Below are 42461 nucleotides of genomic sequence, written 5' to 3' on the forward strand. Positions count from 1 at the left end.
CTCTATTATAAGTATTATGTGGTAGATACCATTTTCAACAAGGAAGGGTATTTCATCAAATTGGATTTTGAACCAAGGAATACGCAGGACCTGCTGTTTTCGGGGACTTTGGAGATCAGTATGGATGGATCCTATGCGGTAAAGCAGGCTAATCTTAAGCTGAGCAGGAATGCCAATGTGAACTGGATCAAGGAGGCAGAGATCAAATTTCATTATCGGAAGGATGCCAGTGGGGTGATGCTTTCGGATACGACCAAAACATTTTTTACCCTTGGTGTCGGAAAATCGGAAACCCTATTTGCAGAACGTTTCAGTATTAATGACTCCTATAAGCTGAATGCGGCATTTCCAACGGGGGTATTTCAGGGTGCTCCAGTGGAGGTCTTAACCACTGCTGATGAAGTGGTCCCTGAAAGACCCGTCGCCCTGAATATTTACGAGAACAAAACCTATGAGAACATTGAGACCTTAAACAATAAGAAGAGTTTTAAGTCGATGTTGGCTGTGGGTTATCTGATTGCCCAAGGATATTATAATTTGGGGATGTTTGAATTAGGTCCTTTGGAATACCTGTATAGCAGGAATAATATTGAAGGCAACCGCTTTCGTTTAGGTGGTCGAACCACGCAACTGTTGACCGATAAGGCTTATTTTGAAGGTTATCTGGCTTATGGATCGGATGATGCCCGGTTCAAATATTTCCTGAAATCTGCTGTTACGCTGAATGGAAAATCGGTCGTGAACTTTCCTGCCCATTACCTGGAAGCATCGGTTCAAAATGATATCCTGGAGCCAGGCATGCAGATATCCTATCTGAAAGGGGATAGTTTCTTCCGTTCGATAAGGAGTAACCGCCCTACCAAATGGTTTGATACCCGTGGCTACCAGCTCCAACATGTCATCGAGTTTGGAAACCATGTGAGTGTGACTTCCGGTTTTACCCATATGGATAGGCAAACCGTTGGTGATCTTCGCTTGGAAAGTTCTGCAGATCCGAATCAATTGTTGACCAATATTTCGACCAATGAAGTCCAAGTTGATCTGCGCTGGGCGCCCTATGAGAAATTCTACTATAGGAATTTGACCAGAAACACCATCAAAGAAAAACATCCGGTATTCAATTTGAAATATACCCATAGCTTGGATGGTTTCTGGAACAGTAATTACAAATATGAGAAATTGGTTGCTTCTGCTTCCAAGCGTTTTTTCCTGAACCAATTGGGGTTTGCGGATGTACGTTTGGTCGGAGGGAAGATCTGGGGAACTCTACCTTATCCGTTGTTGGAAATCCCTAATCTCCGACAGAAGGATGACCGTCATAAGATTGATTTCGATATGATGAATTCTATGGAATTTGTTGCCGATCAATATGTGAAATTCAGTATTGACCATGAACTTCAGGGATTTCTGTTCAATAAGATCCCTTTGATCAAGAAATTGAATCTAAGAGAGGTATGGGGGGCTCAGATGTTCTACGGTAAATTGAGCGATCGCAACAACCCATACCTGAGTGATGAGGTAGTACATTTTGACAGGGATGCCGATGGGCAATTATTGACCTATGTGTTGGATCGCGCACCTTATTGGGAAGGAACTGTCGGAATTGATAATATCCTGAACGTATTGAAGGTGGAATACGTGAAAAGATTGACCTATGAGGATGCTCCACGGGCCAGAGGAGACCGCTTTCGAGTATCCATCAATATTAATTTTTAAAACTAAAAGGAGCATATCCTTGATATAGATTTTAATTGTTCACAAACTATTCATTAATAATATGGAGAATTTTCAAAATATTGTCGTGGAGATTGTTGATCAGACTGCAGTGGTCCGCATCAACCGCGAGTCGAAATTAAATGCACTCAATAAAGAAACGATCGCTGAGCTTAAGCATGCCGTAGCATCACTCGCTGAAAACAATGAAGTGAGGGGCTTGGTGCTAACAGGCACTGGGCCTAAGGCTTTTGTAGCGGGAGCAGATATTCAGGAATTCTTGGCAAAATCCAAGGCAGAGGCGATGGAGCTCTCGGCTTTTGGCCATGAATTGATGGATCGATTGGCGAATTTTCCAAAGCCGGTCATTGCTGCCGTCAACGGTTTTGCTTTAGGTGGTGGTTTGGAGTTGGCGATGGCCTGTCATATCCGTATTGCCTCATCGAACGCTAAAATGGGCTTGCCCGAAGTCTCTTTAGGACTGATCCCTGGCTATGGGGGAACGCAAAGGCTGCCCCAATTGGTTGGAAAGGCAAAAGCCTTGGAAATGATGTTAAGTGGAGAGATGATCGATGCTGCCGATGCGCATAAGTGGGGTCTGGTGAATAAGGTGGTGGAGCAGGAGGTTTTAATGGAAGAGGTTTATTCTCTTTTGAATAAGATGTATGCCAAATCGCGGAATGCCATTGCAACAGCGATTGAAGTGGTCAATACCGGTTTTAATGCAGAGCAGGATGGTTATAAGGCAGAGATCAATGCGTTTGGTCAGTGCTTTGGTTCGGATGATTTTAAGGAGGGGGTTTCTGCCTTCTTGGAAAAAAGAAAGCCTGATTTTAAATAAGAAAGATTAAAAATTATATAAACCACCAAAAATTAGGTAAGCGGCAACAAACAAAAAGGCTTTATAAATTGTATCTATTCTTACAGTTTTCAATTATTACCATTATTTAATTTTTAAGGTCATTTTATGAGTTTAAATGATGTTTTTTCACAAAAGGAACGGAATATCATTATTCTGCTTATCATTATTGTTTTAGGTGGGATAATCCTATATGCCACTTCCGGTATATTCGGTGCTTTTCTGGGCACAATGGTAATGTATACCCTTTTCCGAAATCTCAACATTTTTTTCATTGAGAAATGGGGCTGGCCAAAGCCCTTATCTTCTGTGGTGATCATTGTTATCTCCATCTTCATCATTGTCCTCCCATTCGTAGGTATAGGGAAAATGTTGTTCGATAAAGCGATCGAACTGCAGCAAAATCCGCAATGGATCCAACGAACGATGGATGCGATCGATCGTTTTGCTGGAGATAAACTCGGACAACCTGACCTTATCGAAAAGCAGCTGGAGGCCAGTTCGGCCTATGCGGGTAAACTACTGACCTCTACCCTTAGTGGGGCCGCGAATGTGTTCCTTGAAGTCACTGTCATGTATTTTCTATTGTACTTCCTTTTTGTCAATTATAAAGGCTTTGAGGGGAGTATCGTCCATTATATGCCTTTTGATGATGAGAATGCCGTAGTATTTGGCGAGGAACTGAAGAACATCACCTATTCGAATATTATTGGGCAGACTTTCATTGCCATTGTTCAGGGCTTGTGCCTGGCCATAGGCTTTTACATCTTCGGTGCCAAAGACCCCATATTCTGGGGGGTAATCTGTGCTATTCTTTCCTTCATTCCTTTGCTTGGTCCGCCATTGATCTTTGTGCCTGCAGCCGTTATTCTTTTAACAGAAGGCCACAACTGGCAAGGGATTGGCCTACTGATCTGGGGATTCGGCCTGGTGATCAATATCGATAATGTGCTACGTTTGGTAATTGCGAAAAAAGTAGGTGATATACATCCCATTATTACCGTTGTCGGGGTAATTATCGGTATTCCTCTGTTTGGGTTGATGGGGCTTGTGTATGGACCTTTGTTATTGGCGTATTTTCTGATTGCCGTTAGGATCTATAAAAGCAATAAAAGGCTCTCTCTGAAGAAAGATCAATTGCAGGAAACCTTGAATGAGGCGCCTTAGATTTAGATGGTAGATTTCATTCTCCTTCTGTCACGTACCCGAGCATGTATTCATTAAAACGTTCATAGAATACCCGGAATGGCGTTTGCTCACCATCTTTTTGAAGCCAAAGTCTCATGGTTCCTTGGGGGTGGTAATTGAATGGTAGGATGCGCATGTCTTCCAAAAAGGAGACTCCTTTATTGCCCTGAAGTTTATATACGGCTTCTTTTGCGCACCAACAGGCATACAGCTGGTCAATTTCATCTGCTGGCTTAATGAACCCCAATTCATCAGGCTTAAGGAATTTGTTCTTGATACGGACAACCTTTTCCTTAACGATCTCCAGGTCGATCCCACACCTCCCTTTCAGGCTCAGCATTACCCCTGCATAATCATAGGAATGGGTCAGGGAAATCTCATATGGGAAATCGGGAAGATAGGGTTTGCCATTAGCGTCCGAAGGACAATTGATGTAATCCGGTGTCTGCAGCAAATACCTCAACAAAACCCTTGTCGCCAACCAATGTAAACTACGTTTTCCCTTCGCCAAACTGCGGAGTTTTGCTCTCTCGCGGTCATCCAACTGCAGAAAGCTCACCAGTTCTTCCTCTGATTCTTCAATTTTCCATAAGGCGATGCGACTGTTTTCGTCGAGTTCTTTGAGATATGCTAAGGCCATATGCAAATATAGCTGTTTTAGTATTTAGATCGAGGACTGATGGCCTTTTGATTTTTAGTCGATAACCTTTTAATATCTATTCGGATGGATGTGTATAAGTTTGGTTCATTCTGAGAATAGGACGAAAGTAATGTAAAAGTTTGTGTTTTACTACCGGGCGCCTATTTTGGGCTTTTACATTGGTTTGGCCATACTTGAAGCTCGATTGCAGTTCGAAAAGAGGGTTTGACGATAAGGAAACGGCATGGAAATTCTAAGAACAGCATCTCCTATTGTCAATGCTGTTGCGAATGTGTATTTTTGAATCCCGCTTAATGGCAGGGTATTAGCTCAAACTTATGATTTTATCGGATAAAAGGATTTTAGAGGAGATAGACAAAGGAAGTATTGTCATCGAACCATTTGATAGGAAGTGTTTAGGGACCAATTCCTATGATGTGCATTTAGGTAAATACCTTGCTACGTACAAAGATGAGGTGTTGGATGCAAGGAAACACAATGAGATCGACCATTTTGAGGTCCCTGCAGAAGGTTATGTTCTGATGCCTGGAACCTTATACCTTGGCGTTACACTGGAATATACTGAGACCCATGGCCATGTCCCATTTTTGGAAGGGAAATCCAGTACAGGTCGGTTAGGGATTGATATCCATGCTACAGCCGGAAAAGGGGATGTAGGTTTCTGCAATACTTGGACCTTAGAGATTTCAGTAGCCCAACCGGTGCGTGTATATGCAGGCATGCCGATCGGGCAGTTGATTTATTTTGTGGTGGAAGGTGAAATCGAAACTTTTTACAACAGTAAAGGAAATGCCAAATATAATAGCAAAACCATCAGGCCAGTAGAAAGCATGATGTGGAAAAATGCCTTTTAGTTCGTATTTCTTATTAATACCCCACACCGGATCTTCTTGGTTGTCTGATGGCAGGCCAGTCAGCTGGTTTCCCATCAGGACCTTTCGGTAGAATCCTTTTTTCCCGGTTTACCAATTCTGGTTCTTCGGAAGCTTTATAGGTGAGCACGGCCGTTAAGATCACATTGGAGATCAGATCATCAAAAACCAATTTATCGTAGGTATCCAAGTTGGTATGCCAGGTATTATTGAAATATCCCCATGATAGGGAGCTCAACATAAATCCCGGTACTCCGGCAGCCACAAAAGAGGCATGGTCAGATCCTCCACCACCGGGAGAACCTGGGAAGTCTGTTTTGATATCCTTGGTCACTTCACGTGGAACAGCCGCTAACCATCTGCCCATAAAATCATAGGCATGTACAAATCCAGAACCATTGATGTTGGCTACCCGACCTGTTCCATTGTCCAGGTTGAATACCGCTTGTGTCTTTTCGATAATGGCTGGATTATCCAATACAAAGGAGCGCGATCCATTTAGTCCTTGTTCTTCGCTTCCCCAAAGACCGATCAGGATGCTGCGTTTCGGGTTGGGTAATACTTTTTTCAAAACACGCGCAACCTCCATCATGGCAATGGTTCCTGTGCCGTTATCTGTAGCGCCGGATCCACCTTCCCAAGAGTCTAAATGGGCGGAAAGAATGATGTATTCATCTGGGAATTGAGATCCTTTTATTTCAGCTATGGTGTTGAAGGAAGGGACATTTCCGAGATGTTTTGAGGAGGTTTCTACCTTAATCTTTGGGGCATAGCCTTTTTCTGCCAAACGGTATAACATCCCATAATCTTCTAAAGAGATGTCAAGGGAAGGAACTTTATGCGATCTTGCACCGAATATCTTGTTTGCTCCGAATTCCATGGACCAGTAGCTTGTCAGGATGCCCACTGCTCCCGCTTCTTCCAAAACGGAAGGAATGGAATTGGTTTGCAGGCCTGTTGCCCTGATGCGGGCGTTCCAGGCCCGGTTCAAGGAATCGCGATTTTTCTGCATTTTCTCGATCGATTCTGGAGTTCCAAATTCTTTCCAATTGGCATCTGGGCGTCCGGTAGGTTGCGGCATGGATATCATGACGTATTTTCCTTTGACCTGAGGTAGCCATTGGCGGAAAGAAATGGAATCTTTAATGTCCGGTAACGCAATAACTTCTGCCTCGACCGCTTTTCCTTTGGTTGTGGGGCTCCAGGCAAGTTGGGTTCCCGCCAAGGATTTTGCACGAGGATGGGTCATATCGATATGGGAGATCCCCCTTTCCCAACCATGCCATTCGCCAAATTGTTGGTTCCTGGCTTCAATTCCCCAATTTTGGAAGGTTTTCAATGCCCATTCATTGGCTTTGGTCATTCCTGGAGTTCCGACCAAACGCGGGCCTACCACATCCAACAGCTCAAAAGCCAATTGTTCCAATTGGGAATTCCCTTTGGCTTCCTGAACGATTTTTTCAACGATAGGGTCTAATTTTTGCGGAGCCATCTGGCCACGCTGTGCGGATGCAGGGTTGATGAATCCTGCGCCAGTCAAGGTCAATCCTGTAAAAAGGAAAACAGTGGAAACCCGCCTGACGCGGAATATAAATTTTGTAATCATAATGGTTAGAATTTGGGTAAACCCCTAATTTCGCCAAAATAATTCGCTAAAGCAAAGCATATCCGATCTGTTAAGTTAACGATCTAATTTTCAATGTATTACCCCATTCTCCAAGCTTTGTATTGATTGATCAAGGCATTGGTAGAAGAGTCATGGCTACTGATTTCTTCGTTCCCTTTCAATTCTGGAAGGATTTTATTGGCCAATTGTTTTCCAAGCTCCACACCCCATTGATCAAAACTGAAAATATTCCAGATCACCCCTTGGACAAAAATCTTGTGCTCATATAGTGCGATCAGCGTGCCAAGGGTCTTTGGTGTTAGCTTCTTGATCAGTATGGAATTGGTAGGTCTATTGCCTTCAAAAACCTTGAAGTTTTTCAATTCATCAATCTCACCTACCGATTTACCAGCATTTTTTAATTCTCCGACCACCTCTTCTTCGCTTTTGCCATTCATCAATGCCTCTGTTTGGGCAAAGAAATTGGACAGTAAAAGCTCCTGGTGGCTGCCAAGTGGATTGTGGGAGATGGCGGCCGCAATAAAATCACAGGGGATCATTTTTGTTCCCTGGTGGATCAATTGGTAGAAGGCATGCTGGCCATTAGTGCCCGGCTCTCCCCAAATAATAGGTCCGGTTTGATAGTCCACCCGATTACCATTTCTATCGATATATTTGCCATTACTTTCCATATCGCCCTGTTGGAAATAAGCCGCAAAACGGTGCAGGTATTGGTCATACGGTAAGATGGCGTGGCTTTCTGCATCATAGAAATTGTTGTACCAGATACCCAACAAAGCCATGATTAAAGGAATATTGCCTTCAAATTCTGTGTTTCTAAAATGCTCATCAGCTTCGAAGGCACCTAAAAGAAGGGATTCAAAATTGTCATACCCTACGGAAAGGCAGATGGATAGCCCGATTGCGGACCATAAGGAATATCGGCCCCCTACCCAATCCCAGAATCCGAACATGTTCGCCGTGTCAATCCCAAAATCGGCCACTCCCTTTTCATTCGTGCTCAAGGCAGCAAAGTGTTTCGCCACCTCCGTATCCTCGGCTCCAGTCTCAAGGAACCATTCCTTTGCTGAATTGGCATTCGCCATGGTTTCTTGGGTGGTAAAGGTCTTTGAAGCAATCAAAAACAAAGTGGTCTCGGGATTTAGGTTCTTTAAAGTTTCAGCAATATGGGATCCATCAACATTGGAAACAAAATGCACGTTCAATCGGGTCTTGTAAGCTCTTAAGGCCTCTGTCACCATGACCGGACCTAGATCTGAACCTCCGATGCCTATGTTTACAACATCCGTTATATCCCGTCCGGTAAAGCCCTTCCATACTCCTGATATCACGCGGTCTGTAAAATCCTTCATCCTCGCCAATACTTCGCGGACCTGGGGCATCACATCATTTCCATCGACAAGAATCGGGCGATCGGATTGGTTTCTCAGCGCCGTATGTAACACCTCCCTTCCTTCTGTTTCGTTGATTTTTTCTCCATTGAACATCGCCTCGATAGCATCTTTCAATTGACATTCTCTTGCCAATTGCATCAACAGTGCCATGGTCTGCTCATCGATTCTGTTCTTGGAATAATCAAAAAGGATATCTCCGAGCCGTATGGAGAATTTATGAAAACGCTGGGGATCTTCCGCAAAAAGTTCCTTAAGGCTTTTTTCGTTGATATCGATAAAATGATCTGCTAAATATTTATAAGCTTGGGTGGTCGTAAAGTCTATTTTTGGTAACATATGTCGATTGATTTTCTTCAAATATAAGGATTAACAGCCTATCAATGGACAATTTTGTAGTATCTTTGTTCTATCAATTACATTTCAAATGTATAGAAAAAACATTATTTTGAATAATTGGGGCAAACTCATCGCTTCCTCCATGCTAACTGCTATCATCTGTTCTATATTAGCACTTTCCTTAAAGCATTTTACAGAGTTTTTTGAAGAAACGGTATTCCATTTTGTTGAACAACGCAACACCTGGCTCTTTATCCTATTGCCCACCATTGGTACCACCGCGATATATTTTTTGCGTAAATACCTATTTCAAGGAAGAAAAAACAAAGGGATCACCGAGATATATAAAACATTATATGCCCGACGGGAGCATCTTCCTTTATTTAAGGTGGCATCCCATTACATCAATGGATTCTTAACCGTTGTCTTTGGGGGTTCAACAGGCGTGGAGGTTTCCACTGTTGTGGCTTCCGCTACTGTTGGGAATGCCATGTACCAGCGAAAAATTGCCGCAAAAAAATACAAGATAGAACTGATCTGTGCAGCTGTCACAGCAGGAGTAGGTGTGTTGTTTGTAAACCCTATGGTGGGATTTCTCTTTTCCATGGAAGTTATCCACCGAGGTTGGACAAAAACAAAAATCATCGCCTGTTCTATTGCTGCGGTTGTTTCCCTGTGTATTATCCTGCTTTTTAATGAACAATCGATGTTTCAGGTAGCCGTAAATCATTGGTCCTATAATGCGATACCCTTTATGCTGTTATTATCCATTTTGGCAGCTTTCTTAGCGGTATATTTCACCTTCATGGCTATTAAGGTGAAATCATTCTTTGGCAATATCAACAATAATTTTGTCCGTGTAAATCTTGGAGCCATTACCGTTGGACTCTTTATATTCGCCATTCCGGCGCTCTATGGCGACAGCTACCATGGGTTAAAAGAGGTGCTGCATGCAGGTACAATCTCTTGGGGAATGTTGATTCTCGTGGTATTATTGAAGCCGATCGCCGCTTCGCTTACCTTGGGTGCCGGTGGAGATGGTGGAGTTTTTGCACCGAGTATCGTGGCTGGAGGATTTCTTGGATTATTGGTCTGCTACTTGGGGAATACCTTTTTTGGACTTGATTTGGTGCCGATCAACTTTCTGGTCATAGGTGCTGCAGTAGCGCTTTCAGCGGCCATATTCGCGCCTTGGACAGCCGCTATTCTAGCTTGCTCATTAGCGCCAAATGCGTTCGTATTGATTGGTCCATTAGTGATCTGCTGCTTTATTTCCTGGCAATTGGCGAAAAAAATTCTTCCCTATAATGTTTATACCTATGAATTTCATAGGTAAGTTCCATTTTATTTTATCTTTGTGGTATGACCAAGGAACAAATACAAGACTTGAGGGATCGATTGGCATCCCTGAGGAGGCATCTTTGACATTGATGCCAAAAAAGAAGAGATAGATCGTGATACCCAGATCACGCTTCAACCTGATTTTTGGGATGATCCCAAAGCAGCAGAAAAAGTATTACACGCGATAAAGAACCATAAAGTTTGGACCGATCAATTTGATGCGGTAACGGCTTCTGTGGAAGATACAGGGGTATTGTACGAGTTTTTCCAGGCTGGAGATGCAACGGATAAGGAATTGGAGGAGCAATACCAGATTGCTCTTTCGGATATCGAAGAACTGGAGTTCAAGAACATGTTGAGTGCAGAGGAAGATCAGTTGGATGCAATTCTTCAGATCACTGCCGGGGCCGGGGGGACGGAATCCTGTGATTGGGCAGCCATGTTGATGCGTATGTATATCATGTGGGGCGAAAAACACGGTTGTAAGGTAACGGAGCAGGATTATCAAGAAGGAGATGTGGCGGGGATCAAGACCGTGACCCTTCAGTTTTCCGGTAACTTCGCTTACGGCTACCTGAAAGGAGAAAATGGCGTGCACCGTTTGGTCCGTATTTCACCGTTCGATTCCAATGGTAAAAGACACACCTCTTTTGCTTCGGTCTATGTTTATCCCCTGGTGGATGATAATATTGAAATTGAAATCAAGGATTCGGAGATCGAGTGGGATACCTTTAGGGCAGGTGGTGCTGGTGGACAGAACGTGAACAAAGTAGAAACGGCGGTTCGATTGCACCATAAACCAACCGGCATCATCATCAAGAATCAGGAGTCCCGATCACAATTACAGAACAAGGAAAATGCAATGAGGTTGTTAAAGTCCCAATTGTACGAGATCGAGATGCGCAAGCGCCAGGAGGCTACAGCTGCCATAGAGGGCTCCAAGAAGAAGATTGAATGGGGATCCCAGATCAGAAATTATGTACTTCACCCTTACAAGCTTATCAAAGACCTTAGGACGAATGTGGAAACTTCCAACACCCAATCTGTACTTGATGGAGATCTTGACAGTTTCCTAAAAGCCTTTCTCATGGAATTTGGGGGATAAAATTTTGAACCTATTTTTTAAATATTGTCCTTTTAGGTTAATTGTTCCTAAATGGGAGCATATCTCAGGGATTTATGCTTATCTTCACGATTGCATAATTAGATTCCTGAGATATATTTATGAATATCCTACCAATACCTGATAACGAAAAGACACGGTTAGAGGCTCTGAACTCCTTCGGACTGATAGGGTTGGGGAGGATGCCAGAGTTGGATGTTTTTGCTGAGCTGGCCTGTCTTTTGACCGATAGCCCCACCTGCATCATTGGCATCATGGAGGAGGACATACAAAGAATCCAGAGCTGTATCGGAATGGATCTGGAAACAGTTGAAAGAAAAAATACCGTTTGCCAGTATACCCTGATGGGTGAAGGCCCCCTGATGATCACAGATACCTTTTCCGATCCGCGTACATCCGATAATCCGTTGATCAAGGCTGGCAACATTCGTTTTTATGCCGGTGTACCATTGAATGATGATCGTGGAATGGCCCTGGGGACGATCTGTGTGGTCGATTTTAAGGAGAAAACATTGTCGGAGAAGCAGTTGCGGGAATTAACCAAACTCGGTGAGGCTGTAGTAGGAGTCCTACTTGCAAAAAGAAGGAGCCTTCAGGCCGGATATTTTAAGGAGATATTGTCCAATACGCAGAATATGATCTGTGTGATGGATGAAGGTTTCAGATTGAAGCAAACGAATCCTTCTTTTGCTGATCTTTTCGGGATGTCGGTAGGCCAGCTCATCGGTATGGATTTTCTGGAGCTGATGCAGGTCAAAGGTGATAGAGAGTTGTTGCTCAGGAAAGATATTAGCGAATTACAGACACATACAATGCTTCCTGGATTCCAGGAAGTTAGCGTTGATTGGAGTATTAAGCACGATCCTACGAACAGGGAAATCTTTGCATTCGGTCGCAATATGACCAAAGAAAATGCAGAGAAGCTGAAACTGGAGCTTTCCGAAAGAAGGTTCAGGAATTTCTTCGAGAACGGCATCGGGCTGATGAGCATGCACGATATGGAAGGGAATATCCTGGAAGTAAATGAAAAGGGCAGGGAAGTTCTGGGCTATAGGGCGGAGGAAGTCGAAGGGCTGAATCTCATCGATCTTATTCCCCAGGAGAACAAACATCTCTTTAGGGCCTATCTCGACCAGATTCAGGCCTACGGTGAGGCAAGAGGTATGATGGTGCTGATGAAACGATCCGGAGAATGGATCTATTGGCTCTATAATAATATGCTGGAACAGGATGGCAACGGGAGGTCCTATGTGGTAAGTACCGCCCTGGATATGACCGAGAGGATCATCCTGGAAAAGAATCTCCTACGAACCCAACAGATCCTTGAACAGACCAATCTTGTAGCGCAGGTTGGTGGTTGGGAATCAGATCTTGTTAAGAACGAAATCTTTTGGTCGGATTCAACGAAACTCATACATGGAGTGGCTTCTGATTTTCAGCCCACAATGGAAAATGTTTTTGGGTTTTATGCAGAGGAGGAAAAGAACCACCTCCGGTCAAACTTCCATGAAGCGATCAAGAGCGGTAGACCTTACGATCTTGAACTGAAGCTAAAAAAGGACTCGGGCGAGGAGATCTGGGTCCGTATAAAAGGAATACCTGAAATGGTCAATGGCCGGTGTGAACGTGTATTCGGCATTATCCAGGATATTGACCAAGGCAAGCAAATGTTTCTGGAATTGGAACGTAAGGAGGCCATGCTACAATCTTTCGTGGAACATGTTCCGGCCTCAGTTGCAATGTTCGATAATGACCTTAACTATTTGGCAATCAGTCAACAATGGAGGGAGGAGTTCCACAAAGGCAGGTCTATTCAATTGAACCATAACCTTTATGAACTTTTTCCAAATATCCCGGATAAGCGAAAAAGAATATACGAGAACGCCCTACAGGGTATTGCCTACCGAAATACCGATGAGCTATTGTTGATCGAAGGGCGAGAGGAGGCTCAGCATTACAATTGGGAGGTCCGTCCATGGCGGTTGGGTGATGGTAGCATAGGAGGGATCATCATCTTTTCTCAGAACATCAGTGAACAGGTGGCCCAGAATGAAGAGCTCAAGAAGGCGAAGGAACTTGCTGATCTGGCCAGTAAAGCCAAGTCAGAATTCCTTGCCAATATGAGCCATGAGATCAGGACACCATTGAATGGAGTTATCGGATTTTCCGACCTTTTATTAAAAACCCCCCTGAATGATCTCCAGAAGCAATACCTTAAATACGTACATGAATCCGGTACCGGGTTACTCTCGATAATCAATGATATCTTGGACTTTTCAAAGATTGAATCCGGAAAACTGGAGTTCTATGTCGATCGCTATGATATTTACGAAATGGTGAACCAGGTCATTCATGTCATCCTGTACCAGGCCCAGAATAAAGGTATTGAATTACTATTGAACATAGAGCAGGGTCTGCCAGGGGTCATCTTCATAGATGAATCTAGGATAAAACAGGTGTTGGTCAATCTATTGGGAAATGCCGTCAAATTTACAGAGAACGGAGAGATCGAACTGGGGGTATCAAAAGTTTGGATCAATGAGGAGATTGTTCGCTTGAAGTTCTCGGTCAGGGATACTGGGATAGGTATCCCAAAGGAAAAGCAACAACGGATTTTTGATGCCTTCACCCAAGAGGATAGCTCGGTTAGCAAACGTTTTGGAGGTACAGGCCTAGGCCTGACCATCTCCAACAACATACTGAAGTATATGGGGAGTGAACTGATGCTGGAGAGTACCCCTGGGATAGGTTCCACGTTCTGTTTTGAGATTGATGTTCCCTTTGAAAATCCAACCTCCCTAGAGAAGGCCTTGGCCGTGGAGAATGTACTTATCGTAGATGATAATGCCAATAACCGCATTATTCTGGAGCATATGCTCTCGTTTAAGGATGTACATACCCAATCCGTAGAAAATGGTTTCGGGGCACTGCAGTTGTTGATGGAAGGTCAGCAGTTTGATGCCATATTGATGGACTATCGGATGCCCATCCTGAATGGCCTGGAAACCATCGAAAAGATCAAGGATCTATATGAGTCAAGACAGCAGGCAACACCAATTCTAATCCTGCACAGCTCCTCAGAGGATCAGGAACATTTTGGTGACTTTCGACATCAGCCCAACTGCTACTGTCTGGCCAAACCTATCATTTCCGAGGAACTCTATCGAATCTTACGGAACAGGCCCAAAACAACCGAAGAAGTACAATCAGAGCCAGTGGATTCCAATCCCGGTCGCATTGAAACAGATCAGAAAAACTCAGGCCAGCATGAGCAAAAGCATATCTATAAGGTATTATTGGCCGATGATAATACCGTCAATATGGAACTGAATCGACGGTTGGTCGAACAGGTAATTCCTAACAGTGTTACAGTGGGTGTAGAGAATGGATCATTGGCTGTTCAGGAATGCCATAGGGAGGATTTCGATCTGATACTGATGGACATACAGATGCCATTGATGGACGGAACAGAGGCTACACAAATTATTCGTAAAATAAAGGGGTATGAGCGGACACCGATAATAGGAATATCAGCAGGGACCATCAAGGGAGAAAGGGAGAGGTGCCTGGAAGCCGGGATGACCGATTTCTTGGCCAAACCCATCCGGTTTGAGGAATTCAGGGCGCGGGTTCTTAAGCAACTTTGGGTCTCTAAAAGTAATGATAATCCCCAGGAGACACTCGTGATGCATATAGATAACCGGATAATCGAGCAGGCCACGGATTCCGATCCAGATTTTAGGAAGGTTTTCCTGGCGCTGGTCAAACAGGAACTAAGATCCCAGAGCGAACAGTTGAAAATGGCGGAAGACCAGGGCGATCTCGAGGTTATTGGTCGTCTTCTGCATAAAATGAAAGGTACCGCTGGTACCTCTGGACTTGTTGAACTGAACAATTTGATTGTGGGATTGGAGGCTATGATACAGAAGGACCAGGATTTGACCGAGGGGCCTGTGAATCTTCCGAACCGCGACAAGGCGACGGAATATCCGGACCTAGGCGTAGGTCTGGAAAATATTTACATGGAGATAGAATTGATTTTTAAACTTTTAAAGCAGATGGAGGAGTAAATTAATGGTTGTGTTATTGGCCGAGGACGATGAACTGATCCTCAGAACACTGGAACATAAATTGACCAAGGAAGGGTTCGATGTTGTGCTGACAAGAAATGGACTTGATGCCATATCCATAATCAGACAAGGAGGTATCGACCTGATCATTTCAGATATCATGATGCCCTTTGCCTCGGGCATTGAAATATTGGCCGAGGTCAAGATGATGGCCGAACCCATTCCCATCATCATGCTCTCGAGCATGGCTCAGGAGGAGATCGTTCTGGAGGCATTTGATCTTGGTGCCTCTGATTACATCATCAAGCCCTTCAGCCCCAATGAGCTGATCATCAGAATAAACAGATTACGGAGGAAATGACCATCTGATGGAGCCGGTACTGAACATTCATGAACTAATGATCGCTATCCAGGTCGTCTTGATCCTGGTATTCCTTTTTACATTGGGTCTGCTTTTTTATAGTTTCAGGGAATATAAAGCGCTGGCGGACAAGACCCGATGGAAGAAGCTCCTGGATGATTACCTTATAAAATCGATAGTCACCCAAATGGAACAGTCCCTGCAGGTGGATCCGTCTCTGGAAAACTTGTGCAAGAGACAGACCTTCAGACGTTTTTTTATTGGTCAATTGATCGAATCTGAACGTAGGTTTACCGGTACTGCTGCAAAGACCATAATGAACATCTTTTACATTTACGGGTTGGATAAGGAAGCTTACCAGATGCTTTCCAACACAAGGCCCTACCTAATCGCCCGGGGCATACAGGCCTTAACAGTCATGCAGGTCAGGGAAGCACTACAGGAAATTCGAAAAACATTGGACCATCCTAGCGAAATTGTATCCCAAGAGGCCCAATTGGCCATAGTTTATTTTGAAGGTTTCAACGGCCTATCATTTTTGTATGGTGTGGAAACCATCATATCGGAGTGGCAACAGCTGAGGATCCTGAATTCCATAAAGGTCCTTCCGGAAGATGCTGTCACAACTCTTTTAGAGTGGTTGCATTCTACGAATGTTTCCGTCATCAGATTGGCCCTAAAGATAATCAGGAAATTCCAGTTATTTGAAATGGAAGGCGTGCTGTTGGAAAGATTGGAAAATTCGGACCTTAGGATCAAAGAGGAATTGGTCGATACCCTGTTCAGTATTGAACAGGCAGATACCAGCACGGTATTGTTGGCCTATTTCCCAATAGCGACAATGCAAGAACAGTTCTCCATAATAAGAGGCTTGGGACATACCCGCGCATTGGATAAATTGGATTTCCTGAAGGAACAACTGTTGGATTATCCACACCCTGAAGGGAAGGTCCTGATTGCCGAAGCAATGGCAAGTATGGGCCAAATCCCTTTCCTGGTACAACTGCGGGAACAGTTGTTACCTGAGGATCAGACCCGTTTGGTATTGAATCATGCCCTTAAGAGTAAGATATGAGCGAAGTAGCAAAGGTAATTTATGAAATCATCATTTGGTTATTCCTGATATATGCAGCAGGAATCTTTACTATATATACATGGATCGCTATATTTTCCTATGGTGCTCTGGTGCGGTATAAGCAGGGGAATGTCTTTACTGATTATTCAATCATTGCAACTAATCCAAATTCTCCAAGTTTCAGTCTCATAGCACCAGCATACAATGAGGGGATTACCATCGTGGAGAATGTACGTTCCCTATTGTCCATTTATTATCACAGATTGGAGATCATTATCGTTAATGATGGCTCTAAGGATGATTCCATTGAGCGATTGGTCAAGGCCTATCATTTAGTGCCTGTCCCTTATATCATACCGGGGAATCTGTCCACCCAAGAGGTCAAGCAGGTCTATAAAAGTACAAATCCGGCATTTAGGAAACTGATTGTTGTCGATAAGAAAAACGGGGGCAAGGCAGATGCGCTGAATGTGGGGATCAATATCTCCAAGTCAGATTATATCGTATGCATAGACGTGGACTGCATCATTGAACAGGATGCGGTACTCAAACTGGCCAAGCCCTTTATGGAGCAGACCGATGAACGTTTGATCGCTTGCGGTGGTGTAATTCGTTTGGCCAACAACTGCAGGATCGAACACGGGAAAGTACTGGAGGTCAACTTGCCCAAAAGCTGGCTCGGTCGTTCCCAGGCACTGGAATATATCCGGGCATTTGTACTGGGAAGGATGGCCTGGTCCCGTGCAAGTGGATTGATCCTGATCTCTGGGGCCTTTGGGGCATTTGATAAGGAGATCGTTCTGGCTTGCGGGGGATATGACCATGCGACCGTAGGAGAGGACATGGAATTGGTGGTGCGTATGCGCCGTTATATGATCGAACAAAATCTACCGCATCAGGTGATCAATATCCCAGATCCATTATGCTGGACAGAGGTACCTGAAGATAAAGAAGTACTAAAGAAACAACGTAACCGATGGATGCGCGGTACGATGGAAACACTTTGGAAGCATCGCAAGCTGATGTTTAACCCTAGATATGGGAAGCTAGGCATGATCAGTCTCCCTTATTGGTTCTTCTTTGAGTTCCTGGGACCTTTTGTAGAGTTTTCCGGTTATGCCGTCTTTTGGATCTTTGTTTTTTCGGGGACCATCAACTGGTCTTTTTTTATCGCGTTGTATGCTCTGGTTGTATTTTCGAGCGTGCTGTATTCCTCATATGCCATAGCGGTAGATCTTGTCAGCCGGCAGGTCTATTCCAAACAGAAGGATATGCGGAAATTGATCCTGACGGCTGTTTTTGAGCCCTTTTATTTCCATCCCTTGGTTACCTGGGCTGGGATTCGCGGCATGGTAGATTATTTCCGCAAGAAAAGCGGTTGGGGCGAAATGACCCGACAGGGCTTTTCACAGGAAAAGAAGGAAAGTGTAAGGGCAAGGTTGCTTAGGATGGGAAAGCAGATCCTGCAATACTTTTCTGTAGCTGGAAGTCTTTTCATCGTCCTTGTGCTTGTTTTTTCCGTGATCGAATGGTTGCTCTATGGATCATTTATCCAACATTTTAAAGGGGCAACTGAGTTTTTTATCATGTTGGGGAACAACATGCTTTACAGTTTTACGCTACTATTTGTTCTTGGAATGATGTTCGGTCTTGTCCAGCTGCTTAACAGAACACTTTCCAAATGGTTATTTAATCTCTTATTGGCTGTTCTACTTATTTCCCAATTGCTTCTGGCCTTCTACTTTTCATCCTCGAGAAACCTGTTGGGATCCGATCTCTTCTTTTATTCGGCTGAGGAAATAAAAAACATCCTGGAATCCAGTCAGGTTCTGACCTTGAAGAATATCCTTGCCCTGGTTGCCGGTCTTCTTGGTATTTATAGCCTATTCCATTTTTTAGCTAAAAAATGGAAGGGCTCTGCACCATTGGGATTAAGCTTAATGGGATTAGGGATTATCAGTATCCTTCTGCTGAGCCTATCTGTGGAATTCAATAGTGATAGGGACGAATCTGTTCAGACCGCCGAACAGAGTAAACTGGGGTTCTTTGTAGGATCCAATACCGAACATCTGATGCAGGAAATCAAGGCTGGATATTTTGACAGTAATCCAGGAGCTGTCTATGCGGGTATTTCTGCGGATTACCCATTCCTAAAACAGGAACAAACGAAGGATGTGCTAGGCCCATTGATGGTCAAGACCGATAAGGTTCCCAATCTGGTGCTGATCATTGTTGAGGGATTGGGGAATGCCTATTCGGACCCCAATGGCTATATAGGGGATTTTACCCCTTTTTTGAGCAGTCTGAAAGATAGCTCAATGGTCTGGGAAAATGCTTTAAGCTCTTCGGGCAGGACGTTCTCAGCACTTCCGACCCTTTTGGGATCTCTTCCCTTTGCCAGTGCCGGATTCCTGGAACAGGCTGATTATCCCGATCACTTCAACCTTTTGAATGTCCTGAGGCACAACCGGTTCCAAACCTCCTTCATCTACGGGGGAGATGTCAATTTCGATTACATGGCCAAATACCTGGAATTCAACCAGATCGATAGGATCATCGAGCAGGGGAGTTTTCCAAAGGGATATCGTAAGCTTCCAAGTTCAGCTGGTGAAAGCTGGGGATATGAAGATCAGGCCGTGCTGGACCAATTGTACAGGCAAGGGGATGGGGCGACGCCTCCATATTTTCACATCGCCCTTACCTTGTCCACCCATAATCCTTTCTTGATCAATGATGAGAAGAAATATGCGGATCTATATGAGAAGCGCCTTCAAGATCTTAGATTGACCAAGGAACAGCGTACGTTTGCCTTGGCCAATAGGAAACAACTGATCTCGGTGATGAACGTAGATGATGCCCTCAGGGAGTTTTTTTCCAAGTATGCAACGAGGGCCGAGTTCAAGCATACGATTTTTGTGATAACTGGTGATCATGCCATGCCGGAAATTCCGCTGCAATCCAAGATCGATCGCTATCATGTACCTCTTATCCTGTATTCGAAAATGCTTAAGGAAAAGAAGAGGTTCACCAATATAGTCAGCCATTTCGATTTTGCCCCTAGTTTGTTAGCCTATTATCGTCAGAATTATGGTTTGAAAGTTCCACAAAAGGTTACCTGGATAGGAAAAGGCCTGGATATCGGAGGTAGTAGATCTGGCCTGGGTATTCCGATCATGCAGAGCAAATCCCAATTGATCGATTTTGTCTATGATGGATATCATATCAATGACCAAAAACTCTTTCAGTTGGATAGGTCCCTGAATGAGGATCCGGTTGGTGAAGATGTTAAAGGATCAATCATAAGTGATAGGTTCGAGCAATTTCGGGATATGAACAAGGATTTTATCCGCTCGGGCAAACTGATGCCCGATTCGGTTTACCAGGAGTTCTTTAAGCAGTAAACTGGTCCTAGAACCTTCTTCTATATCCCAGGCTGATATCAAACTGGTCATCCTTGGTCTGCGGTCTGTACTCTACTTTATAATAGGTCCCGGTAATGGAGAACAGATTCTTCGATCTAACCGTGAAATTGTAATCCATACCCGCTTTAAAGGATTTCAGTTTATAAGGATTGTCGGTAAAGAGGTTTTCGCGGTTCTCTTCGGGGCTGATGCCGGTTCCCACGATAAATCCCAAATAATCATCTGCGCCCCTGGTATAATATCGAACAGTTCCAGCATATGATTGGGAGATGTTATCTTCATCAGGAGTGAGGTATGTCCTGATGTTGAACCAAAAGTTCTTATAATATTTTCCGATGGATGCTGTGTACATCCAAATATCCTGGGTGAATTTCAATTGCCGGTAGCCAATCTCTGCTTCAAAGCTCTTTGGCAGGTTGGCGTAAAGGGATGCTCCAGATCTGAATTTGGGAAATATCCCCACATCATCGGAATATCCCGCACCTAGGTACATGTAGAATAGGTTGGAAAGTCGCGGATAGGCCTCCAGTTCAAATTGAACTCCATTGTCTGCAAATTTATTTGCGTAGTTTGTCCGCAATATGAATGAACCTATGGGTGTGGCACGCTTATAACTTGCACCTAAAACATGCCAATTGTCCTCAAACTGGGTGTTAAAGTACATGAAATTATAATTGATTCCGATTTCATGTCCTGTTTCCTGGTTCTTTAAACGAGCCAGCATATCCCTGGCCTCCCCATTTTTGGGGTTTACCTCCAAAAGGGATTGGAGAGAGTTCAGGGCATCATCATATTGTTTCGCGCTCTGAAGGATCTTCGCCTTTAATAAAAGGAGGTCTTCTGTTTTTGGCGAGATGGACAGGCCTCTATTAACGATCTGCAAGGCTTTGGGGTGCTGGCCTTCCCAATACTCTAGGGAACCATAGGCTAGGTAGAAATCAGGATCCTGGGGGGGGGTAAGCGCGATCATTTGAAAAACCATACGGGCGGAATCAGGCTGATCGGACCAGGTGTATAATCTTCCCAGGAAAACCTGGATGTCCGTATAGTCAGGGCTTCTTGTCAATGCCTGTTTCGCGATATTAATTGCCCCGGGATAATTTTTGTTCTCAAATGCTTCAATCCTTGCTTTTTGGAAAAGCTGATCAGAGTTAAGCTCCTGTGAATGGGCTGAGCTGATTCCGAGGCACAATATGACCCAAAGGAGCGCAGGACATAAAAAGTTATTGTAGAGGAATGATTGTTTTCCGTTTAAGCGCATGATGATATAGTTTATGCAAATGTAATAAATCTACCTGTCATTGAGAGAAACTTCGCTGCCCTAACCAGGCTATCTGTTAATTTCGAGATACAAGACAAGCAGGCCTTTAGGGTCATGCTGTCAAGACAGGCGATTTGCACATATGCGCACTTCCCAGCTTCCCTGCGGGAACCCTGCAATGAGGGATGATCTTGGCAATGAGGATCAGGATCAATGGTCTCCCTGTTCTTGGATCTTTGAACCCCTTACGGCATTTCATGCTGGACCTACAGAGGTAAAATATCCGGGTTCGTCCCGGTACATTCAATTATCCCCTGCAATAAGGTTTTCCATACGACCTTAAAATAGGGGTGCTCTGGAGTTCGGGTATAATAAATTTGGGCCACTGTATATTTCCCATTGGCATCCGGATTACTGTCATTGATCAGAAAGGTATTTGCCAGAAGGGACAGAAAGCCTTTCTTTCCTTTCTTACCACTATCCGGATCCTGCAATATGCTCACTTTAAAATGGTCATAATCAAAATGAAAGGTCCCCTTACTATTGACGTCGTCCCCATAGATATCAAATTTAATCTGTCGGATATTCCCCGAATTGAGCTCGATGTTCAATAATGGAACCAGGATCTTGTTGTATGCAGGTGCTTGCATCCTTTCCAGAGACCCTTTATAACTGTATCTCCCATTTCTGCTCAACATATCAAAGTTAAAATAGGCTTTCAACAATCCTTCCCCCATTGCGTATCCCTGAAGATCTGCTTCCATATGGCTGTTCCTTCTCAAACTTAGGGTATCATTGTTCACATTCCTTAAAGTTCCTTGGATCTGGTTGAAATGGACCGTGCCGTCCCGATTGTATCTCTTGCTCCTTTCCGTATAACTTAAACGGATTCCTTTCAGATCCACCCGATCCAGGATGATCCGTTGGTTGAATGCCATGATCTGTTGGGCCGGATTCTCGCCGATCTTTGATACATTCTCCTGTTGGTACCGTTTATCCTTGGAAAGGTCGATATTTCCCTTCTCCAATAACAGATGTTGAGCTCTTATCAACCTATCCTGGATAAACCTTCGCAAGTGCAGACCGGTCATCCTGAAACCTCCCAATTTCAGGTCGATCATCGCTTTGTTCTCTTGATCGTTCTTTGCAAAGGTGGTTCTGGATACCATGGGTCGGACCATAAGGTCTGACATAGTCAATAAACTGTCCTTGGCATTCAGCCTTAGATCCTTTAAGGAAAGTTTATAGGGACTGTTGGGTATTTGAAAATCAAACTGGGGCAAAGATACCTGGATATCCTTTGCAAATAATACCCTTGAAGGGTTTTGTTCTGACTTACCATCGATCAGAAAATCCTTCATTTCCAGATCAATTTTTTTTACATGAAGGTCCTCTCCGTCATTTTTTATCGTCAGATCGGCTTTTTTGATATCGATAATTCCAATATGTAGGGACTTGAGATGCTTCTGGAACAACTCATAGGCCATTTTGGGTTTCTCTTTTTTCTGATTGTTTGTTTTATGTTGATGAAGGACAAGATTCAGAGCATCCAATCTAATGGAGGATATGCGCAATTTTTTGTATAGAAGCAGATCGATGATCTTTAGCCCTGATAGTCTCAGGCTTGGCGAACTGCCTTCAAGAACGAATTCAGTGAGCGAATCCTGACTATTCAGTTTTTTGAGGATGTTGGGGTCGGCAGAAAGTTTGAGTTCCTGTATTTGGATGGTCCCAGTTGCCAAGGTCACATCCAGATCTTTCATATCTAATTTATATAGGCCATCCGATCCTTCATGAACCTTTTGGGTGATTTCACTTTTCAGGTATGGTGCAAGATAGGAGGATAATATCCAAGAGGCTATTAAACCGATTAGAAGGATACTGCCTAGGCTGTATAAGATTATTCTTAGGGTGCGATTTTTCTTCGTTTGATCGCTTTTTCTGTTAACCATTAATGGAGGAACCGATGAAGGGCGGTTTTGTTTGGTATGGAAATGCCATAATTCCTGCGTTCTGGACTCCAAAGGCCCTGAAGTAAATAATAGCCAGACAATTTATCTGAGTTGGGCTAGGGCCCCATTCATAATGTTGGAATCATTGCATATAGGATTAATTACTTGCCTTATTTTCTATTTTAAGGTTATTTGGAAAAGGCTGGATCGGATGATTTTTAAGCTTTTATAAAGATTATCAAAAATGTCAGGTAACTATTTGGTAATGATGCTTATTGCTTTGCTTTTCAACGTGTTTCAGTTAGATTATAGCTCATATAATAATTATGAGGAGAAATTTATTCAGCATTTATAAAGCCAAATGATGTTTGCTTATTGAAAAAAACGGTGTAAAATGTAGTCATTGTCGGAAGAACTCGACCATTTTTTATCTTTTAAAGACTTTATCTATTTAAGACAGATTGTTCACCATCACTTTGTAGTTTCAAGACCTCAAGACATTTCAATAACTGCTATAGTAAAGGAAGGATAAACTATTGGGCAATTAGCTGCCCGGTCCGCGCTATCTGCACAAAGTATGGTGAAGACCACAACAATGGTTAGGACAGACAATATTGAACAGAGTTTCGAAAAAACATAATATTATTAAAGATATTTGCCCACATAATTGTTGGAATGCAGTGGTCTGTGACCCATCGGTCGGATTGGTCGAAATAATCCTTATTAAAAATGGGCAGCACGCTTGAGTGCTACCCTAAAATAAAACCTAATCGTTCCATCAGGATTGATATTGCACGATCAACTCTGACTAATGAATGTTTAAATCTAAAAAAAACTATTTAAAAAACACAAGCCTACGATCGGGAGATGTAGGCTTGCTGACTATTTATTAACCAAAAGTCTTAAAACTTATATTATCAAAGTAAATATAGAAAAAAATATACTAAAATAAGCCCCGCCTGTTGATATAAAGGGGATGGTCATGAAATCTTTAGATTAAAATTGTAGTATAATTGATTTGGAGTATCTGTCTTCGCCTGGATAGGATATATTCGTTAGCATAATTGTAAAAAAAAGGCTAATGTTGATACATCCCATTGCTTAGAAAATCGCTATCCTCGCCTTTCAGCTCCCGGAATCCGTCAATACGGTAGGTGATTGCATTCCATAACTTGAAACTGCGAATTTATTTGCGCCTGCCTTTTTTCTAAAATTCATCCATGCAATTTTCGACCTTGTTCCATTTCTTTAATCCAGAATGGCTATTCTTCTTTTCATACAAGGTGACATTTCCGATCGGAACTGATTTCCTGTTCAGGATTATCTTTGGCCAATAAGCAATCTTCTGGTCTTTTGCATTCTGGCTGGCAGTTTAATGTTTTTTCAAATACTAAAATATCCGATCAGAACAAATCATCAATAATCTCCTTTCCCGATATAACCTACTTTTTCATAAAATTCTATTTAAATTAAAGTGAATTCGAGATAAGCAAAATCTCAAATCCGATCTTTTAGTTTGAGTACACTCCACTTTTGTCCAGATAGATTTCACTCCTTCCATTCTGGAAAACCTCATCAATAGGTGCAAAAACATCGATTAGATCCTCGCGATAACCTTCCAATAAAAATTCTATGCTCTCTGGACTAACCTTATACATGTTATAGATAGCATCCTCCTCCAGGAAACTGATGTCCGATTTGAGCAGGTTGACTTCATATCTTTTAAATAGTTCAATTGCTGAAGCCTTGTCTATCTTTACGAGGTTTTTTGCCGAGAGATCAAAGCTTTGCATTTCTTTCTGCAATTTCTCCGAATACCTATTAGTGAGGTATTTTAGGTATAGATCTCTGTCTGCTGTCCTTAGGGCTTCATTTCTGTAAGCGATCTTCTCCGGAGACATGTCGAACTCAAATAGTTCAGGTTGTTCTTTATAATGGAAATGCTCATTGAATTTTTCCAATCTTTCATCCAAGGTCATATTTTTTCTTTGTTCATGGTTCTGAGGCCAAATTAGATAAAAAATCCGAACCAATTTACATGAACAAATACTTTTTTTTCAGGACAAAATACCTAGGTAACCGCTGATTTTAAACCAAGGACTTAAGTGGGGCTCAGGTGCTTGAACTAAACATTCCACGATATTCATACCTATAGTGAAATTGAATATCACCTTTCCATTATTGTCCTACCATTTCAACACAAATGTACATATTGAATACGGCCTTGAATGATTTAAAATCAAGTGCTGGTCCTGGTTAATGGTTGCCAGCTCCCTATGGGTAGATGGAACAACTTATTTTCCATTTCGGGGATAGATCGGAGCTGAACCCCCAAGTAGGATTATCGCTATTGCCAGGAGTGCCCAGGATCCGGAATTCCCAAAAGCGAAACAGTATTTGTGCCCAGCGTCCGAAGTGTAATAAGCAGTACACCAGAAGTCCCACTACATCCAATCGGGACTTATAACCAAAATCATTCTCCGAGCAATAACCGAGCCTTTCAGATATTGGCGTCAAAAACCGATAAGGACAAAGATTCTTCTAGAAAATTACCTTTTTTTAGGGACTATGGTGCCTATCTATCGGAACTCGAAAAGATCATTATCCACTGTTGGGCAAGAGCCATCCCTTGGTTATAAAATGCACCTGCCAAAAACCGGAAAAGGAGTATGGGAAAATATTTCCCCATACTCCTTTTTAATCCAACAATAAGCGTCCTTTGCGGTACCATTGCTTGCAGCGGCAGCCATTTTTATGAACGAACGGTCAAGCTGCCCGCTGTTGATTTATTTCTTCAGATTGATAAAGTCCACCATGATCTTCGCACTTTCATCCAGAACGAAATCGTATTCTATCTTGGGTTGTGGTTGGCCCTCTTCCCACAATGGTTTTCCCTCGAAAGCTAATTGCTTATTGATCCTATCACGTAATTTCAAACGGTTCTTTTCTCGTTCAGCCTTCAGTTCCGCTTCATTCAGGCTTACGGATGGCATCTGTTCCGCTCTATTGAATTCCTCGATATCTTCCAATAGGAAACTGTAGGCTGGTGATTTCTGAACACGGGCCTTATGCAGGGCTTCCAATTTGCTGTTGGTTCCCGTCAGTTCCCGGATCTTTGAAAAATTGGTCGGTTTGATCTGGTCCCAGGGCAATGCCGAAGGCTCTGAACTTTCTCCGAATTTCTCCGCGGTATACTGGGTCGGAAATGTGACATCCGGGGTGACCCCCTTATGTTGGGTGCTGCTTCCGTTGATACGGTAGAATTTACCCATCGTGATATTGATCTGCCCAAATTCAGGTGCTCCATTAGGGGTATCCGGATCATTGTTACCAGCTGCTTTGATCAAAATCTTATTGGTTGCTGATATAAATCGGGACATATCCACCGCACTCTGAACCGTACCTTTACCATAGGAGGTTGAGCCAAGGATGACACCACGACCATAATCCTGGATGGCACCTGCGAAAATCTCTGAGGCCGATGCCGAGAAACGGTTGATGATCACACCAAACGGACCTTCCCAGGCCAGGCCCGGTTCTTCGTCACTATCCACCTGGACGCGGTTCCTGGTATCACGAACCTGTACAACAGGTCCTTTGTCGATGAACAATCCGGTAAGTTCTACAGCTTCTACCAATGAGCCACCGCCATTGTTCCTCAGGTCCATTACGATAGCGTCGACCCCATCGCGTTTCAGGCTGTCGATGATCAATCGGACATCTCGGGTGGTACTCTTATAATCCGGGTCCCCTCGTCGGACTGCCTCAAAATCTATATAGAATTTCGGAAGGTCGATGATACCAACTTTATAGGCCTTTCCATCCGTTCCTTTCACTGTTTGGATCTTACGTTTTGCGGATTCCTCCGAAAGGACGATCTTCTCACGGGTTAGTGTGACTGTTTTTGGCGGGGTGGACAATGCCGCTCCGGCAGGTAGAACCTTCAGGCGGACAACCGTTCCTTTCTTACCTTTGATTTTTGCGACCGCCGCATCCAAGCGCCATCCGATAATATCCTCGAACTCACCGTTTCCTTGTGCTACTGCAACAATGCGGTCATTGATCTGCAGGGATTTTTCCTTAAATGCAGGGCCTCCGGCGATGATCATCTTGATGGTCACCATTTCGTTTTCCATCTGCAATTGGGCACCGATACCCTCCAGCGTGTTAGACATGCTCTCGTTGAAACCTTGTGCCAAGGATGGGTTAAAATAGTTTGTGTGCGGATCCACAGCGTCCGTAAAAGAAGTCATGATCACTTGGAATGCATCATTGGCATTCGTTTTTTTGATCTGGGATATCAAGTTGTTGTAACGGCTGCGCAAGGACTCCTTGCTTTTATCCAGGTCGAACTTTGCTGAATCCGTTGATGCCAACTTTAGGTTCAGAAGATCATACTTGACCCTTTTGCGCCATTGGTCCTTCACCTCTGCAGCGGTTCTGAACCAAGGTAGTTTCTCACGAAAGCTGGTGTAGTTTTCATCCAAGGTAAAATCGTGGACTGCATCGATCTGTGCCAAGGCATAGTTCATGGCCTGAAGATAGCGGTCCACATATTTGCTGAAAATGTAGAAGGTGCTTGTGAGGTCCCCTTTTCGGAAATCCTGGGAAATGCTGTTCTTGTACTGTTGGAAGTCATCGATGTCCGATTGCAGCAGATAGTTTTTTCCTGGATCAATTGTCTCGATGAGGTTGTTGTAGATTATGTTCGACAGGGAATCGTTCATGGTGGCTTTCTTATAGCTGACATTCTCCAGAAGATTCGCAACCTCCTTTGCTATGATTTCATGCTGTGTGGTCGGCCTCAGCTCCATTCCCTGCTTCTCCAGGTTTACTCGTGGTTTTGCGCCGCAAGCGACCACTGAAATCAACGCGAGACAAAAAATAAGATTTTTAAACATATATGTTCCTGACTTTAGATGTAATTATTTCCTTGTTTTATCAAAATATGTTAAAATTAATCAAAATTTCAACAATCCTGCGTTGCCACAACGTAAAATAATCATGCCAATTGTCAAAAATTCGTGGTTTTAAGTTTATTTAACCAAAAATCGCCATTCATTCTCACATTCCTCCATACTGGGTCAGGTGATGTCTATACGGATGGGTTAATGTGGGCTGAAAAAGGACATGGGTATTTGGACAGCACTGTTATAGGGCGGCGAGGCTTCAAGGGAAGACTTCTCGGCGCAATCGCCAATAGTCCACTAGAGCGGATTCTGCTTCTTTATAATCCCCCAATTTCATATAGGTGTCCCCCAGTTTATCGGAGATGGCCAACTGAAGGATTTTATTGTTCTCCCGATTGGCCATGGACATGGCTCTTTCCAGTTCCAGTTTGGCCACACTATAATTCTGCTGGACATACTTGGAATACCCCAGCATATATTCCATTTCGGCCAAATCGTTCTGGTAATCCCTGGAAATGGCAAGCTCCCGGGCCTGGATAAGGAACCACTGCGCCTGGGTGTGTTTGTTCTGAATCTGGTAGATCCTTGCCAAACTTGTCCATGCGTTGACTTTTCCCATGGTATCCTTGATCTTATTGTATAGGGGGATGGCCTTTCTGATGATCGTGTTCTCCGCTGCACGGTAATTCCTGCGGTCCGCCTCGCTGCGTGCTATGGCGACTAGGATATCAGCCTGGTCCTTTATATCTCTGTTGATGGATGCACTGCTCAAGTAGCTCTCCTGCAGGGCAGTGGCTCCATTGTTGTCCCCGATATACAGCAGGGTGTTTGATAGGTTGAACTGGAGCGCCATACGTTCGGATCCGGGCTGCAGACCGCTCATTCCGGACCTCAGGACTGAAATGGCCTTGGATGTCTCCCTGTTCCTAAGAAGTTCAAGGGCAAATTCGTTGGCGATCCCTGCTGCCAGGGGCCTGTTGTTGTTCTGTTGTAGTTTATTGATCAATTCCTCCCATTGCTCTGTGGAGCTGGGCAATGGTTTGATGTTCTGAAGGATATACCCTTTGTTGGAGGTGCTCCTAAATCCTTCAATGAGTTTTTGGTAATCCAGATGGTGAGAAATGGAGTCAAAGAAGTCGGATTTCTCCCTATAAGTATCCACCAGTACCTCTTGCTGGCTCCTTGGTGCAGGGAGAACGTATACTTCGGGACCAATGCCATCGAAGTCTGTGTTGTACTTTGTGACAAATCCAGATGGGTCCAAGGGTACCATGCCAGGTGTCTGGGCATGCGCCATCATCCCTATGATACAGGTGCCCACCAAGGCCAGCCAATATTTTTTCGATAAATCCGGAATATAATTCATATGGTCCAAATCTACAAAAAAATGTACTCAGTAGGAAAATTGCATATTGGCGATGGATGTCCCAACTGGTTAGCTTACAGAAAAATCACTTTTCAGGTTATCGGTTATGTCTTACGCGCGGAATCCCGGTGACAAGGCTCATACAAAAGAATGATCCATGCTATTGACTGGATGTATAAATAATCGGATGTTTGATCCATAAACCTTATAAGAATGGAATTCGGAATCAGAGAGATTACTTCGGGGGATCCGGTCGTTTCGGGCCTGCCACAGGACTGGCAGGACTCCCTGTACAAGATCCTGTTCATCAATGAATCCGGCTGCAGCCTAAGGGTTAACGGAAAAAAACTGGAGCTAGAACCCCTAAGCCTGGTCTTCCTTGCAAAAGGCATAGGGATTGCCCCTTGCAAAGGGGAGTCACGGATTTTCCAGATGCTCTATTTCTCCCAGGGGTTTGCTGCCCGGACCGAGGATGAACTTTCCTTTTTGCTGAGCTTTGGACCACTTCAGAAAAGTTTGCAGGGGTATACCATATTGAAGCTCACAGAACAATATTCGAGTTACTACCATTTAATGGTCAGCCATCTGGAAATGGCAAGGTGCAATTACAACCGTGCCATCTACCGGGATCTTGCCTTCAATATGGTAAGGCAGATCCTGTTGATGGGACATATCTATCTGCAGCAGTCTGAGTATGCTCCAGTGCACTCTGCCGATAACGAGTCCAGACTGGTCAGCGAGTTCCGTATCCTTGTCCAGAAGTCAGTCAAGAGAGAGAGAAAGGTTTCCGGATATGCCGACCAGCTCAAGGTAAGCCAGCGTAAACTCACGCAGATCACCAAGAGGATAACAGGCAGGACCCCTAAGGAGCTGATCAACGAGCATCTGGGTGACCTGGAAAAACGGATGCTAGCCGATGGGGACAGGAGCATAAAGCAGATTGCCTGGGACCTTGGCTTCAGGGATGTGAACAATTTCAGTGCCTCATTTTCCAAAAGGTTCGGTATATCACCCAAGGAATTCAGGAAAAAATGGAGATTGTAACATTTGTGGGTCAAATCGATTTTTTTTTTATCCGGTGGGCCCATGTGATGAAAAAAAACTATATTTAGTCAATCAGAAAAAGGAGGGGAAATGAACAGGATCATATTATCTTTGTTGTTGTTGATCGGAGCCGGCATCATGGTTTCCAATGGGCAGAGCGTAAGGTTGAACATCGTACTGAACCGCGTCCAGAACCTCACCATCCATCCACAGCAGGAGCAGATCACGCTCTCATATTCCAATATGGATGATTATAGGCAGGGGGTCCAGAGCCTACAACTTGCCCATATTTCTCTGTTCAGTACCGAGGCATTTGAGGTCAAGGTCAAACTTGCCAACTCCGAGTTCATCAGTCTGGATAGCGGACCAGGTCGCAGACATCCGCTCTCTGGAATCAGGATGAACGCAAGGGCTGTCGTCCATGATGGGGACCTCTCGATGAACCAGGTCAGCCTGGATAACCGAGAGTCGGTCTTTATATCTTCCGGCCGTCCGAACCTCGGGGCCACATTCGATGTGACCTATATCGGTCCCAGCGGTAGCGACCTCCTTGACCTGGCATCCCAACAGCAGGCCCTCACACTGACCAATGACATCCTGTACAGTATCGAGACCAGGTAGGGCTCTTCAAGGTCCCCTTTGTGCAAATGGGGATTGTGGATGGTGGTACCTATGCTCTCAGTGACATTCCTGGAAATCGATCTGATGCCCATCCGGATGGTAGCGTACGTTTGTAGAGATGTGACTACAAAAATTCCAACGGAACGTTTTTCATAATTTTTAAGCATAAAATCATACTTTTTTTTAGGCAGATACCTCTAGTTTTGCATCATCAATTTCAACCGGCATCCAAACATGGTAGGGTTGAAATAGAATCTTGAACAAACTTAACTAGATAGAAAAAATGAAAAAAATGATCCTGATCGCTGCAGTTATCCTAGCTGGCATCAACATGGTGAACGCGCAGACAACTTCCGGTAGCGCAAAAGTAAAAGTAAACGTTATCCTTAACCCTTTCCAGACCATCAGCATTGGTTCCGGTGCTGGGCAGGACGGTCCGGTGAGCAGTGGGTATGATGATGAGGTTACCTTGGAATATAAAAACACCCAGGACTACAACAATGGAGTGGAGAAGAACGTCCTAAGGCAGCTCAAAGTTTCATCCGTTGGCTCAGGTTATCAGGTGAACGCAACCCTTTCTGATGGGGCAAAGCTCAAGAAAGCCCAGGGGAGTGGTGAGGATCTAGTGGATGCCAGCCAGGTGCTGAAGATTGCCGTTGGCAATAAGCAGACCCTGGATGCTGCTGCAAACATGAGCTGGGGTCCATTCGGCAGCTCCAGCGGAGCGGAATCTTCCGTACTTGACCAGGAGATCGATGTAAAATATATCGGAAAGCCGATCACGAATGCAGATCTTCTCAGAAAGATGTTGAACAACAAGGAATCCATTGCGAAATATTCAGTGGATGTGGTTTACACGATTGCTGCAAACTAATCATCCAAGAAGTTTTTCTGAAAAGCAGGGCCATTTGGGATGGATCCCTGCTTTTCTGTATACCTGGTAAAATTATATTATAGCATGAAATTTATATACGTTTTCTGCCTAATGGTGCTCTCGGGGATTCATTGTGGCTACGCCCAGACAGGTCTTACTGCGGGTCCCCCCAGGATCTATTTTGTATCGGAGCAGGGACAGGAGCAGGTCCAGTTCGTGGAGGTGAGCAATCCAAGTGCGGACTACGAACTTCAGTTGGCCGTTTCGTTCGAGGACTGGTCCTATTCGGAACTGGGCGAGAACCAGCTCTCAACGGGTGGGTCGCTTTCCAATTCATGTGCCGATTGGTTATCCGTTTCAGAAAAGTATTTTTCGCTCAAGCCCGGAGAATCCAAACGTATCCAGCTCCGGATGAAGGTCCCGGAAAACGGGGTGGTGGATCCGGATGTTCCGGTTCATACAGCCATGCTGTTCATCACCCAGATGAACCCAAGGGCCCGCCAGGAACGGGATGGGGCGAATATCCGGCTTGCGGTCCGCTCAGGGATCAAGGTCTACCATAGATTTCCGGCAAGGGAGTCGATCGATCTGGAAGTCACCGATCTCAGGCCCATACTTCTGGATAGCCTTGGACGATACCTGGAGGTTAGTTTCCGCGTTGAGGGGAACGTTTGGGTCGAAGGAAGGATCAGGGCCGAGTTCCTGAACCAGCAGGATGGGAGCAAGACCCAATTGCAGGACATAAGTCTGTACAGCCTGCCGGGGGACCGAAGGAAACATTACATCCCGATACCCCAGGATCTCTCCAAGGGCAAGCACCTGGCTTCTGTGATGTTCCTTTTCGAGGACCAGGACCTGGTGAAGATCGCAGAAATCGAGTTCAATTCGGAGGAGTGAGATGGGTGGATGCTGCAGATCCTTCGTGGGTTTTATTTTCTTATACCTAGTGAACCTTGGCCAGTTGGGGGCTCAGGTACAGTTCACTGTGTGGTCGGATAATTATTTCCAGGTCAGTTCGTACCTTGGAAGGACCACTCCAGAGCGATTCAATTCCTTCCAGTTCAATATCTCCGGACAGAGCACCAATGTGCCCAGGTGGAGCATTGGGGTCAGGGTACTTGAACCGATCGTTCCCATTTCCGGAGGGCCCAACCGGTCGGGTAGGGCCTTCCCAAGCGAAAGGATTTCGCTGCAGTGGACCCTGGATGACAACCAGTCCGTTTTTTCCCTCGCCGGAATTGGAGCATCACGCAATCCGATTAAACTTCAATCCTCATCTGAGGTCCGGTTGATCGAATCCTCCGGCCAGCCATTGGCTTCGCATGGATCTCATTATGTTCAGTACAGGCTTTTCGGCCTACTGAAGGTCGAGCCGGGCAAGTACCTGGAGGAGTACCTCAGTACGGACCAATATAGGCATATCAAGTACAGGATCCCATTGGTCTTCACACTGTATGATGCTCAGGGGAAGGTTTTGGGTATGCAGCGGGTGAACTATGAAATGCAGATGCCCCCCAACCTTAGCGATGGTGGAATGGTCGATGTAGAACCGGATTTCGGATTCTTTTTCTCTCCCCAGACTGCCACGGCGAATTTGGAGTTCAGGAATTCCAGAGATTATGCACAGGGGGTCTCCCTGACCATCAATGATGCCCTCAAAGTGAATTCCGCGACTGATTTCGAGGTCAGGGTCAGCTCGATGGATAGTGAATTCAGAGGGGTTAATTCGTCTTTTATTCCAGTTTCCATCCTTTCGGTTCAATTACTGCCGGGCCAAGGCGCGATAATTCAGTCGAACCCCAGGACTATAATCTCCCAAAACGAGTCCCTATTGGCAAGCTGTCTTTCCTCGGATAAGGGAGTCGAACGCAGATTCCATCTGGAGTACCAGGCAAAACCGACCATACAGCAGATCAAGGGGCTCTCCATGGGGAGCTATCAGGTCTCCATCCTCTATCTTTTATTACCCAGGTAATGAAGGTAAAAGTAACCATCAAACATGTTTTTTATATCCTGGAGGCCCTTTGCCTGACCATCACGTGCTGTTATGCCCAGAGCTCGAAAGAATGGCCGCAGATAACCGTCCAAAGGGAAATGAGCGTGCATCCAGGGATCAATTCGCTTGATCTGAGCATCAGTGCCTCCAAGGTCGAAGGCTTCAAGGGCTCGGTAAGGCTGGCTCTTCCCCAGGGGGCAGATGTTCTAGGTCGGGAACTGATACCATTGGAGATCGGGGAATCACAGGTGCGTTATTTTTCCATCAAGTTCCGTATGGCAGGGCTTCACCTGGCCCAGGATAAAGAGGCGATCCTGGAACTCATGGACTCCACGGGCAGGATCAGGGAATCTGTAGGGATCAGGCTTACGGTCCCCTCCAGACGTTTGGTGAGGATGGCAAACGAGACCCTGTTCCAGTACATCAGGCAAGTGGGTGATTCCATTGAGACCAGGGTCAGGGTCTCCAATCTGGGAACCCGGCGCGAGGTGGTGAAGATCGTATACTCCTCTGATGACAGGATAGGTAAAGCAGAATTCCTCGAATCCACCATTGAACTGGACCCGGGAGAAGATACCCTGATCAGGCGCTCGATCATCGTGGAAAGGTATATACTGCAAAGGAGCCAATATACCGTGAATGTGAGCGGAATGTACCAGAACAGTGATCTGGTGGACAATATTTCTCTTGTCTTTACCAGCCTTTCCTCCCATCGGGACTTCGCCAGGATGTTCCCCAGTGATGCATCAAGGGCATGGCAGACCCCTAATTTTATGGAACTGCAGGCGGACAATCTGGCCAGTCCGCTGCCAACCTACCATCTCAGGGCACAGGGGGACTATACGCTGATGGGGAGCAGGACGCACTTCGGTGCGATGATGTACCATGTGAACGGCATGTCGCGGCCGGTCATCAGCAATACCTACATGGAGATGGCCCTGGGAGGGCATGTGCTCACACTTGGAAACATCCAGGAATCCCTGGAGATGCCAGTGTATGGAAGTGGGGTCCGGTATTCCCATCGGGATACCTCTAAAACGATCTCCTATACCCTGGCGCTGCTGGAGAGATCCTCCGACCTTCTTGCCGGACTATACGGACAAGGGCTAGGCCATGCGGCATACGCAAAATTTGAAAAGTGGGTACGCCCTGCCGGTAGGATGGCATACCAGGCAGAGGTTGTGATGGAACGGAATGATCTAGACAGTACCAGAAGCCTTTTGGTTTACAACCAGTTCGATCTGTTGGCCGCCAGGGCTCCAAGAGGTGCCAGTCTGAAGGGCAGACTTGGTTTTGGACTCCATGGTCTCCAGGGTGAAGGGGAAGGGCGCCGGCACTTTATCCCTTCGGCTGCCGGTGGGCTCAATTTTACATGGCAGCCCGGGAAATGGCAGCTCAACAGTGAAGGGTTCTACAGTTCCCCTTACTACCCCGGGAACCGAAGAGGGACCCTGCAGGTCATGAACAGACTATCCAGGAACTGGAGAAAGGCCAATTTGAGCTTGGACCAGACCTTCATGGACCAGAATCCGAGCTACCTTTCGTTGAATTCCTTCCTTTACCACCAGCGTTCCTCCAGGATCTCTGCTTCAGTCTTTGCCCCCTTAACTCCACGGATGAACATTGGCCTGGTCCCCAGGTTGCTTTCCGAGCAGACCAGATTGCAGACGGCCCTTGGCGAGAGCATACTCCAGACCAGGTCAATGGGACTGCTGTTCTCTGGGAATCTACGATCTTCTGATCTGAGGCACCAATTTAACTTCTCCCTGGAGAACGCTCTTGTCGACCGAAAAGGACAGGATCAAACCGGTTGGGCGATGCGTGCGGACCTTGGATATTCCTATGGCGAGTTTGCAATGAACGGTTCCTACCAAAAGGGAGCCATGCAGTCATTGGATCTGATTGGAAGCAGTTCAATGGTGGGCCAGCCCGACCGTTTTTCGGTCAGTGCCCGGGTGGGGGGTAAGCTCCTGGATGGAAGGTTTGGGTGGAATGCCGGATCCATGGCCTTTCTATCCAGCAGCAACGGGGATAGTTATGGCGTCAACCTGGACCTGAGATACCGTGCCATGCCACGAACGGAAATCCAGGGGAACCTCCAGCTGAGTAGGAACTCCAATGGGAGAGGGGATGCCTTCATGTACAACAACCTCCGTCTGGGCGTTCGCCAGATCCTTCCCTACAGGGATCCGATGTCCCCACGGATCAAACGGGGGAATATCCAGGTGCAATGCTTTTTCGATAGTAACGGAAATGGGATCTTTGATCCCGATGAAAAACCAGCGGGGTCCTATAACTTTTCAATGGGGGATTTCCTGCTGACGACCGATCAGCAGGGGCTATCCACCTTTTCCTCTCTTCCCTATGGGACCTATAAACTGTACTTTCCCCCTCGGGAACAGTATCTTGCCGAAACCAGGATACTTGATCTTGACCATAGGAAGGTGGAACTGCGGGTTCCTCTGCGTCTGGGGGGTGAGGTCCGGGGACGCCTTGCGATCGACTATGTCCCGGGCATCAGCAGAAGGGTAGATTATGAACTTAGGGACATCCGTGTCCTTGCTCTCTACGATGGTGGGAGGTACGAAATGATGTGCGATTCCAATGGGGAATTCAGGGCAAGCCTGCCAGAGGGGACCTACAGCATCCAGGTGGACCTGCAGAGCCTACCTGCGGACATTGTCCATAATGGGATGGGGACCGAGGTGCACCTGCGGCCAGGTAAGATCGCTGAAGTGTCCGTTATACATCTTTCTGTACGAGCAAAAAGGGTAGAAGTGAAGAGGTTCGGTACTCCGTGATTTTGGTAATTGGATCCGTCCGCACATGAAAGGGACCAGATCCCCCAGGGCCAATGGGATGTTCCAGTCAAGGTACATCCCATTGCCAGGGTATAATAGTTTAAGTGTTGGATCAGAGTATGTCGTTTTCTTTCTCGCCCTGTGGGAATAATATCTCCATTAATAGCAGGTAGTATCCCTTTTCCAATCCCAGGCTTTTGGCTTTTTCTTCGAGCGTTTCCATATGCTGTCTTAATTTTGGTCCGATAATATATTTCCATATGCCAAATCCAGGCCAAAATCCATCGAAATGATTATCAGGGATTTTTTTTGGATTTTCGTGCCACACGATGATTCTTTTTAACCAAATGGTCTGCCATATTGATTCATATGTAAAAAAATCGACCGACCGGAAAATAGACGAAGGTCGTGATGTATAGTTTTTAGGACAAATATTCCCGTTACGGTTCCACTTAGCATATTATTTAACCCTGAGGACAGTTGTCCGGTGATTACAACATTGGCGCAAGGTTCCCTGGATCAACACCTTTTAAAATCAAAAAATCGTATAATTGTATATGTCTAAGATACCTCTGGCCGAAAGGATGCGGCCTAAAGAACTTTCGGATTACATCGGCCAGGAACATATCATGGGTAAGGGGGCCGTTCTCCATGACGCTATCAGCAGCCAGAATATCCCCTCGATGATCCTATGGGGGCCTCCGGGTGTCGGAAAGACCACACTTGCCCTATTGATCGCCCATTCGCTGGATCGCCCGTTCTATTCGCTTAGCGCGGTACAATCAGGGGTGAAGGATGTCCGTGAGGTTATCCTGAAGGCCGAGCAGATGAGCGCCTTCAACCAGGAGCGTCCCATCCTGTTCATAGATGAGATACATAGGTTCTCCAAATCACAACAGGATTCCCTCTTGGGAGCTGTGGAAAGGGGGACGGTGACATTGATCGGGGCGACCACGGAAAATCCATCCTTTGAGGTTATCTCTGCGCTTTTATCGCGCTGCCAGGTCTACGTACTGAGGGAGCTCGGAAAAAAGGACCTTGTCCGGATCGTGGACCGCGCCATCCAGGATGATGAATTCCTCAAACAGGAAAATCTAAAAATTGAGGAGTACGAAGCCCTGTTGCAGCTTTCGGGAGGAGATGCCAGGAAATTACTGAATATTCTGGAGCTGGTGAGCAAGGCAGCAGGGCATCTGGGTCAACCCTTGACCAATGAGTTTGTCGCTAAGCACGTGCAGCAGAACCGGCTTCGTTACGATAAGGACGGCGACCAGCATTACGATATCATATCGGCCTTCATCAAATCCGTCCGTGGTTCCGATCCGAATGCGGCTGTCTACTGGTTGGCCAGAATGATCGAAGGTGGTGAAGATCCAAAATTCATTGCCCGTAGGCTTCTTATCCTTGCCTCTGAAGATATTGGGAATGCCAATCCCAATGCCCTTCTATTGGCCAACAACTGCTTTCAAGCGGTGAACGTGATCGGATGGCCGGAATCAAGGATAATCCTTTCGCAAACAGTGACGTATTTGGCCAGTTCGGCCAAAAGCAATGCGGCATACGAAGCCATTAATAAAGCCCAGGCCCTCCTAAAGAAAACGGGAAACCTAACCATTCCGATCCACTTAAGGAATGCCCCTACCAAGCTCATGAAAGAACTCGATTACGGTACGGATTACCTTTACCCACATGCCTATGCCGGGAATTTCGTGGAACAGGAATTCATGCCCGATGAACTCAGTGGACATAAATTATACGATCCGGGGAAGAACCCTGCGGAGGATAAATTGCGACAAACGTTAAAGGAGAAATGGAAAGGTAAATATGGCTATTAGATTTTTGTTTACATTTGTGTATTGGGCAATAGGAATTTCCGATTTCTAATCATATTTATGAAAGCTTAGCATGCTAGAAACTTTTACAACGATCGATTTTGAATTGGCGACGGCAAAATACAATAGCGTTTGTGCTGTGGGTATTGTGAATGTCGTAAGTGGAGAAATCAGCAATGAATTTTACAGTCTGGTACGACCGCCAGAGAATAAATACATGTGGCAGACCTCCCGTGTCCACGGGATAAAGCCCAAACATACAGCAAATTCACCTTCCTTCATCCAGATCTATCCGATCATAAAGGAGATGATCCAGGGCCAGCATATGGTGGCCCATGATGAACTCTTGGACCGATCGGTACTGAAAGAGACCATGGAGCACTATGGACTGTGCTATCCGGAGCTGATGCTGCCGGATATCTGGGACTGTACAAGCAAGATCTACCGTTCCTACGGCTTTGAGCGGACCAAATTGAGCATATGCTGCGAACTTATGGGCGTTGAACTCAAGCACCATGATGCCCTTTCAGATGCCAGGGCGACCGCAGAACTTTTCCTGAAAAAGGATGCCGCCATGGAAATGATGAGGTCAGGGAAGGTCTACTAACTTGGCAGTCCATTTTATTATTAATCAAATATTATTACTTGCCAAGGTGAACTATTTCCTTTTATAAAGGTTATCCATTAAAGGATCGTTTTCATCTAGCAAAAGATTAGGGGAAGTCCCTAGACCAATACATATGAGTAAAATTATCAACGTTATACTTTCAGGCGGTGTCGGCTCCCGGCTATGGCCATTATCCCGTAAATCAAGACCAAAACAATACCTTCCTATTTTTGAAGGCAAGACCCTATTTGGACTGACCGTCGAAAGGAACCTCGAGGTTTCCTCGAAAGTCATCCTGGTGGGCTCCAGTTCCAACAAGGACCTGGCCGAACCATATCTGAAAAATGTAGAACACGATATCATCGCGGAGGCTGCCCCAAGGAATACGGCTGCTGCCATTGCCTTCGCCGCTTTCCATGCCGAACCGGATGATATCCTGGTGGTGACCCCGTCGGACCACCTGATCGAAGGCCAGGAAGCCTATGCGGAAGCCATCAACCAGGGGATTATGTTTGCCCAGCGGGGGTTCATCGCGACGTTCGGTATCATCCCCACGAGACCGGAAACCGGATATGGCTATATCGAACACGATCAGAACAACGTTCTTTCCTTCCGTGAGAAGCCGAACGAGGATACCGCAAAGGAATTCCTGAAACAAGGGAATTTTCTCTGGAATTCAGGTATCTTCTGCTTTAAGGCAGGGGTCTACCTGGAGGAGTTGATGCGTTTTGAGCCAAAACTCTACAATGCATCAGAGGTGGCATTCGAGTATGCAGTGGACCTTGTCCTGGATGAGGACCATTCGATGAAGATCCCATCCAAGAGTATCGATTATGCCGTGCTGGAAAGATCGGACCTGATCAAGGTCGTCCCTGCCAGTTTTGAATGGTCGGATATGGGCGCTTTCGATTCGCTTTATACCTATTACAGGACCAAAGGGCACAAGCAGGATGAGAATGGCAACATTGTTGTTGGATCAAAAAAGCACACGGTATTTGTAGGGCTCAGCAACTGTATGCTGATCAGTACGGAAGATGCGGTTTTGGTCCTGGATAGAAGTCGTGCGCAAGATGTTAAACAGGTTTACGAAGCCTTAGAGAAAGATAATTCCGGATTGGTGTAGATACGTGTTGTATCGTTTAAGTATCTGATTGTAGCGTTTAGGGTTCAGACTTCGTTAAATACTTTATAGAAGCGTATTAATACTGTATTGCTTTTGCTACAAGTAGCCTGTAAACCAAACAATTTTTTACAAAGAAATACAACAACATGGGATTCTGGTCAAATTTATTTGGAGGAAACGAGAAGAAAAGGTCGCAGAGCGGTTCTCACCATAACAAACTAGCATGGATTGGTTGGGATATGCACAATCATATCCTGCCAGGAATTGATGACGGAAGTCAGGATGTCGAACAATCCATTGAATTGATAAAAGGACTCCAAGAATTGGGAATCCATCGTAGTATCTCCACGCCACATGTCATGGCCGGTGTGCATAACAATACTCCGGAGAGCATTTCCGGAGCGCATGCAACCCTTCAATCCGCATTAAAAAATCAGAATATAGACTTCCAATTGCACTTCAGTGCGGAATATATGATTGATGATCAGTTGGATCAGTGGATAGAAAGCAATAAACTTTGCTTAATGGGTGAGAAATACATGCTGATCGAGATGTCATACCTTTCGGAATCCAAAGGTTTGTTCAGTATCATCAAATCCATCCAGGATAAGGGATATCAGCCCATCTTGGCACATCCCGAACGTTATAACTATTACCATAATAACTTTAAGATCTTTCAGGATATCAAGAATGCGGGCTGTATGCTGCAGCTGAACCTGCTTTCCATCAGTAAATATTATGGCGAGAACGTAAAGACCGCCTCACTCACGCTGATCAGATCCGGTATGTATGATTTTGTGGGTACCGATATGCACCATACCAGGCATCTGGAGGCTTTGAAGCAGGTGGTGAGCAAGTATGATGTACAGGATCTGCTGAAAGGGAATCCGATCAGAAATGCGAACCTTTTTTCGGATAAGGTGAGGAATATAGCTTGATGTTCGATCTTCGATCAGAGATCGAAGATTAGATGAGAGATATTAGATAATAGATAATAGAGGAGAGATGCCGTGGGCATCTCTTTTTATTTTTATCCATTCTGGTTTTATTTCATGATCGACATATGTTTTAATGCAATTAGTGTCATCGTAAGTTTGTAGAAAAGTTATAGGAATTAAAGAGACAGAATATAATTTTGTATTTCATTTAGGATACAGCGAGAGAGGGAGTAAGATTTTTAATCGTCATTGGTCCTTGAGAGACCCTTCGCAATGTTAATCCCCCTCTCTTATTCCTATCATAAACTTGGACAGTTCATTAGGCCAGGAGCCTGTTTTTACGATTGATAAGTTATGATAAGAGCTGCTGTGATCCACAAATATGATATACAAATATGGTAACAGGTATTGATTGTTCAAAGGATTATTTTGACATTTCTGTCCAATCGGGAGAGAAAGAGGTTTTCAAGGGTCGTTTCCGTAACGACCAAGCGGGTTTTGTGGAGGCCCTGGGCCACATGCACGGCAGCCATATAGCGATGGAGGCCACCGGTCCCTATTACTTCCGGCTGGCAAGGTTCCTCTGGGAGAGGGATGAACGTGTCTCGGTCATCAACCCCCTTGTCATCAGGCGTTTTTCCCAGATGACCCTGGCCAGGACCAAGACCGACAGGAAGGATGCCCAGCTCATCGCCAAGTTCACCAGCATGACGGAACCTGCCCAATGGAGGCTGCCGGAGGAACATGTGCTGAGGATCAGGAACCTGGAGGGCTATATCAAGGGACAGAAGGAATGCAGGAACCTTCTAGGGAACCAGCTCCATGCATATGAATATGCTGGGACACTGGACCCCTCGCTCAGGAAGACCATGGAGGAAGGGATCAAAGTTTTTGATGAGAACATCAATGAACATGAAAGACAGATCCAGCAGATCATCATGGAGAATTACGGGGAACTCAACGCGAACCTGCGGAGCATACCGGGAATAGGGCCACGCAGCGCAGCACTGCTTATCATCCTGACGGACGGTTTCAGTCGGTTCGAGGGGCACAGGCAGCTGATATCCTATTTCGGACTGGCGCCCAGGATATTC

The 42461-nt window shown here is 45.1% G+C and carries 30 protein-coding genes (1 of these 30 only partly in view); 21 read left to right on the top strand and 9 right to left on the bottom strand.

Features of this window, described 5'->3' with window-relative positions; translation table 11 throughout:
- From VJ786_RS01030 to VJ786_RS01040, 3 genes are all read left to right on the top strand, one after another.
- Positions 1-1716, top strand: partial view of a DUF5686 family protein gene (locus VJ786_RS01030; protein WP_336557074.1) — the 3' portion only. 744 nt of this gene lie to the left of the window's left edge; 1716 of the gene's 2460 nt are visible here — the last part of the coding sequence; its start codon lies beyond the left edge, outside the window; the stop codon is at positions 1714-1716.
- 61 nt (positions 1717-1777) lie between these two features.
- Complete coding sequence (locus VJ786_RS01035) at positions 1778-2554, top strand: enoyl-CoA hydratase/isomerase family protein (protein ID WP_336557075.1); 777 nt, start codon at positions 1778-1780, stop codon at positions 2552-2554.
- A 126-nt stretch (positions 2555-2680) separates the two neighbouring features.
- Positions 2681-3739: an AI-2E family transporter gene (locus tag VJ786_RS01040; protein ID WP_336557076.1), complete on the top strand. Its 1059-nt coding sequence runs from the start codon at positions 2681-2683 to the stop codon at positions 3737-3739.
- Positions 3740-3755: 16 nt separating this feature from the next.
- Here VJ786_RS01040 and VJ786_RS01045 read toward each other — a convergent pair whose 3' ends face one another.
- The gene (locus VJ786_RS01045) at positions 3756-4400 is read right to left on the bottom strand and encodes a 4'-phosphopantetheinyl transferase family protein (protein WP_336557077.1); all 645 of its coding nucleotides are present in this window, start codon (positions 4398-4400) and stop codon (positions 3756-3758) included.
- 338 nt (positions 4401-4738) lie between these two features.
- On the opposite strand from VJ786_RS01045, the gene dcd reads away from it, so the two are divergent.
- The gene (gene dcd, locus VJ786_RS01050) at positions 4739-5275 is read left to right on the top strand and encodes a dCTP deaminase (RefSeq protein ID WP_134778234.1); all 537 of its coding nucleotides are present in this window, start codon (positions 4739-4741) and stop codon (positions 5273-5275) included.
- Positions 5276-5288: 13 nt separating this feature from the next.
- Here the strand turns inward: dcd and VJ786_RS01055 are convergent, their stop codons facing one another.
- The gene (locus VJ786_RS01055) at positions 5289-6899 is read right to left on the bottom strand and encodes a M20/M25/M40 family metallo-hydrolase (RefSeq protein ID WP_209023081.1); all 1611 of its coding nucleotides are present in this window, start codon (positions 6897-6899) and stop codon (positions 5289-5291) included.
- 98 nt (positions 6900-6997) lie between these two features.
- Entirely contained in the window at positions 6998-8650 is a 1653-nt protein-coding gene (gene pgi / locus VJ786_RS01060) for a glucose-6-phosphate isomerase (protein WP_336557078.1), read from the bottom strand.
- Positions 8651-8738: 88 nt separating this feature from the next.
- Here pgi and VJ786_RS01065 point away from each other — a divergent pair, with 88 nt between their 5' ends.
- From VJ786_RS01065 to VJ786_RS01090, 6 genes are all read left to right on the top strand, one after another.
- Positions 8739-9986 carry a chloride channel protein gene (locus VJ786_RS01065; protein WP_336557079.1) on the top strand — a complete coding sequence of 416 codons (1248 nt, stop codon included), beginning with the start codon at positions 8739-8741 and terminating at the stop codon, positions 9984-9986.
- Positions 9987-10012: 26 nt separating this feature from the next.
- Positions 10013-11096 (top strand): peptide chain release factor 2 gene (gene prfB / locus VJ786_RS01070; RefSeq protein ID WP_134778231.1). Its coding sequence is split into 2 segments (ribosomal slippage): positions 10013-10072 and positions 10074-11096, totalling 1083 coding nucleotides; the frame shifts between segments, so codons are not numbered across the junction.
- A 119-nt stretch (positions 11097-11215) separates the two neighbouring features.
- Positions 11216-15184 carry a response regulator gene (locus VJ786_RS01075; protein WP_336557080.1) on the top strand — a complete coding sequence of 1323 codons (3969 nt, stop codon included), beginning with the start codon at positions 11216-11218 and terminating at the stop codon, positions 15182-15184.
- 4 nt (positions 15185-15188) lie between these two features.
- Positions 15189-15545 carry a response regulator transcription factor gene (locus VJ786_RS01080; RefSeq protein ID WP_099364972.1) on the top strand — a complete coding sequence of 119 codons (357 nt, stop codon included), beginning with the start codon at positions 15189-15191 and terminating at the stop codon, positions 15543-15545.
- Positions 15546-15552: 7 nt separating this feature from the next.
- On the top strand, positions 15553-16620 hold the full coding sequence (locus VJ786_RS01085; RefSeq protein WP_336557081.1) for a HEAT repeat domain-containing protein: 1068 nt from the start codon (positions 15553-15555) through the stop codon (positions 16618-16620).
- Positions 16617-20021: a sulfatase-like hydrolase/transferase gene (locus tag VJ786_RS01090; RefSeq protein ID WP_336557082.1), complete on the top strand. Its 3405-nt coding sequence runs from the start codon at positions 16617-16619 to the stop codon at positions 20019-20021. The genes VJ786_RS01085 and VJ786_RS01090 overlap by 4 nt, the downstream gene beginning before the upstream one ends.
- Positions 20022-20028: 7 nt before the next feature.
- Here the strand turns inward: VJ786_RS01090 and VJ786_RS01095 are convergent, their stop codons facing one another.
- From VJ786_RS01095 to VJ786_RS01115, 5 genes are all read right to left on the bottom strand, one after another.
- Entirely contained in the window at positions 20029-21303 is a 1275-nt protein-coding gene (locus VJ786_RS01095) for a YaiO family outer membrane beta-barrel protein (RefSeq protein WP_336557083.1), read from the bottom strand.
- 266 nt (positions 21304-21569) lie between these two features.
- Positions 21570-23255 carry an AsmA family protein gene (locus VJ786_RS01100; protein ID WP_336557084.1) on the bottom strand — a complete coding sequence of 562 codons (1686 nt, stop codon included), beginning with the start codon at positions 23253-23255 and terminating at the stop codon, positions 21570-21572.
- Between the two features lie 1511 nt (positions 23256-24766).
- Positions 24767-25234 (bottom strand): hypothetical protein, encoded by a 468-nt coding sequence (locus VJ786_RS01105; protein ID WP_336557085.1) that lies wholly within the window; start codon positions 25232-25234, stop codon positions 24767-24769.
- Positions 25235-26041: 807 nt separating this feature from the next.
- On the bottom strand, positions 26042-28156 hold the full coding sequence (locus VJ786_RS01110; protein ID WP_336557086.1) for a carboxy terminal-processing peptidase: 2115 nt from the start codon (positions 28154-28156) through the stop codon (positions 26042-26044).
- Between the two features lie 268 nt (positions 28157-28424).
- Positions 28425-29531, bottom strand: coding sequence for a tetratricopeptide repeat protein (locus VJ786_RS01115; protein ID WP_336557087.1), 1107 nt, complete (start codon positions 29529-29531; stop codon positions 28425-28427).
- 213 nt (positions 29532-29744) lie between these two features.
- Here VJ786_RS01115 and VJ786_RS01120 point away from each other — a divergent pair, with 213 nt between their 5' ends.
- From VJ786_RS01120 to VJ786_RS01135, 4 genes are all read left to right on the top strand, one after another.
- Positions 29745-30575: a helix-turn-helix domain-containing protein gene (locus tag VJ786_RS01120; protein ID WP_336557088.1), complete on the top strand. Its 831-nt coding sequence runs from the start codon at positions 29745-29747 to the stop codon at positions 30573-30575.
- Between the two features lie 90 nt (positions 30576-30665).
- Entirely contained in the window at positions 30666-31196 is a 531-nt protein-coding gene (locus VJ786_RS01125) for a hypothetical protein (RefSeq protein WP_336557089.1), read from the top strand.
- Between the two features lie 283 nt (positions 31197-31479).
- Complete coding sequence (locus VJ786_RS01130) at positions 31480-32070, top strand: hypothetical protein (protein ID WP_336557090.1); 591 nt, start codon at positions 31480-31482, stop codon at positions 32068-32070.
- 84 nt (positions 32071-32154) lie between these two features.
- On the top strand, positions 32155-32967 hold the full coding sequence (locus VJ786_RS01135) for a fimbrial biogenesis chaperone (protein ID WP_336557091.1): 813 nt from the start codon (positions 32155-32157) through the stop codon (positions 32965-32967).
- Positions 32968-33069: 102 nt separating this feature from the next.
- Here the strand turns inward: VJ786_RS01135 and VJ786_RS01140 are convergent, their stop codons facing one another.
- On the bottom strand, positions 33070-33324 hold the full coding sequence (locus tag VJ786_RS01140) for a hypothetical protein (protein WP_336557092.1): 255 nt from the start codon (positions 33322-33324) through the stop codon (positions 33070-33072).
- Between the two features lie 184 nt (positions 33325-33508).
- On the opposite strand from VJ786_RS01140, the gene VJ786_RS01145 reads away from it, so the two are divergent.
- The 7 genes from VJ786_RS01145 to VJ786_RS01175 all read left to right on the top strand — a co-directional run.
- Entirely contained in the window at positions 33509-34045 is a 537-nt protein-coding gene (locus VJ786_RS01145) for a hypothetical protein (RefSeq protein WP_336557093.1), read from the top strand.
- Entirely contained in the window at positions 34045-36867 is a 2823-nt protein-coding gene (locus VJ786_RS01150; RefSeq protein WP_336557094.1) for a hypothetical protein, read from the top strand. The genes VJ786_RS01145 and VJ786_RS01150 overlap by 1 nt, the downstream gene beginning before the upstream one ends.
- Positions 36868-37424: 557 nt before the next feature.
- Positions 37425-38702, top strand: a complete 1278-nt coding sequence (locus VJ786_RS01155; RefSeq protein WP_336557095.1) for a replication-associated recombination protein A — start codon at positions 37425-37427, stop codon at positions 38700-38702.
- A 70-nt stretch (positions 38703-38772) separates the two neighbouring features.
- A complete protein-coding gene (locus tag VJ786_RS01160) occupies positions 38773-39306 on the top strand; it encodes an exonuclease domain-containing protein (RefSeq protein ID WP_336557096.1) in 534 nt (177 codons plus the stop codon).
- Positions 39307-39439: 133 nt separating this feature from the next.
- Positions 39440-40429 carry a mannose-1-phosphate guanylyltransferase gene (locus VJ786_RS01165; protein WP_336557097.1) on the top strand — a complete coding sequence of 330 codons (990 nt, stop codon included), beginning with the start codon at positions 39440-39442 and terminating at the stop codon, positions 40427-40429.
- 146 nt (positions 40430-40575) lie between these two features.
- Complete coding sequence (locus tag VJ786_RS01170; RefSeq protein ID WP_336557098.1) at positions 40576-41367, top strand: tyrosine-protein phosphatase; 792 nt, start codon at positions 40576-40578, stop codon at positions 41365-41367.
- 395 nt (positions 41368-41762) lie between these two features.
- On the top strand, positions 41763-42461 hold a 699-nt coding region (locus VJ786_RS01175), incomplete at its 3' end, for an IS110 family transposase (protein ID WP_336557099.1).

It is taken from the genome of Sphingobacterium tenebrionis (genome assembly GCF_037126265.1).
Lineage (GTDB): Bacteria > Bacteroidota > Bacteroidia > Sphingobacteriales > Sphingobacteriaceae > Sphingobacterium > Sphingobacterium tenebrionis.

Coding starts and splice junctions, on each gene's coding strand:
- VJ786_RS01045 (WP_336557077.1), bottom strand. CDS start 4,400: ATGGCCTTAGCATATCTCAAAGAACTCGACGAAAACAGTCGCATCGCC.
- VJ786_RS01130 (WP_336557090.1), top strand. CDS start 31,480: ATGAAAAAAATGATCCTGATCGCTGCAGTTATCCTAGCTGGCATCAAC.
- VJ786_RS01040 (WP_336557076.1), top strand. CDS start 2,681: ATGAGTTTAAATGATGTTTTTTCACAAAAGGAACGGAATATCATTATT.
- VJ786_RS01080 (WP_099364972.1), top strand. CDS start 15,189: ATGGTTGTGTTATTGGCCGAGGACGATGAACTGATCCTCAGAACACTG.
- VJ786_RS01035 (WP_336557075.1), top strand. CDS start 1,778: ATGGAGAATTTTCAAAATATTGTCGTGGAGATTGTTGATCAGACTGCA.
- VJ786_RS01155 (WP_336557095.1), top strand. CDS start 37,425: ATGTCTAAGATACCTCTGGCCGAAAGGATGCGGCCTAAAGAACTTTCG.
- dcd (WP_134778234.1), top strand. CDS start 4,739: ATGATTTTATCGGATAAAAGGATTTTAGAGGAGATAGACAAAGGAAGT.
- VJ786_RS01170 (WP_336557098.1), top strand. CDS start 40,576: ATGGGATTCTGGTCAAATTTATTTGGAGGAAACGAGAAGAAAAGGTCG.
- VJ786_RS01115 (WP_336557087.1), bottom strand. CDS start 29,531: ATGAATTATATTCCGGATTTATCGAAAAAATATTGGCTGGCCTTGGTG.
- VJ786_RS01055 (WP_209023081.1), bottom strand. CDS start 6,899: ATGATTACAAAATTTATATTCCGCGTCAGGCGGGTTTCCACTGTTTTC.
- VJ786_RS01110 (WP_336557086.1), bottom strand. CDS start 28,156: ATGTTTAAAAATCTTATTTTTTGTCTCGCGTTGATTTCAGTGGTCGCT.
- VJ786_RS01160 (WP_336557096.1), top strand. CDS start 38,773: ATGCTAGAAACTTTTACAACGATCGATTTTGAATTGGCGACGGCAAAA.
- VJ786_RS01095 (WP_336557083.1), bottom strand. CDS start 21,303: ATGCGCTTAAACGGAAAACAATCATTCCTCTACAATAACTTTTTATGT.
- VJ786_RS01105 (WP_336557085.1), bottom strand. CDS start 25,234: ATGACCTTGGATGAAAGATTGGAAAAATTCAATGAGCATTTCCATTAT.
- VJ786_RS01075 (WP_336557080.1), top strand. CDS start 11,216: ATGAATATCCTACCAATACCTGATAACGAAAAGACACGGTTAGAGGCT.
- VJ786_RS01150 (WP_336557094.1), top strand. CDS start 34,045: ATGAAGGTAAAAGTAACCATCAAACATGTTTTTTATATCCTGGAGGCC.
- VJ786_RS01085 (WP_336557081.1), top strand. CDS start 15,553: ATGGAGCCGGTACTGAACATTCATGAACTAATGATCGCTATCCAGGTC.
- pgi (WP_336557078.1), bottom strand. CDS start 8,650: ATGTTACCAAAAATAGACTTTACGACCACCCAAGCTTATAAATATTTA.
- VJ786_RS01125 (WP_336557089.1), top strand. CDS start 30,666: ATGAACAGGATCATATTATCTTTGTTGTTGTTGATCGGAGCCGGCATC.
- VJ786_RS01165 (WP_336557097.1), top strand. CDS start 39,440: ATGAGTAAAATTATCAACGTTATACTTTCAGGCGGTGTCGGCTCCCGG.
- VJ786_RS01065 (WP_336557079.1), top strand. CDS start 8,739: ATGTATAGAAAAAACATTATTTTGAATAATTGGGGCAAACTCATCGCT.
- VJ786_RS01100 (WP_336557084.1), bottom strand. CDS start 23,255: ATGGTTAACAGAAAAAGCGATCAAACGAAGAAAAATCGCACCCTAAGA.
- VJ786_RS01120 (WP_336557088.1), top strand. CDS start 29,745: ATGGAATTCGGAATCAGAGAGATTACTTCGGGGGATCCGGTCGTTTCG.
- VJ786_RS01135 (WP_336557091.1), top strand. CDS start 32,155: ATGAAATTTATATACGTTTTCTGCCTAATGGTGCTCTCGGGGATTCAT.
- VJ786_RS01090 (WP_336557082.1), top strand. CDS start 16,617: ATGAGCGAAGTAGCAAAGGTAATTTATGAAATCATCATTTGGTTATTC.